General features: G+C 67.7%; 51 protein-coding genes and 1 pseudogene. 24 read left to right on the top strand and 28 right to left on the bottom strand.

Features of this window, described 5'->3' with window-relative positions; genetic code table 11:
* Positions 1–81: 81 nt before the first annotated feature.
* From gyrA to dnaA, 7 genes are all read right to left on the bottom strand, one after another.
* Positions 82–2703, bottom strand: a complete 2622-nt coding sequence (gyrA, locus tag ACIQ7Q_RS06210) for a DNA gyrase subunit A (protein WP_403856830.1) — start codon at positions 2701–2703, stop codon at positions 82–84.
* 41 nt (positions 2704–2744) lie between these two features.
* The gene (gene gyrB, locus ACIQ7Q_RS06205; RefSeq protein ID WP_403856827.1) at positions 2745–4814 is read right to left on the bottom strand and encodes a DNA topoisomerase (ATP-hydrolyzing) subunit B; all 2070 of its coding nucleotides are present in this window, start codon (positions 4812–4814) and stop codon (positions 2745–2747) included.
* A 309-nt stretch (positions 4815–5123) separates the two neighbouring features.
* Positions 5124–5684, bottom strand: coding sequence for a DUF721 domain-containing protein (locus ACIQ7Q_RS06200; protein WP_403856824.1), 561 nt, complete (start codon positions 5682–5684; stop codon positions 5124–5126).
* Complete coding sequence (gene recF / locus ACIQ7Q_RS06195; RefSeq protein ID WP_403856821.1) at positions 5681–6808, bottom strand: DNA replication/repair protein RecF; 1128 nt, start codon at positions 6806–6808, stop codon at positions 5681–5683. The genes ACIQ7Q_RS06200 and recF overlap by 4 nt, the downstream gene beginning before the upstream one ends.
* Before the next feature lie 56 nt (positions 6809–6864).
* Positions 6865–7743, bottom strand: coding sequence for a phosphogluconate dehydrogenase (NAD(+)-dependent, decarboxylating) (gnd, locus tag ACIQ7Q_RS06190; RefSeq protein ID WP_403856819.1), 879 nt, complete (start codon positions 7741–7743; stop codon positions 6865–6867).
* 102 nt (positions 7744–7845) lie between these two features.
* Positions 7846–8976 carry a DNA polymerase III subunit beta gene (gene dnaN / locus ACIQ7Q_RS06185; protein ID WP_403856816.1) on the bottom strand — a complete coding sequence of 377 codons (1131 nt, stop codon included), beginning with the start codon at positions 8974–8976 and terminating at the stop codon, positions 7846–7848.
* 839 nt (positions 8977–9815) lie between these two features.
* Positions 9816–11573, bottom strand: a complete 1758-nt coding sequence (gene dnaA / locus ACIQ7Q_RS06180; RefSeq protein ID WP_403856813.1) for a chromosomal replication initiator protein DnaA — start codon at positions 11571–11573, stop codon at positions 9816–9818.
* Positions 11574–11935: 362 nt separating this feature from the next.
* Between dnaA and rpmH the strand changes: the two genes are divergently transcribed.
* From rpmH to ACIQ7Q_RS06135, 9 genes are all read left to right on the top strand, one after another.
* Positions 11936–12073: a 50S ribosomal protein L34 gene (gene rpmH, locus ACIQ7Q_RS06175; RefSeq protein ID WP_014047156.1), complete on the top strand. Its 138-nt coding sequence runs from the start codon at positions 11936–11938 to the stop codon at positions 12071–12073.
* A gap of 22 nt (positions 12074–12095) precedes the next feature.
* Positions 12096–12467 carry a ribonuclease P protein component gene (rnpA, locus tag ACIQ7Q_RS06170; RefSeq protein ID WP_403856810.1) on the top strand — a complete coding sequence of 124 codons (372 nt, stop codon included), beginning with the start codon at positions 12096–12098 and terminating at the stop codon, positions 12465–12467.
* Complete coding sequence (gene yidD, locus ACIQ7Q_RS06165) at positions 12464–12826, top strand: membrane protein insertion efficiency factor YidD (protein WP_403856807.1); 363 nt, start codon at positions 12464–12466, stop codon at positions 12824–12826. The genes rnpA and yidD overlap by 4 nt, the downstream gene beginning before the upstream one ends.
* Positions 12827–12829: 3 nt before the next feature.
* Positions 12830–14122 carry a membrane protein insertase YidC gene (gene yidC / locus ACIQ7Q_RS06160; protein WP_403856804.1) on the top strand — a complete coding sequence of 431 codons (1293 nt, stop codon included), beginning with the start codon at positions 12830–12832 and terminating at the stop codon, positions 14120–14122.
* Between the two features lie 15 nt (positions 14123–14137).
* Positions 14138–14650 carry a protein jag gene (locus ACIQ7Q_RS06155; RefSeq protein ID WP_403856801.1) on the top strand — a complete coding sequence of 171 codons (513 nt, stop codon included), beginning with the start codon at positions 14138–14140 and terminating at the stop codon, positions 14648–14650.
* Between the two features lie 113 nt (positions 14651–14763).
* Positions 14764–15480: a 16S rRNA (guanine(527)-N(7))-methyltransferase RsmG gene (gene rsmG, locus ACIQ7Q_RS06150; protein ID WP_403856798.1), complete on the top strand. Its 717-nt coding sequence runs from the start codon at positions 14764–14766 to the stop codon at positions 15478–15480.
* Positions 15481–15713: 233 nt separating this feature from the next.
* Positions 15714–16787, top strand: coding sequence for a ParA family protein (locus ACIQ7Q_RS06145; RefSeq protein WP_403856795.1), 1074 nt, complete (start codon positions 15714–15716; stop codon positions 16785–16787).
* On the top strand, positions 16784–17887 hold the full coding sequence (locus ACIQ7Q_RS06140; RefSeq protein WP_403856792.1) for a ParB/RepB/Spo0J family partition protein: 1104 nt from the start codon (positions 16784–16786) through the stop codon (positions 17885–17887). The genes ACIQ7Q_RS06145 and ACIQ7Q_RS06140 overlap by 4 nt, the downstream gene beginning before the upstream one ends.
* Positions 17888–18193: 306 nt before the next feature.
* A complete protein-coding gene (locus tag ACIQ7Q_RS06135) occupies positions 18194–18811 on the top strand; it encodes a GNAT family N-acetyltransferase (protein WP_403856789.1) in 618 nt (205 codons plus the stop codon).
* Between the two features lie 76 nt (positions 18812–18887).
* Here ACIQ7Q_RS06135 and trxA read toward each other — a convergent pair whose 3' ends face one another.
* The 7 genes from trxA to ACIQ7Q_RS06100 all read right to left on the bottom strand — a co-directional run bounded on the left by trxA (position 18888) and on the right by ACIQ7Q_RS06100 (position 28456).
* Positions 18888–19220: a thioredoxin gene (gene trxA / locus ACIQ7Q_RS06130; RefSeq protein ID WP_307714557.1), complete on the bottom strand. Its 333-nt coding sequence runs from the start codon at positions 19218–19220 to the stop codon at positions 18888–18890.
* A 53-nt stretch (positions 19221–19273) separates the two neighbouring features.
* Positions 19274–20248: a thioredoxin-disulfide reductase gene (trxB, locus tag ACIQ7Q_RS06125; RefSeq protein WP_403856786.1), complete on the bottom strand. Its 975-nt coding sequence runs from the start codon at positions 20246–20248 to the stop codon at positions 19274–19276.
* A gap of 124 nt (positions 20249–20372) precedes the next feature.
* Entirely contained in the window at positions 20373–21281 is a 909-nt protein-coding gene (locus ACIQ7Q_RS06120; protein ID WP_403856783.1) for a zf-HC2 domain-containing protein, read from the bottom strand.
* The gene (gene sigM / locus ACIQ7Q_RS06115; RefSeq protein WP_403856780.1) at positions 21278–21982 is read right to left on the bottom strand and encodes an RNA polymerase sigma factor SigM; all 705 of its coding nucleotides are present in this window, start codon (positions 21980–21982) and stop codon (positions 21278–21280) included. Before sigM ends, ACIQ7Q_RS06120 begins: the two co-directional genes overlap by 4 nt.
* A gap of 27 nt (positions 21983–22009) precedes the next feature.
* Positions 22010–23764 carry a protein kinase family protein gene (locus tag ACIQ7Q_RS06110; protein ID WP_403856777.1) on the bottom strand — a complete coding sequence of 585 codons (1755 nt, stop codon included), beginning with the start codon at positions 23762–23764 and terminating at the stop codon, positions 22010–22012.
* A 147-nt stretch (positions 23765–23911) separates the two neighbouring features.
* On the bottom strand, positions 23912–26059 hold the full coding sequence (murJ, locus tag ACIQ7Q_RS06105; RefSeq protein ID WP_403856774.1) for a murein biosynthesis integral membrane protein MurJ: 2148 nt from the start codon (positions 26057–26059) through the stop codon (positions 23912–23914).
* 45 nt (positions 26060–26104) lie between these two features.
* Positions 26105–28456 carry a DUF6049 family protein gene (locus ACIQ7Q_RS06100; RefSeq protein WP_403856771.1) on the bottom strand — a complete coding sequence of 784 codons (2352 nt, stop codon included), beginning with the start codon at positions 28454–28456 and terminating at the stop codon, positions 26105–26107.
* A 180-nt stretch (positions 28457–28636) separates the two neighbouring features.
* On the opposite strand from ACIQ7Q_RS06100, the gene ACIQ7Q_RS06095 reads away from it, so the two are divergent.
* Entirely contained in the window at positions 28637–30103 is a 1467-nt protein-coding gene (locus ACIQ7Q_RS06095) for a CCA tRNA nucleotidyltransferase (protein WP_403856768.1), read from the top strand.
* 92 nt (positions 30104–30195) lie between these two features.
* Here ACIQ7Q_RS06095 and ACIQ7Q_RS06090 read toward each other — a convergent pair whose 3' ends face one another.
* The 4 genes from ACIQ7Q_RS06090 to ACIQ7Q_RS06075 all read right to left on the bottom strand — a co-directional run bounded on the left by ACIQ7Q_RS06090 (position 30196) and on the right by ACIQ7Q_RS06075 (position 33982).
* Complete coding sequence (locus tag ACIQ7Q_RS06090; RefSeq protein WP_403856765.1) at positions 30196–30729, bottom strand: hypothetical protein; 534 nt, start codon at positions 30727–30729, stop codon at positions 30196–30198.
* A 47-nt stretch (positions 30730–30776) separates the two neighbouring features.
* Positions 30777–32045, bottom strand: a complete 1269-nt coding sequence (locus ACIQ7Q_RS06085) for an MFS transporter (protein WP_403856762.1) — start codon at positions 32043–32045, stop codon at positions 30777–30779.
* A gap of 78 nt (positions 32046–32123) precedes the next feature.
* A complete protein-coding gene (locus ACIQ7Q_RS06080) occupies positions 32124–33206 on the bottom strand; it encodes an inositol-3-phosphate synthase (protein WP_403856759.1) in 1083 nt (360 codons plus the stop codon).
* Between the two features lie 59 nt (positions 33207–33265).
* Positions 33266–33982, bottom strand: coding sequence for a helix-turn-helix transcriptional regulator (locus tag ACIQ7Q_RS06075; RefSeq protein ID WP_403856756.1), 717 nt, complete (start codon positions 33980–33982; stop codon positions 33266–33268).
* Between the two features lie 513 nt (positions 33983–34495).
* Here ACIQ7Q_RS06075 and ACIQ7Q_RS06070 point away from each other — a divergent pair.
* From ACIQ7Q_RS06070 to ACIQ7Q_RS06060, 3 genes are all read left to right on the top strand, one after another.
* Entirely contained in the window at positions 34496–34669 is a 174-nt protein-coding gene (locus tag ACIQ7Q_RS06070) for a hypothetical protein (protein ID WP_403858029.1), read from the top strand.
* Entirely contained in the window at positions 34666–37068 is a 2403-nt protein-coding gene (locus ACIQ7Q_RS06065) for a transglycosylase domain-containing protein (RefSeq protein WP_403857981.1), read from the top strand. Before ACIQ7Q_RS06070 ends, ACIQ7Q_RS06065 begins: the two co-directional genes overlap by 4 nt.
* Before the next feature lie 121 nt (positions 37069–37189).
* The gene (locus ACIQ7Q_RS06060) at positions 37190–38740 is read left to right on the top strand and encodes a glycosyltransferase family 87 protein (protein ID WP_403856753.1); all 1551 of its coding nucleotides are present in this window, start codon (positions 37190–37192) and stop codon (positions 38738–38740) included.
* A 64-nt stretch (positions 38741–38804) separates the two neighbouring features.
* On the opposite strand, the gene ACIQ7Q_RS06055 is transcribed toward ACIQ7Q_RS06060, so the two are convergent.
* The 3 genes from ACIQ7Q_RS06055 to ACIQ7Q_RS06045 form a co-directional block, all read right to left on the bottom strand.
* The gene (locus tag ACIQ7Q_RS06055; RefSeq protein WP_356629510.1) at positions 38805–39836 is read right to left on the bottom strand and encodes an alanine racemase; all 1032 of its coding nucleotides are present in this window, start codon (positions 39834–39836) and stop codon (positions 38805–38807) included.
* 76 nt (positions 39837–39912) lie between these two features.
* Positions 39913–41031, bottom strand: a complete 1119-nt coding sequence (locus ACIQ7Q_RS06050) for a lipid II:glycine glycyltransferase FemX (RefSeq protein WP_403856750.1) — start codon at positions 41029–41031, stop codon at positions 39913–39915.
* Between the two features lie 160 nt (positions 41032–41191).
* Entirely contained in the window at positions 41192–41506 is a 315-nt protein-coding gene (locus ACIQ7Q_RS06045; protein ID WP_403856747.1) for a hypothetical protein, read from the bottom strand.
* Positions 41507–41776: 270 nt separating this feature from the next.
* Here ACIQ7Q_RS06045 and rpsF point away from each other — a divergent pair, with 270 nt between their 5' ends.
* From rpsF to rplI, 4 genes are all read left to right on the top strand, one after another.
* On the top strand, positions 41777–42067 hold the full coding sequence (gene rpsF / locus ACIQ7Q_RS06040; RefSeq protein WP_093655579.1) for a 30S ribosomal protein S6: 291 nt from the start codon (positions 41777–41779) through the stop codon (positions 42065–42067).
* Between the two features lie 74 nt (positions 42068–42141).
* On the top strand, positions 42142–42726 hold the full coding sequence (locus tag ACIQ7Q_RS06035) for a single-stranded DNA-binding protein (protein ID WP_403856744.1): 585 nt from the start codon (positions 42142–42144) through the stop codon (positions 42724–42726).
* Between the two features lie 43 nt (positions 42727–42769).
* Complete coding sequence (rpsR, locus tag ACIQ7Q_RS06030) at positions 42770–43006, top strand: 30S ribosomal protein S18 (protein WP_005315025.1); 237 nt, start codon at positions 42770–42772, stop codon at positions 43004–43006.
* 18 nt (positions 43007–43024) lie between these two features.
* Complete coding sequence (gene rplI / locus ACIQ7Q_RS06025; protein ID WP_005315027.1) at positions 43025–43471, top strand: 50S ribosomal protein L9; 447 nt, start codon at positions 43025–43027, stop codon at positions 43469–43471.
* 129 nt (positions 43472–43600) lie between these two features.
* On the opposite strand, the gene ACIQ7Q_RS06020 is transcribed toward rplI, so the two are convergent.
* On the bottom strand, positions 43601–44938 hold the full coding sequence (locus ACIQ7Q_RS06020; RefSeq protein ID WP_403856742.1) for an MATE family efflux transporter: 1338 nt from the start codon (positions 44936–44938) through the stop codon (positions 43601–43603).
* A gap of 467 nt (positions 44939–45405) precedes the next feature.
* Here ACIQ7Q_RS06020 and dnaB point away from each other — a divergent pair, with 467 nt between their 5' ends.
* Positions 45406–46866 carry a replicative DNA helicase gene (gene dnaB / locus ACIQ7Q_RS06015; protein WP_403857979.1) on the top strand — a complete coding sequence of 487 codons (1461 nt, stop codon included), beginning with the start codon at positions 45406–45408 and terminating at the stop codon, positions 46864–46866.
* A 233-nt stretch (positions 46867–47099) separates the two neighbouring features.
* Here the strand turns inward: dnaB and ACIQ7Q_RS06010 are convergent, their stop codons facing one another.
* Positions 47100–47666 (bottom strand): dihydrofolate reductase family protein, encoded by a 567-nt coding sequence (locus ACIQ7Q_RS06010; RefSeq protein WP_403856740.1) that lies wholly within the window; start codon positions 47664–47666, stop codon positions 47100–47102.
* 454 nt (positions 47667–48120) lie between these two features.
* Between ACIQ7Q_RS06010 and ACIQ7Q_RS06005 the strand changes: the two genes are divergently transcribed.
* The 5 genes and pseudogenes from ACIQ7Q_RS06005 to ACIQ7Q_RS05985 all read left to right on the top strand — a co-directional run bounded on the left by ACIQ7Q_RS06005 (position 48121) and on the right by ACIQ7Q_RS05985 (position 52630).
* On the top strand, positions 48121–48855 hold the full coding sequence (locus ACIQ7Q_RS06005) for a dienelactone hydrolase family protein (RefSeq protein ID WP_403856738.1): 735 nt from the start codon (positions 48121–48123) through the stop codon (positions 48853–48855).
* A gap of 587 nt (positions 48856–49442) precedes the next feature.
* Positions 49443–49997 carry a DUF3291 domain-containing protein gene (locus ACIQ7Q_RS06000; RefSeq protein ID WP_403856736.1) on the top strand — a complete coding sequence of 185 codons (555 nt, stop codon included), beginning with the start codon at positions 49443–49445 and terminating at the stop codon, positions 49995–49997.
* Positions 49998–50230: 233 nt separating this feature from the next.
* A pseudogene (locus ACIQ7Q_RS05995) lies at positions 50231–50806 on the top strand (alpha/beta fold hydrolase); the annotation flags it as partial.
* Positions 50807–50871: 65 nt separating this feature from the next.
* On the top strand, positions 50872–51015 hold the full coding sequence (locus tag ACIQ7Q_RS05990; RefSeq protein WP_403858027.1) for an alpha/beta fold hydrolase: 144 nt from the start codon (positions 50872–50874) through the stop codon (positions 51013–51015).
* Positions 51016–51247: 232 nt separating this feature from the next.
* Positions 51248–52630 carry a serine hydrolase domain-containing protein gene (locus tag ACIQ7Q_RS05985; protein WP_403856734.1) on the top strand — a complete coding sequence of 461 codons (1383 nt, stop codon included), beginning with the start codon at positions 51248–51250 and terminating at the stop codon, positions 52628–52630.
* 85 nt (positions 52631–52715) lie between these two features.
* Here ACIQ7Q_RS05985 and ACIQ7Q_RS05980 read toward each other — a convergent pair whose 3' ends face one another.
* The 3 genes from ACIQ7Q_RS05980 to ACIQ7Q_RS05970 form a co-directional block, all read right to left on the bottom strand.
* On the bottom strand, positions 52716–53183 hold the full coding sequence (locus tag ACIQ7Q_RS05980) for a MarR family winged helix-turn-helix transcriptional regulator (protein ID WP_403856732.1): 468 nt from the start codon (positions 53181–53183) through the stop codon (positions 52716–52718).
* A 243-nt stretch (positions 53184–53426) separates the two neighbouring features.
* Positions 53427–54281: a GNAT family N-acetyltransferase gene (locus tag ACIQ7Q_RS05975; protein WP_403856730.1), complete on the bottom strand. Its 855-nt coding sequence runs from the start codon at positions 54279–54281 to the stop codon at positions 53427–53429.
* A gap of 4 nt (positions 54282–54285) precedes the next feature.
* Positions 54286–54831 (bottom strand): DUF2269 domain-containing protein, encoded by a 546-nt coding sequence (locus ACIQ7Q_RS05970; protein WP_403856728.1) that lies wholly within the window; start codon positions 54829–54831, stop codon positions 54286–54288.
* Between the two features lie 76 nt (positions 54832–54907).
* Here ACIQ7Q_RS05970 and ACIQ7Q_RS05965 point away from each other — a divergent pair, with 76 nt between their 5' ends.
* Positions 54908–55546 (top strand): HAD family hydrolase, encoded by a 639-nt coding sequence (locus ACIQ7Q_RS05965; RefSeq protein WP_403856726.1) that lies wholly within the window; start codon positions 54908–54910, stop codon positions 55544–55546.
* Between the two features lie 28 nt (positions 55547–55574).
* Here the strand turns inward: ACIQ7Q_RS05965 and ACIQ7Q_RS05960 are convergent, their stop codons facing one another.
* A complete protein-coding gene (locus ACIQ7Q_RS05960) occupies positions 55575–56054 on the bottom strand; it encodes an NUDIX domain-containing protein (protein WP_403856724.1) in 480 nt (159 codons plus the stop codon).
* 61 nt (positions 56055–56115) lie between these two features.
* Positions 56116–57006: a LysR family transcriptional regulator gene (locus ACIQ7Q_RS05955; RefSeq protein WP_403856722.1), complete on the bottom strand. Its 891-nt coding sequence runs from the start codon at positions 57004–57006 to the stop codon at positions 56116–56118.
* Positions 57007–57149 lie beyond the last annotated feature (143 nt).

Raw genomic sequence — 57149 nt, 5'->3', positions numbered from 1 at the left:
CCCCTGGGAGTCCGCGGCAGGGCCACGGGCACCGTTCGCTCCGGATGCGGATGATCCGGCGCCCGTAGCTCCACTCACGCTTTACTCCTCGTGCTCCCCTGCCGAGGGCTGTGTGCCCTCGGCTGCCGCCTCGACCGTCTCCGCGCCGGCCTCTTCGGTCGCGTCGGCCGGTACGGCCGCCTCGACCTCTTCCGCCTCGCGACCGGCCTCGGCGTTACGAGCGATGCCGACGACGGCATCGCGCTTGCCCAGGTTGATCAGTTGGACGCCCATGGTGTCACGGCCCGTCTCCCTGACTTCGCTGACTCGCGTGCGAATCACACCGCCCCCGAGCGTGATGGCGAGGATCTCGTCGGACTCCTCGACCACCAGCGCGCCCACGAGCGAACCACGGTCCTCCACGATCTTGGCGGCCTTGATACCGAGGCCGCCGCGGCCCTGGACGCGGTACTCGTCGACAGCGGTCCGCTTCGCGTACCCGCCGTCGGTGGCGGTGAACACGAACGTACCGGCCCGGACGACATTCATCGAGAGCAGTTCGTCGCCCTCTCGGAAACTCATGCCCTTGACGCCTGACGTCGCGCGTCCCATCGGGCGCAGCGCCTCGTCGGTCGCGGTGAACCGGATCGACTGCGCCTTCCTGCTGATGAGCAGCAGATCATCCTCGGCGGACACCAGCTCCGCGCCGATCAGTTCGTCATCGGCGCCGCTCTCGGTCTCCCGGAGATTGATCGCGATGACGCCGCCCGAACGCGGGGAGTCGTAGTCCTTGAGGGGCGTCTTCTTCACCAGACCGGCCTTCGTGGCGAGCACCAGGTACGGCACGGCCTCGTAGTCGCGGATCGCGAGGATCTCGGCGATCTGCTCGTCCGGCTGGAAGGCCAGCAGGTTGGCGACGTGCTGGCCACGCGCGTCCCGGCCGGCGTCCGGCAGCTCGTAGGCCTTGGCGCGGTAGACCCGGCCCTTGTTGGTGAAGAACAGCAGCCAGTGGTGCGTGGTGGAGACGAAGAAGTGGTCGACGATGTCGTCTTCCTTCAGCTTCGTGCCCCGCACACCCTTGCCGCCGCGCTTCTGCGAGCGGTAGTCGTCGGTCTTCGTGCGCTTCACATAGCCGCCACGGGTGATCGTGACGACGATGTCCTCCTCGGCGATGAGGTCCTCGATGGACATGTCACCGTCGAAGGGCACCAGCTTGGAGCGACGGTCGTCGCCGAACTTCTCGACCAGCGCCGCCAGTTCCTCGCTGACGATGCCGCGCTGCTTCTCGGGCGAGGCGAGGATCGCGTTGTACTCGTTGATCTTCGTCTGCAGCTCGTCGTGCTCCTGCACGATCTTCTGGCGCTCCAGGGCGGCCAGCCGGCGCAGCTGCATCTCGAGGATGGCGTTCGCCTGGATCTCGTCGATCTCCAGCAGGCCCATCAGGCCCGCGCGCGCGACGTCGACCGTGTCGCTGCGCCGGATCAGCGCGATGACCTCGTCGATCGCGTCCAGCGCCTTGAGCAGACCGCGCAGGATGTGCGCGCGCTCCTCCGCCTTGCGCAGCCGGAACTTGGTGCGCCGGACGATGACCTCGATCTGGTGCGTCACCCAGTGGCGGATGAACGCGTCCAGCGACAGGGTGCGGGGCACGCCGTCGACGAGCGCCAGCATGTTGGCGCCGAAGTTCGTCTGAAGGTCGGTGTGCTTGTAGAGGTTGTTCAGCACGACCTTCGCGACCGCGTCGCGCTTCAGCACGATCACCAGGCGCTGACCGGTGCGCGACGAGGTCTCGTCACGGACGTCGGCGATGCCGCCGATCTTGCCGTCCTTCACCAGGTCGGCGATCTTCTGCGCCAGGTTGTCAGGGTTGGTCTGGTACGGAAGCTCCGTGACCACCAGGCACTGGCGGTTCTGGATCTCCTCGACCTCGACGACCGCGCGCATCGTGATGGAGCCGCGACCGGTGCGGTACGCCTCCTCGATTCCCTTGCGGCCCACGACCAGCGCGCCGGTCGGGAAGTCCGGGCCCTTGATCCGCTCGATCAGCGCCTCGAGGAGCTCCTCGTGCGAGGCCTCGGGGTGCTCCAGCGCCCACTGGGCGCCGGCCGCGACCTCGCGCAGGTTGTGCGGCGGGATGTTGGTGGCCATACCGACGGCGATACCGGCACTGCCGTTGATCAGCAGGTTCGGGAAACGCGCCGGCAGGACCGTCGGCTCCTGGTTGCGGCCGTCGTAGTTGTCCTGGAAGTCGACGGTCTCCTCGTCGATGTCCCGGAGCATCTCCATGGACAGCGGCATCAACTTGCACTCGGTGTACCGCATGGCGGCAGCCGGGTCGTTGCCGGGAGAGCCGAAGTTTCCGTTGGAGTCCACCAGCGGCATGCGCATCGACCACGGCTGGGCGAGGCGCACCAGGGCGTCGTAGATCGAGGAGTCACCGTGCGGGTGGTACGTGCCCATGACGTCGCCGACGACGCGCGCGCACTTGTAGAAGCCCTTCTCGGGCCGGTAGCCGCCGTCGTACATCGCGTACAGCACACGGCGGTGAACGGGCTTCAGACCGTCCCGCACGTCGGGCAGCGCACGCGAGACGATGACGGACATCGCGTAGTCGAGGTACGAGCGCTGCATCTCGGTCTCGAGCCCCACGGGCTCCACGCGCATGCCCACCCCCGGAACGATGGGCTCCTCTTCGGGCGTCACTTTGGTGTTCTCGTCGGCCATTGCTGGTCTTCAGTCCTTTCGTGCGGTCAGCTGAGACCGACTCAGATGTCGAGGAAACGAACGTCCTTGGCGTTGCGCTGGATGAACGAGCGCCGCGCCTCCACGTCCTCACCCATCAGCACAGAGAACAGGTCGTCCGCCTGGGCCGCGTCGTCCAGCGTGACCTGACCGAGCACTCGGTGGTCCTGGTCCATGGTGGTGATGCGCAGTTCCTCGGCGTTCATCTCGCCGAGGCCCTTGAAGCGCTGGATCGAGTCTTCCTTGATCCGCTTGCCGCTCCGCTTGCCCAGCTCGACCAGAGCGTCACGCTCACGGTCCGAGTAGGCGTACTCGAAGTCGTCCCGGCCCCACTTGATCTTGTAGAGCGGCGGGCGCGAGAGGAAGACGTGACCCGCCTCGACCAGCGGCCGCATGAAGCGGAAGAGGAACGTCAGCAGCAGCGTGTTGATGTGCTGACCGTCGACGTCGGCGTCCGCCATCAGGATGATCTTGTGATAGCGGAGCTTCTCGATGTCGAAGTCCTCGTGGACACCGGTGCCGAAGGCCGAAATCAGCGCCTGCACCTCGGTGTTCTGAAGGATCTTGTCGATCCGCGCCTTCTCGACGTTCAGGATCTTGCCTCGGATCGGCAGGATGGCCTGGTACATCGGGTTGCGGCCGGACTTCGCCGAGCCACCTGCGGAGTCACCCTCGACGATGAAGATTTCGCACTTCGTCGGGTCGTTGGACTGGCAGTCGCTCAACTTGCCCGGCAGGGAGGCGGACTCCAGCAGGCCCTTGCGGCGCGTCAGGTCGCGCGCCTTGCGGGCCGCGACGCGTGCCGTCTGCGCCTGGATGCCCTTGCGGATGATGTCCGCGGCCTCGTTGGGGTTGCGGTCGAACCAGTCGGTGAGGTTCTCGTGGACGACCTTCTGCACGAAGGTCTTGGCTTCGGTGTTGCCCAGCTTGGTCTTTGTCTGACCCTCGAACTGCGGCTCGCCGAGCTTGACCGAGATGATCGAGGTGAGACCCTCGCGGATGTCCTCGCCCGAGAGGTTGTCGTCCTTCTCGCGCAGCAGCTTCTTCTCGCGCGCGTACCGGTTCACCAGGCCCGTCAGCGCGGAGCGGAAGCCCTCTTCGTGCGTACCGCCCTCGTGCGTGTGGATGGTGTTCGCGAAGGAGTACACGCCCTCGGTGTACTGCGAGTTCCACTGCATCGCGATCTCGACGGAGAGCATCCGCTCCCTGTCCTCGGCCTCGATGTCGATGACCGTGGGGTGGATGAGCTCGCCCTTGCGGGAGTTCAGGTACTTCACGAAGTCGACGATGCCGCCCTCGTAGTGGTACTTGACCGTGCGCGCCGGCTCCGCGATGTCCTCCGGCGCCTCGCCCGTCTCGGCGCCGGCGGTGGCCTTGGCCGACTCGCGCTCGTCCGTGAGCGTCAGCGTCAGGCCCTTGTTGAGGAAGGCCATCTCCTGGAAGCGGCGCGAGAGCGTCTCGAAGGAGTACTCCGTCGTCTCGAAGATGTCACCGTCCGCCCAGAACGTGACCGTGGTGCCGGTCTCGGTGGTCTCCTCGTTCTGCGCCAGCGGGGCGGTGGGCACGCCGAGCTTGTATTCCTGCGTCCAGCGGTAGCCGTCACGCTTGACCTCGACCGCGACCCTGGAGGACAGCGCGTTGACGACGGAGACACCGACGCCGTGCAGACCGCCGGAAACCGCGTAACCGCCGCCGCCGAACTTTCCGCCCGCGTGCAGCACGGTCAGGACGACCTCGACGGCCGGCTTGTTCTCGGACGGGACGATGTCCACCGGGATGCCTCGGCCGTTGTCGACGACCCGTACGCCGCCGTCGGCGAGGATCGTGACATCGATCGTGTCGGCGTGGCCGGCCATGGCCTCGTCGACCGAGTTGTCGACGACCTCTTGGACGAGGTGGTGCAGACCGCGCTCACCGGTCGAGCCGATGTACATGCCGGGGCGCTTGCGGACCGCGTCCAGACCCTCGAGGACGGTGATCGCGCTGGCGTCGTACGAGGCGGTGACCTCGCCGTTCCCACCGGCAGGGGTGGAGAGTGTGTTCTCGTTGGGGTTGCCGGAATCGGCCACGAAGCGCCCTTTCTGGCACAGCACGAGCCGTTCTCCGGCTGGCGGGGAGCGGCTGCGTCGTTCGGCATCTAATCGTCGTGTCCCGCAACAGAAGCGGGACTGCGCACCAGTCTACCGGTATCGCAGACACTAATGGGGGTTTGCCGGTAGCTGAGTCCGCCTGTGCCGCCCTGAACCGTCACCATCCGACTCCCCATATCCGGGAAGGGGCTCCAAGAGGCTCACACGGGCTTTGAGCGCTTCGGGCTGTCAACCTCCCGCTACCGTGAGGGACACCTCACTCGCACCGGACGGTTCCTCCTGTCGCAGACGGCACCCGCACCCGGCGAAACCTCAGCCGTACGTGTCGCCCGGGCCGGTGCTGCCCGGCGCCCGCAGCGGACCGTAGCGGCGCTGCGGGCCCCCCGGCCCCAGCACCTTGATCACGCGGACGGTGCCGTGGCCGAGGTCCTCGTTGAGGCGCGCCACCAGGCGGGGGGCGAGCAGGCGCAGCTGCGTCGCCCATGCCGTCGAGTCGCACTGGACCGTGAGCACCCGCTCGTCGGGTGCCTCGTCGTACCGCAGCGGTGCGCAGTGCTTCGCCAGGTCCTCGCCCACGATCTGGGGCCAGCGGCCCATCACACCGCCCACGGCGGCCGGCGTCTCCCAGCCCCGCTCGGTGATCAGCCGGTTGATCGCAGAGCCCAGCGGCAGCGGATCACGCCCGTCCGCCCTGGCCCCGGACCGCAGACCGCCGCCCCGCCGGGCCTGCTTCTTCTGCTGTGCGGCCGCGCCGCGGGCCTTGGCCTGCTCCTTCGCGGCGCGCAGCGCCACCCGGGCCAGGTCCACACCGGACGACTCCGCGACCTTGGGGGTCTCCGGCTCCGCCGGCCGCTTCGCGTTCTCGCCGGTCATACCCGCTCCACCGTTCCGCCGAAGACCGTGAACCGCGCGCCCGCCAGCACTCCCGGCACGTCGTCGTCGACGGCCGCGGTCACCAGCACCTGCTCGCCCGGAGCGACCATCTCGGCCAGCCGCTCACGGCGCCGCGCGTCCAGTTCCGCGAAGACGTCGTCGAGGACCAGCACCGGCTCATTGCCCTCTGCCCGCAGCAGGTCGTACGAGGCCAGCCGCAGCGCCAACGCGAACGACCACGACTCGCCATGGCTCGCGTACCCCTTCGCGGGCAGCTGCCCCAGCTTCAGAACCAGCTCGTCACGGTGCGGGCCGACCAGGGTCACGCCACGCTCGATCTCCTGCTTGCGCACCTCGGCCAACGCGGCCGTCAACTGCTCGTACAGCTCCTCGCGGCTGTGCGCCTCGCCCGTGGGACCGGCGGAGGAACGGTACTCCAGCGCGACGGGGCCGCCTCCCGGGGCGAGCGCCTCGTACGCTTTGTCGGCGAGCGGCTGCAGCGCGGCGATCAGGTCCAGCCGCTGGGCCAGGACCTCCGCACCCGCCCGCGCCAGATGCTGGTCCCACACGTCGAGCGTGGACAGGTCCATCCCCCGTCCGCCGTGGCGGCGGGCCATGGCCGCCGACTTCAGCAGGGTGTTGCGCTGTTTCAGCACCCGCTCGTAGTCGGAGCGCACACCCGCCATCCGCGGGGAACGCGCCGTCACCTGCTCGTCGAGGAAGCGCCGGCGCTCGCCCGGGTCGCCCTTCACCAGCGCCAGATCCTCCGGCGCGAACAGGACCGTACGCACTATCCCCAGGACGTCACGCGGCCTGACCTGCGAGGACCTGTTGATCCGGGCACGATTCGCCCTGCCTGGGTTCAGCTCGAGCTCCACCAGTTGCGAGCGCTCCCCCTGGGTCACGGCCGCCCGGATCACCGCCCGGTCGGCCCCCATCCGCACCAACGGAGCATCGGAGGAGACCCGGTGGCTGGTCAGCGTCGCCAGGTAACCGACAGCCTCGACGAGATTCGTCTTGCCCTGCCCGTTCGCCCCCACGAAAACGGTGACGCCCGGATCGAGAGGGACCTCGACCCGGGCGTACGAGCGGAAGTCGGCCAGCGACAGATGCGTGACGTGCATGGTGTGCGCCGACCTTCCCCCGGCATGGCTGTGCGGCGTGGTGCACAGCCTGTGGACTAGTTCTTGGTCTCCACCGCGTGGCCGCCGAACTGGTTGCGCAGCGCCGCGATCATCTTCATCTGCGGCGAGTCGTCCTGGCGGGACGCGAAGCGGGCGAACAGCGATGCGGTGATCGCGGGCAGCGGGACCGCGTTGTCGATGGCGGCTTCCACAGTCCACCGGCCCTCACCGGAGTCCTCTGCGTAACCGCGCAGCTCGTCGAGGTGCTCGTCCTCGTCCAGCGCGTTGACCGCGAGGTCCAGCAGCCAGGAACGGATGACCGTGCCCTCCTGCCAGGAGCGGAAGACCTCGCGCACATCGGTGACGGAGTTGACCTTCTCAAGGAGCTCCCAGCCCTCCGCGTAGGCCTGCATCATCGCGTACTCGATGCCGTTGTGGACCATCTTGGCGAAGTGACCGGCGCCGACCTTGCCGGCGTGCACGGAGCCGAACTCGCCCTCCGGCTTGAGTGCGTCGAAGATCGGCTGCACCTTGGCGACGTTCTCGGCGGTGCCGCCGTACATCAGCGCGTAACCGTTCTCCAGGCCCCAAACGCCGCCGGAGACACCGCAGTCGACGAATCCGATGTCCTTCAGGCCGAGCTCCACCGCGTGCTTCTCGTCGTCCGTCCAGCGGGAGTTGCCGCCGTCGACGACAACGTCGCCCGGGGAGAGCAGCTCGGCGAGCTCGTCGACCGTGGACTGCGTGGCGGCACCCGCGGGGACCATGACCCAGATGACCCTGGGGCCCTTGAGCTTGCCCACAAGCTCCTCAAGGCTGTGGACATCAGCGAGGTCGCGGTTGCGGTCGTACCCGATGACGGTGTGGCCGGCGCGGCGAATGCGCTCGCGCATGTTGCCGCCCATCTTGCCGAGACCGACGAGACCGAGCTCCATCAGATGATTCCTCAATCGTTGTGTGCAAGTACCTACCCGTGTCCGAGCCTACGCCCGGACACGGGTGCACACCTGTGGGGTCCGGCGCTCAAAAGCCGCTGATCAGCCGCTCAGACGCACCGGCATGATCAGGTACTTGTAGGCCTCGTCAGCCTCCGCGTCCACGGCCGGCCGGCCGCTCAGAAGTGCGGGCTTGGTCGACGTGGTGAACGAGAGCTGGGCGACGGGCGAGTCGATGGCGCTCAGACCGTCCAGCAGGAAAGTCGGGTTGAAGGCGATCGAGATGTCGTCGCCCTCGAGCTGCGCGTCGACACGCTCCACAGCCTGTGCATCGTCGCTGGAACCGGCCTCCAGGATGAGCACGCCCTGCTCGAAGCTCAGCCGCACCGGGGTGTTCCGCTCGGCAACGAGCGCCACGCGCTTGACCGCCTCGACGAACGGAGCGGTCTCGATGACGGCCACCGAGTTGAACTCGGTGGGGAAGAGGGTCCGGTACTTGGGCAGGTCGCCCTCGAGCAGACGGGTCGTGGTCCGGCGCCCGGCACCCTCGAAGCCGATCAGACCCTCACCGGCACCGGAGCCGGAGAGCGCCAGGGTGACCGTGTCACCGCTGGTCAGGGCCTTGGCCGTGTCCAGCAGCGTCTTGGCGGGCACCAGGGCGACCGCGGACGCGTCCGGGTTCTCGGGCTTCCACAGGAACTCGCGGACCGCGAAGCGGTAGCGGTCGGTGGAGGCCAGCGTGACGGTGTCGCCCTCGATCTCGATCCGCACGCCGGTCAGGACGGGCAGGGTGTCGTCACGGCCGGCGGCGATGGCGACCTGCGCAGCGGCGGAGGCGAAGACCTCGCCGGGCACGGTGCCGGTCGCGGTCGGCATCTGCGGCAGCGCCGGGTACTCCTCCACAGGCAGGGTGTGGAGTGTGAACCGGGAGGATCCGCAGACCACCGTCGCCCGTACACCGTCTGTGGAAATCTCCACCGGGCGGTTGGGGAGGGCGCGGCAGATGTCGGCGAGGAGCCGGCCGGAGACCAGGACGGTGCCGTCCTCGTCCACCTCGGCCTCCACCGAGACACGCGCAGAGACCTCGTAGTCGAAGCTCGAGAAGCTGAGCGCGCCGTCCTCCGCCTTCAGCAGAAGGCCCGCGAGAACGGGCGCCGGCGGACGGGCCGGGAGGCTACGAGCTACCCACGCCACCGCCTCCGCGAGTACATCGCGCTCCACCCGGATCTTCACCGGAACCGCCTCCTGCTGTTGCTGGCTCGCCCTGCTGGCCTTCTTCGTCGGCTTGATGCCGGAGACCAGTCTGACGTACGGCGCCGACAGTCGGTGCGGGTCGGGGTCAAGTCGCTGCGAGAGGCAGGGGGCGTCCCGGGCTCGAGTTGTACACAGGGCCCACTTCGAAGCGAATTCCCCGGTAACTCTATGTGGGAGTAGTAGTAGGGGCTGTGGAAACCGTGGATAACGTCGTCCACGCAGGTCAGAGCCACTTTTTTGTCCACCGCGCCTGTGGGTGGAACCCGTGGACAACCCGGGCGTTCTGTGGACACGCGAAAGTTCTGCACACCCGATGCACAGCCGAGGGCCACTTCTCCCCAGCGCCGTCCCCAGCTTTACCCAGGTTCCCCACAGGCCAACCGACCACATTGGTGTGACGGCTTTCACTCGACGCGGTGAGCGGGTGTGTTTCGTTGCCGAACAGTGGACAGGGGTGTGGAGAAGCTGTGGGCAACGCACCGTTGCCTGTGGGCTGCCGGTGGACAACGACGATCAAGGCCTGTGGAAGCTTTCCGCGTCCACAGTCTGTGGAGTCCGGTTGGCCACAAATCCCCAAGGTACTGACCTGGGACGACAGGCCGTGGGCCGGTGTGCCTGTGGACGGGTTCTGGACAACTTCACAGTCCCCAGGTTGTGGACGGAGGATTCCCCCACCATCTGTGGAGAACCGCTCGGCCTCGGCTCGAATTCGAACACGGCGAGGGCGGAGAAACGCACGACAGGGGTGGAGGCACGACGGAGGGCGCCCCGGGAAGGGTGTTCCCGGAGCGCCCTCTGGAGTCGTGCTGGTGGCTCTGTCAGCCGTTCTTGATGCGGTTGGTGAGCTCGGTGACCTGGTTGTAGATGGAGCGCCGCTCCGCCATCAGCGCGCGGATCTTCCGGTCCGCGTGCATCACCGTCGTATGGTCACGGCCGCCGAACTGCGCACCGATCTTCGGCAGCGAGAGGTCCGTGAGCTCCCTGCACAGGTACATGGCGATCTGTCGCGCCGTCACCAGCACGCGGCTGCGGGACGATCCGCAGAGGTCCTCCACAGTGAGCCCGAAGTAGTCCGCGGTTGCCGCCATGATGGCGCTCGCGGTGATCTCGGGCGCCGCGTCCTCACCGCCGGGGATCAGATCCTTCAGCACGATCTCGGTGAGGCCGAGGTCGACCGGCTGCCGGTTGAGCGACGCGAACGCCGTCACGCGGATCAGCGCGCCCTCGAGCTCCCGGATGTTGCGCGAGATACGGGAGGCGATGAACTCGAGGACCTCCGGCGGGGCGTTGAGCTGCTCCTGGACGGCCTTCTTCCGCAGGATCGCGATACGCGTCTCGAGCTCCGGCGGTTGGACGTCCGTGGTCAGACCCCACTCGAAGCGGTTGCGCAGCCGGTCCTCGAGCGTCATCAACTGCTTGGGCGGCCGGTCCGAGGACAGCACGATCTGCTTGTTGGCGTTGTGGAGGGTGTTGAAGGTGTGGAAGAACTCCTCCTGCGTCGACTCCTTGCTCGCCAGGAACTGGATGTCGTCGACCAGAAGGATGTCCACGTCCCGGTAACGCTTGCGGAAGGTGTCGCCCTTCCCGTCCCGGATCGAGTTGATGAACTCGTTGGTGAACTCCTCGGAGCTCACGTACCGCACCCGGGTCCCGGGATAGAGGCTGCGGGCGTAATGCCCGATGGCGTGCAGCAGGTGGGTCTTGCCGAGCCCCGACTCCCCGTAGATGAACAGGGGGTTGTACGCCTTGGCCGGGGCCTCGGCGACCGCCACCGCCGCGGCGTGCGCGAACCGGTTGGAGGCGCCGATGACGAACGTGTCGAAGAGGTACTTGGGGTTGAGGCGCGCGTGCGGCTCGCCGGGGCCGGGCGCCGGTGCCGGCTGGGCACCCAGCGGTCCAGGAGCTCCGGAAGGTCCGCCGCGGCGCTGGGCCTGCGGCTCCCGCATGTCACGGCGCTCCGGTCGGGCCTCGTACTGCCGGCTCTCCGGGGGCTGCGGCGACCGGTAGTCGTGCTGGGGCTGGCGCGTAGGAGCGGAGGCATAGGGGTCGCGGTCCTGGAAGCCGCCGAGCCGCGGCTGCTGCCACGACAGGTCCTCCTGGGTCCGCGGCCATGCGCCGGGCTCGGGGCGCTGCTGGTACTCGGGGTAGGCCGGCCGTGCCGTGGGCAGGCCGTCGTCGGAACCGGAGCGGTGCCCGTACGTGCCGTAGGGGTCGCTCTGCCGGGGCTCGTCGTGCTGCGCCCCCGGATAGCGCGGCGCCTGCTGCTGATGATGCGGAGGCGCATGGGGAGCGGGCACCTCACCGACCGACTCGTCGACGGTGATCGCGATCCGGATGGGGCGGCCGCACTCGCGGCTCAGCGTCTCACTGATGAGCGGGGCCAGCCGGCCCTCGAGGACGCGCTTCCCCCACTCGTTGGGCACGGCGAGCAGAGCGGTGTCGGCTACCAGGGCGAGCGGCTGGCAGCGCTCGATCCACTGCTTGTCCTTCGACTCGACCCCCTGCTGGCCCTCATCGAGGAGCTGCTCCAGCACTCGTGGCCACACTGCGGCAAGATCGGCAGGTACGTCAGCCACAAGGCACGCTCTCTCGCAGGTCCCACGAATGTGTGGTTCTCGGGACGGGATGGGAAGACAGGCAGGAAAAGATTCCAAGTTCAGCCACGGTAGTCAGGGCGACCCGCGTGGTTCAAGTTGTTGTCCACAGCCTGTGCACAGTGGACCACGGCGTAGGGCTGGTTTGACCGGATGGCGTAGCCGCGCGTACCGTAACCAGGTCGAGTTGTCGATGGCTGCTGCCGCCTGCCTCCGATGGGCAAAGATCACGGTCTGTGATCGTGAAGCGGTGTGCACTCGGGCGTGAACGCGAGCTACTCGTGGGCGCACGGTGACAGCCAGGCGATGTCCCGCCACCAACGAATCATTTCTGGAGCCCCCGAGTGAGCAAGCGCACCTTCCAGCCGAACAACCGTCGTCGCGCCAAGACCCACGGCTTCCGCCTGCGGATGCGCACCCGTGCCGGCCGCGCGATTCTCGCGAACCGCCGTGGCAAGGGCCGCGCCAACCTTTCCGCCTGATCGCGTACAGGTCGGTCATGACGTGCTGCCTACCGAGAATCGGCTGAGGCGGCGCGAGGACTTCGCGACCGCGGTACGCCGAGGACGCAGGGCAGGCCGCCCGCTACTCGTCGTCCACCTACGCAGCGGTACAACGGACCCGCACGCGCCTGGGGAGAGCACCTCCCCGACGTGTGCGGGTTTCGTCGTGAGCAAGGCTGTGGGCGGTGCCGTCGTCCGCAACAAGGTCAAGCGGAGACTGCGCCACCTCATGCGTGATCGGCTCTCCGAGCTGCCCCCCGGTAGCCTGGTGGTCGTACGGGCGCTGCCCGGTGCGGGTGACGCCGAACACGCTCAGCTGGCCCGAGACCTGGACGCCGCTCTCCAGCGGTTGCTGGGAGGGGGCGCGCGATGAAGTACCCGCTGCTGGCTCTCATCAAGATCTATCAGTGGACGATCAGCCCGCTGCTGGGACCTGTCTGCAGGTACTACCCGTCGTGTTCGCACTACGGATACACAGCCATCGACCGGCACGGTGCGGTCAAGGGCACGGCTCTGACCGCCTGGCGCATTCTTCGGTGCAATCCGTGGTCGCCGGGAGGTGTGGACCATGTGCCTCCGCGCAAGCGCCCCCGGTGGCACCAAATGCTGCGGGACGCCTTGAGCGGCCGCACCAAGGGCGGGAACTCCGCCGCTGACGTACCAGCCACGGGGACTGCCTCCGCACCCCACGGCCCGGCCGCAGAGACCTCGCCCAATGCTCAAGGAGCCTGATTAGTGGACACGATTGCCAGTCTCTTCAGCTTTATCACCACACCTGTCTCGTGGATCATCGTCCAGTTCCACAGCCTCTACGGGGCGATCTTCGGCCCTGACACGGGATGGGCCTGGGGACTGTCCATCGTGTCTCTGGTGATCCTCATCCGGATCTGTCTGATCCCGCTCTTCGTGAAGCAGATCAAGTCGACCCGGAACATGCAGGCGCTCCAGCCGAAGATGAAGGCGATCCAGGAGCGCTACAAGAACGACAAGCAGCGTCAGTCCGAAGAGATGATGAAGCTGTACAAGGAGACGGGCACCAACCCGCTCTCCTCGTGCCTTCCCATCCTGGCCCAGTCGCCGTTCTTCTTCGCGCTGTACCACGTGCTCAGCAAGATCGCCTCGGGCGACGAGATCGGGGTGCTCAACAAGTCCCTCGTGGACAGCGCGCGCGAGGCGCACATCTTCGGTGCTCCCATTGCCGCGAAGTTCACGGACGACCCGGCCAAGGTGGAGGCGCTCAACGCCTCGCTGACCGACGTCCGCATCGTCACCGCGATCATGATCATCCTGATGTCGGCGTCGCAGTTCTACACCCAGCGCCAGCTGATGCAGAAGAACGTCGACCTCACGGTCAAGACGCCGTACATGCAGCAGCAGAAGATGCTGATGTACATCTTCCCGGTGATCTTCGCCGTCATGGGCATCAACTTCCCCGTCGGTGTTCTCGTCTACTGGCTGACCACCAACGTGTGGACCATGGGCCAGCAGATGTACGTGATCAACCAGAACCCGACCCCGGGCAGCAAGGCCCAGGACCACTACCTGCAGCGGCTGCTCAAGAGCGTCACCGCTCACGGCGAGGTCCGTTCGCGGCGCAAGCGCAACGTTGTCCAGGCCATCGTGGCCAAGGGGTCGGACCGCAACGACAACGAGCGTCGCTTCATCACGGGTCTGGCCAAGGCCGGCCTTGCCGCCCAGGCGGACGGCACGGTGGCCAAGAGCGACACCGCCGTGGCCGAGGCGGAGGGCGGTGCGCAGAAGCGTCAGCAGCCCAAGCGTCAGACGAAGTCGAAGCGTCAGGCCGCCACCCAGCCCGGTGCGGCCAAGAGCCCTGACGGTGCCGGCACCGCGGCGAAGACGTCCCTTGAGAAGGACCGGCCCGCGGAAGGCCGCTCCAGGGCCAGCTCCTCCGCGGCGGACGCCAAGCCGAACGCGGGCGGTGGCAAGGCCACCGGTTCCGCACGCCAGCCCAAGACGGGACAGCGCAAGGGTCCGCAGCGGCCCAAGCACCCGTCGTCCAAGAAGTAAAAAAGGAGTCCATCCGTGACGGAAGGCACCATCTCCGCCGCCGGCGAGGCTGGCGACACCCTGACCCGCCTCGAGCAGGAAGGGGAGATCGCGGCTGATTACCTCGAGGGTCTGCTGGACATCGCCGACCTCGACGGTGACATCGACATGGACGTCGAAGCGGACCGCGCCGCGGTCTCGATCATCAGCGACGCCGGCAGCCGCGATCTGCAGAAGCTCGTGGGCCGGGACGGCGAGGTTCTCGAGGCGCTGCAGGAGCTGACGCGCCTGGCAGTGCTCCGGGAGACGGGGGACCGTAGCCGGCTGATGCTCGACATCGCGGGTTTCCGCGCCAAGAAGCGCACGGAACTCGCCGAGCTGGGTGCCAAGGCTGCCGCCGAGGTGAAGAGCACCGGGGAGCCGGTCAAGCTCGACGCGATGACGCCCTTCGAGCGCAAGGTCGTGCATGACGCCGTCGCGGCCGCGGGCCTGCGCAGCGAGTCCGAGGGCGAGGAGCCGCAGCGCTTCGTCGTCGTACTCCCTGCCTGACCCACTTGTTCCGTCGGCCCCGTCTGTTCGCAGGCGGGGCCGATCTTTGTCAGCCTGATAGTCAGCCACCACAGTCCCCACTGCGGCCAGTGAGGTACGGAAGGACGGTCCCCGTGACGGAGGCAGCACAGCTTCCCCAGGCGCCAGAGGCGGCCCGGACAGTGTTCGGAGAGTACTTCCCGGAGGCTGTGCGCTATGCGGAGCTGCTGGCGGACGCCGGGGTGAAGCGAGGGCTCATCGGGCCTCGCGAAGTGCCGCGCTTGTGGGAGAGGCATCTGCTCAACTGTGCCGTTCTCTCGGAAGTTGTGCCGGAGGGAGTGACGGTCTGCGATGTCGGCTCAGGAGCCGGCCTCCCGGGCATTCCGCTGGCGCTGGTCCGCCCGGACCTGAAGATCACGCTGCTGGAGCCACTGCTCCGCCGCACGAACTTCCTGCAGGAAGTGGTGGAGCTGCTCGGCCTCGACCATGTGACCGTGGTGCGCGGACGGGCCGAGGAGGTTCTCGGCAAGGTGCCCCCGGTCCACGTGGTGACCGCGCGAGCGGTGGCTCCGCTGGACCGGCTCGCCGGCTGGGGAGTTCCCCTGCTGCGCCCCTACGGCGAAATGCTGGCACTCAAGGGCGACACCGCAGAGGACGAGATCCAGGGAGCCAGGGCCGCACTGAGCAAGCTGGGTGTTGTGCAGACCACGGTTCTCCATGTCGGTGAGGGTCTCGTCGATCCGCTGTCGACCGTGGTGCGCGTCGAGGTCGGTGAGAGTCCGGGCGGTGTGAGGTTCGCCGCAAAGAAGGCCAAGGCTGCTCGTACCAGCCGCACTCGTCGTCGCCGCTGAGCCATACACGTAGCCATACGTCCGTATTTCGGAGTGTCGTCCCGGTGTAGTCCTGCGGCCTGTGCATCGTGTTTCACGTGAAACGTCGCTCACTGCTGCAGGGAATCATCAGCCGCGGCCGTGCGGCCGCCCCGATGAAGGGCCGCAAGCCCCTCTTGCGGGTAACAGATTTGTCCACAGAGGTGGATTCCTCCACAGAACCACGGGCCTCGCTGGTTCACGACCCCGAAAGCATGGCAGGCTCTGTGCATTGCGAGCCTGATGTCGAGGAGAGTGAATCCTTGCGGTCCGACGCCAACATCGCGGGACCGATGACCGATCCGGTCCCCGGTCCCCGTACCGAGTCCGCGGGGGAGGATGTTTCACGTGAAACACCGCCCCCCATGGATGACACCCCCATTGGCCGTGCTGCTCAGCTGGCTGTGGAGGCGCTGGGGCGTGCCGGTGAGGGTCTGCCCCGACCTGAGCAGACACGCATCATGGTCGTCGCCAACCAGAAGGGCGGCGTCGGGAAGACCACCACCACGGTCAACCTGGCCGCGTCTCTTGCGCTGCACGGCGCACGTGTCCTGGTGGTCGACCTCGATCCGCAGGGCAATGCTTCGACCGCCCTGGGGATCGACCATCATGCGGAAGTCCCGTCGATCTATGACGTCCTGGTGGAGAGCAAGCCTCTCGCCGAGGTGGTCCAGCCGGTCCCGGACGTCGAAGGACTCTTCTGCGCCCCAGCCACCATCGATCTCGCCGGTGCGGAGATCGAGCTGGTGTCGCTGGTGGCGCGGGAGAGCAGACTGCAGCGCGCGATCCAGGCCTACGAGCAGCCGCTGGACTACATCCTCATCGACTGCCCTCCGTCACTCGGGCTGCTCACGGTCAACGCGCTCGTGGCCGGCGCCGAGGTTCTGATCCCCATCCAGTGCGAGTACTACGCCCTGGAGGGCCTCGGTCAGCTGCTGCGCAACGTGGATCTGGTGCGCGGCCACCTCAACCCCACGCTCCACGTGTCGACCATCCTGCTCACCATGTACGACGGCAGGACGAGGCTGGCATCGCAGGTCGCCGACGAGGTGCGCAGTCACTTCGGCGAAGAGGTCCTGCGTACGAGCATCCCGCGCTCCGTGCGGATCTCGGAGGCGCCGAGCTACGGGCAGACGGTGCTGACCTACGATCCAGGTTCCAGCGGCTCCCTGTCGTATCTCGAGGCTGCCCGTGAGATCGCGCTGCGCGGGGTTGGCGTCCGCTACGACCCGCAGCATGTCCAGGTGGGTCAGAACAGTCAGCAGAACATCTCGGAGGGGATCCAGTGAGCGAGCGACGTAGAGGATTGGGGCGTGGGCTCGGTGCGCTGATTCCTGCCGCTCCACAGGAGAAGCAGGTGCCTTCCCCCGGGGCTTCGCCGTCTTCGGGCGTGTCTCCCGTGCTGACTGCGGAACGGGGGGTCGCGGTGGCCAAGGTCGCCACACTGCCTGCCGCGACGGTGGCGCCGGAGTCGACTGCTCACGTGTCGGAAGAGCCCGCTTCGACGCGGCCGAGCGAGCCGGCAGGAGCGCACTTCGCCGAGGTGCTGCTCGACTCGATCACCCCCAACCCGCGCCAGCCACGTGAAGTGTTCGACGAGGACGCTCTCGCGGAGCTGGTCACCTCCATCCAGGAAGTGGGACTTCTCCAGCCGGTTGTCGTGCGCCAGTTGGGGCCGGACCGCTATGAGCTCATCATGGGTGAGCGTCGCTGGCGGGCCTGCCGGGAGGCCGGACTTGAGCGGATTCCCGCGATCGTCCGGGACACCGACGACGAGAAGCTTCTACTGGACGCACTGCTGGAGAACCTGCACCGCGCCCAGCTGAACCCGTTGGAAGAGGCAGCTGCCTATGACCAGCTCCTCAAGGACTTCAACTGCACGCACGACCAGCTGGCCGACCGGATCGGGCGGTCACGTCCGCAGGTGTCCAACACCCTGCGGCTGCTGAGGCTCTCCCCGCCCGTCCAGCGTCGGGTTGCGGCGGGAGTGCTGTCGGCGGGCCACGCGCGCGCCCTGCTCTCGGTGGACGACTCCGACGAGCAGGACCGGCTGGCCCACCGGATCGTCGCCGAAGGCCTGTCGGTGCGGGCAGTCGAAGAGATCGTGACGCTGCTCAACTCGAACCCCACGAGCACGCCCAAGCCCAAGGGCCCGCGGGCCGGCGCTCGGCTGTCCCCTGCGCTCTCCGACCTGGCCTCTCGGCTGTCGGACCGGTTCGAGACGAGGGTGAAGGTCGACCTCGGCCAGAAGAAGGGCAAGATCGTCGTCGAGTTCGCTTCGATAGACGATCTCGAGCGCATCCTCGGCACCCTCGCACCCGGCGAAGGGCGAGTCCTGGAGAAGGGACTCGGCGAGGAGCCTGCCGAGGACGAGGACGAGGACGTCTGAGTCAGCGGTCGGCACAGCCGACAGGGCGGGTGGCGTTCCGGACCATGGAACGCGACCCGCCCTTTGCCTTGGTGCGGTATCCGTGCCGGGGCTGGGTGGATACGATGCGTTCTGGTATGACGCATCCATCTTGAGCCACTTCAGTGGGAGGGCGTAGGCCATGCGATCGGTGAGCCACGGGCAACTGGTGACGGCAGGCCTGGGACTTGGGGCGGTGGGCGGATTCGTCAGCAGCCTGCTGCTCGAGAGGAGCGCGCTGGCAGCCGCGCGCAGCGCGGCACACGAGGGAAGTGAGGAGCAGCCTTCATGGGGCGTCGGCTCGTACCGCTCACGCTGGACAACCTTTCGGACCTTCCCAAGCGCTGTCGTGCGTGTGTCTTCTGGGAACTTGATCCGGTCAGCGGCGAAGCTGCGGTAAAGGCGGGAACCCCCGAACTCGAGAAAGAAGCATGGATCTCGGCCGTGCTGCTCGAGTGGGGGTCGTGCGGCCGCGTCGTCTATGTCGACGAGGTCCCTGTGGGCTTCGTTCTGTATGCGCCGCCCGCCTACGTGCCACGCTCAACGGCCTTTCCCACGAGCCCCGTGTCGGCGGATGCGGTGCAGTTGATAACCGCCTGGATCCTGCCCGGCTATCAGGGGCAGGGACTGGGGCGGGTCATCGTGCAGACGGTCGCCAAGGATTTGCTGCGCAGAGGATTCCGGGCGATCGAAGCCTTCGGCGACGCCCGTTGGAAGGAACCGGCCTGTGTACTGCCGGCCGACCATCTTCTGGCAGTCGGCTTCAAGACGGTGCGCCCCCACCCGACGCATCCGCGGTTGCGGCTGGAGCTGCGCACCACCCTGTCCTGGAAGGAAGACGTGGAGCTTGCCCTGGACCGGCTCCTGGGAGCTGTGCAGAAGGAGCCGGCGCTGCGGCCGCTCTGAACCCGGACACGAGAATGGGCTCATCCTGAGGGGATGAGCCCATTCTCGTGTTTCACGTGAAACAACGGAGTCGTGCCTACTCTCCGATGAAGCTCTCCAGGTCGCGGACGATGGCCGCCTTCGGCTTGGCGCCGACGATGGTCTTGGCGACCTCACCGTTCTGGTAGACGTTCAGTGTCGGGATCGACATGACGCCGTACTTGGCCGCGGTGGCGGGGTTCTCGTCGATGTTGAGCTTCACGACCTGGATCTTGTCGCCGTGCTCTGCCGCAATGGCCTCGAGGGACGGCGCGATCTGGCGGCACGGACCGCACCAGGCGGCCCAGAAGTCCACCAGTACGGGCTTGTCGCTCTTGAGGACATCCTCCTCGAAGGAGTCGTCGGTCACGTTCTTCAGGTCGCCGGCCACGGCAGCCTCCTGCTTCTTTTGCGGGGTGTGAGGGGAGTAGAAGATCAAGGGGTTCAGACGACGGGGGTCTTCTCCGGCTCGGCCGTCTTCTCGCTGTCCACGAGAGCGGCGAGGTAGCGCTCGGCATCCAGGGCCGCGGAGCAGCCGGTGCCGGCGGCGGTGATGGCCTGTCGGTACGTGTGGTCGACGACATCGCCGGCGGCGAAGACGCCGACGATGTTGGTGCGCGTCGACGGCGCGTCGACCTTCAGGTAGCCCTCGGCGTCCATCTCGAGCTGGCTCTTGAAGAGCTCGGTCCGGGGGTCGTGGCCGACGGCGATGAACAGACCGGTCACTGCGAGCGGGGACTTCACGCCTGTCTTGGTGTTGTTCAGGGTCAGGCCCGAGAGCTTCTGCTCACCGTGGATCTCGGCCACCTCGCTGTCCCAGGCGAAAGAGATCTTCGGGTCCGCGAAGGCACGCTCCTGCATGGCCTTGGAGGCGCGCAAGGTGTCCCGGCGGTGGATGATCGTGACCGACTTGGCGAAACGGGAGAGGAAGGTCGCCTCCTCCATCGCGGTGTCGCCACCACCCACGACGGCGATGTCCTGGTCCTTGAAGAAGAAGCCGTCGCACGTCGCGCACCACGAGACACCGCGCCCGGACAGTGCGTCCTCGTTCGGCAAGCCCAGCTTGCGGTGCTGGGACCCGGTGGTGACGATCACGGCCTTGGCGCGGTGAACGGTCCCGGCGGTGTCGGTGACGGTCTTGATGTCACCGCTGAGGTCGACCGACACGACGTCGTCCGGGACGAGCTCGGCGCCGAAACGCTCAGCCTGCGCCCGCATGTTGTCCATGAGGTCAGGACCCATGATGCCGTCGCGGAAGCCGGGGAAGTTCTCCACCTCGGTTGTGTTCATCAGGGCACCGCCGGCGGTGACAGCTCCCTCGAACACCAGCGGCTGCAGCGATGCACGCGCGGTGTAGAGCGCGGCTGTATAGCCCGCGGGCCCGGAGCCGATAATGATCACGTTACGGACGTCGCTCACGGGTTTCTTCCTCGTCTCTGCAGACTGCCAACGGCCTACGGGGCGGGTTCCAGGACCTTCACCCCACCCAACGGATCCTACGGGGCGTGCATTCCCGAGGAGCCGGAGCGGCACCGGCGATATCTCAGGGGCGTGGATACGTCTCCGACAGCAGAAGCTTCCCTGCAGGGCCGGCAGCGTTGTTCACGCATGCCGCGTCGACAACGTAGGCCTGTACCTGAGCGCTGTCCCTGGCGTGGGCCATGAGCACGAGGTAGGCGCTGACGCCGTCGTACGTACCCTTCTCCACGGCGAGCGGTCCGTCGGTGCGCCCGGTCCCCTCCTGGACACAGGGAGGCACTGCCGCGCTCGGACTGCTCTTGGGTGACAGCGTCGCGGGGCCGTCGGCGGAGGGAGCCCGCTCGATTCTGGGCTCGGCCTCCTGCGTTGGCCCGGCGGCCAGCAGCGAATGCACACGGCTGTCGAGTGCGGTTCCGGAAAACTCGGCTCCCTCGCCCGCTGTGGCGCTGACGCTCGCGTCCTTCTTCGCGGTCGAGGAGTCCTTGTCCGAACCAGGCACCGACTGGAGGAACATCACACTCACGCCCACCGCGGCGGCGCCGAGCAAGGCGCCCAGGACCGCAGCACGGCGGCGTCGCACCGGGCGGCTGCGACCGGGACCGGTTGTCGCGCGGGGGTGCCCGGCCGGGCGGGCAGGCGGCGCTCCGGTCTCTGCGGCCTGAGGGCGCGCTGTTTCACGTGAAACATGCGCCGCTTCGTCAGGAGCGGTGGCATCGAGGAGAGCTTCGGCGGCCAGAGCCGCGTCGATACGGCCGGCGATGTCGGCGGGCATGCGCGGCGGGCCGGGCAGGGTACCCAGCAGTCCACGGATCTCTTCCAGGGACGTGTGGACGTCCGAGCAGAGCGGGCAGCCGTCGAGGTGGCGCCGCACTTCAGCCGTGCGGGAAGGCGGGAGGAGCCCTTCGGTGAGGTCGGAGATCTCCGCGACGTCCGGGTGCTGAGTTGTGTCGGCCCTGCCGGTCGAGGATGTCACGCGCGCCCACCTCCGCCCTTCACTGCCGCAGGGTCACTCGGCCCTGTCTCCCGTTGTCCCGACGCCGGTGGGACGGATGTCCCGGCCGTCCGGTTCCTTCCCATGCCGACGTCGGTGTTATCCCCGGTTCCGCCACGCAGATGGGTGAGCATGGGCAGCAGTCGGGCTCGGCCGCGGGCGCAGCGGCTCTTGACGGTCCCCGTCGGCACCCCCAGGACCTCTGCGGCCTCGACGACCGGATACCCCTGCATGTCGACCAGCACCAGGGCGGCGCGCTGGTCCACGGGAAGTTTCGCCAGAGCGGCCAGGAGCTCACGGTGGAGGTCGTGGCGCTCGGCGGGTGCCGCGGCCGATTCCTGCGGCTCCAGCAGTTGCTCCAGCCGCTCCGTGTCCTCCACGGGCGAGGTCTTGCGCGACGCTGCCTTGCGGGCTCGGTCCAGGCAGGCGTTCACGGTGATGCGATGCAACCACGTCGTGACAGCCGACTGGCCCCGAAACGTATGGGCGGCCCGAAAGGCCGACACCAGAGCGTCCTGTACGGCGTCGGCGGCCTCCTCGCGGTCCCCCAGCGTGCGCAGGGCCACCGCCCACAGCCTGTCGCGGTGGCGCCTCACGAGCTCACCGAAGGCGTCCGGGTCCCCGTCGACATGGCGCGCCAGCAGGTCGTGGTCGCTCGCGTCGCCGAGTGTCACGTCGTCCAACGGTGAGCCCCCTCCCATTGCCTCGGGTCAGCCGGTGAACGCGACGTCCGTGATCCCCTGCTTGTAGCCAGGATCGCTGAACTTGTCCTGGGGCGCGTAGGGCATCGCGGTCATCCAGAGGAGCACATACCGGCTTTTGGCCTGCTCCTCGGTGGTCATCTTCAGGGTCGATCCGCTGGTCCGCCCTGTTGCGATCTTCTTCATGGAGCCGACCGGGCCGGCCGGCGACAGTGAATCAACGGCGTAAAGGGTGATGGTGGTGTGGTCTCCGCCGTAGCGCAACGCTATGGACGCGCCGGATACGTCCTTGTCGGAACCGAGGTCGTAGACGATGCCCACACCCTGCTTCACCGAGGGCACCAAGTCGGGGCCGTCGTAGAAGCTTCTGCTCCGCCAGTACGTGGTGCTGTCACGGTCGTAGGTGGCCCCGACATTGTTGGCGTTCTGCGGCGAACCGTCCGGTGCGTACTCCTGCGCGGCCTGAACGGCGAGGGGTGCGGGTGCTTTGGGGTTGTCGTCGCCGCCGTTCGTGGTGCTGGTCTCCGAGGTCTTCGGCTCCTTGTTCCCCTTGCGGTTGTCCAGCAGCTTGTCTGCCACCTGCCAGCTGCCGAGTCCCAGCGCCGCGATGAGCAGTGCCGAGACGGCCCACTTCAGCGCCTTGCCGGTGCGGGTCTGCAAAGGCGGCGGAGGAGCCGGCGTCGGCTGGGTGACGCTCGCACCCGGCCTCGGGGCGGGCCGGCCGTAGCTGCCCTGCTGGTAGGTGGTCCGCTGGTACTCGGGAGGGGCGGCGAAGGCCGGCTCCGGCGGACGGATGCGCGGCATCGCCGCGACGGCCTTGGCCAGTTCGTCGGGCGTTGTGCACGGCGGCTCCTGACGCGAGGCGGTGGCGCCGTCGTTGACCAGCGCTCTCATGGCCAGCTCCGACAGGCCTCGGTGCACACCGGCCCGCACTTGGTCGGGAGCGACCAGGCCGACTCCCTTGGGCAGCCCGGACAGGCCGTACGCATCGTTCTCGTACGGCCAGCGCTGGGTGAGTGCCGCGTACAGGAGGGCACCGATCGCCTCGGTGTCGGTGCGCTGCGGGCCGTCGACGGAGATACCGCGCAGGGCCGCATTCACCGCCAGCCCGCGAATCCGGTACTGCCCCGTCGAAGTGCGCAGGACAGCTCCGGGGGTGAGCCGGAGGTGGGCGAGCCCCTCCCTGTGAGCGGCCGCCATCGCCTGGGAGATCTGGTCGACGAGTTGGTAGGCGTCGTGCGGTTCGAAGGGGCCGGAGGCGAGAAGAGCCGTCAGCTCGACGGCATCCGGAAGCCACTCGTGCACGACGTAGACAAGGTCGTTCTCCTCGACGGCGTCCAGGACTTGCACGAATCGCGGGTCGCCGAGAAGCGCCGACGACCGGGCGGCCGACAGCACGGACCGTGCTCGCGGATGGTCAGCAGGCAGGATGTGCACGCCGACGGCACGCCGCAGTTTCTCGTCGACCGCACGCCAACTGCTGAAACCGTCCAGACGGGTGACGCACTCCTCGAGTCGATAGCGTCTGGCGAGTTTGTGGCCACTGTGGAGTTCGGGCGTCGAGAAGGACGGCTCGCCGCCCTGCCGTTTGCTGTCCGTGTCCGGTGCGGCCTTGTCAGCCGTGCTCCGGGAGTCCGCTGTGCGGGATTCTGCCGTCTCGGATTCCGCCGCCCCGTCGGTCGTGGCCTCGCCCGCCTTCGCGGTCAGCGGTTCGTCCCCGCCGTTGTCGGCCACGTCGACGGCAGCCGTGCTACGTTCCGCCACCGTCGTTCCTGCCTCCCCATCCGTTGTGCATGTCCAACAGCCATGCCAATTGTGCCCACAGTCCGACGCTATGCACGACACGCGGCGTCCGACGATGGTTGTGCGGCGTGTGCCCGCCGACGCCCGTGAGCGCCGTTTCTGCTGCCGCTACCGGCCGAGACGGCCGCGGACCATGCCGACCATGGCGTTGAGCTCCGCGATACGCATCCGCTTCGCGGCGACGAAGAAGATACCGAGCAGCACGACGCCACCGGCCACCAGCGCCACGAGCGAGCCCCCCGCACCGCTGCCCAGGCCCTGGAGAACGCCATAGGCAACGGCACCGCCGGCGACCGCGGCGGGTACGGAGGCCATGGAGAGCCGGGCGTAGGTGCGCATGACGTGAGCGCCGTCCAGATCGCCGCCCAGACGGTTCTTGAGCCTCCGCCACGCGACACCGACGCCCACGGCGTAGGCGAGGCCGTAGGCGGCTCCCATACCCACGACCGCCCACTGGGCCGGAAGCAGCAGATAACACAGAGCGGACGCACCGGCGTTGACGAGGGCCACGATGACCGTGTTGTAGAAGGGGGTCCGGGTGTCCTCGTAGGCGTAGAAACCGCGCAGCACCACGTACTGAACCGAGTAAGGAATCAGGCCGAGGCCGAAGGCCATCAGGATGAAGCCCATGCCCTGGGCCGCTTCGAGACCTGTGGACGCGAACAGCAGCGTGGACATCGGGACACCGAGCGCGAGGAACGCGAACGAGACCGGCACGATCGCGACCGCCGAGTTGCGAAGACCCTGCGAGATGTCGTCGCGTACGGCGCCGGGGTCGTTGTCGTGGGCGGCGCGGGAGATCCGGGGCAGCAGCGCTGCCATGACGGAGACGGTGATGATGGCCTGTGGCATGCCCCAGATCAACTGGGCGTTGGTGTAGGCGATGAAACCCGCACCCTGCCGGCCGGAGGCCTCTCCGGCTGCCGTCGCGAGCTGGGTGACCACCAGAACGCCCGCCTGGTTCGCGAGGACGAAGAGGACGGTCCATTTGGCCAGCTTCACGGTCTTGCCGAGTCCGTGGCCCTTCCAGTCGAACCGGGGGCGGAAGCGGAAGCCGGCCTCGCGAAGGTAGGGGATCATCGCCAGAGCCTGGACGACAAGCCCGAGCAGCGTGCCGATGCCCAGCAGCCGCACGCCCTCCGGCGGAATCGTCTGCACACCCATCTGCGATTCGGCGGAGGTGCCGTACACCCAGATGAAGAGGCCGAAGGTGGTGATCATGACGATGTTGTTCAGGACCGGGGTCCACATCATCGCGCCGAACCGTCCACGGGCATTGAGGATCTGCCCCATCACCACGTGGATGCCCATGAAGAAGATCGTGGGCAGGCAGTAGCGGGCGAACGTGACGGCAACGCTGTTGGCCGCCTGGTCGCTCGCGATGGTGTCCGACATGAGCCGGATCAGCAGCGGCGCCGCGAAGACGGCGATGGCGACGATGGCGCCGAGCGCCACCATCACCAGGGTGAGCAGCCGGTTGGCGTAGGCCTCGCCGCCGTCCTCGTCGTTCTTCATCGCACGCACCAGCTGCGGGACGAAGACGGAGTTGAGTCCCCCGCCGACGGTCAGGATGTAGATCATCGTCGGCAGCGTGTATGCGATGGTGAAGGTGTCGCCGAGGAGCGCGGCGCCGAGAGCAGCAGTGATCACCAGGCTGCGTACAAAACCGGTGAGGCGGGAGACCAGGGTCCCCGCCGCCATCACGGCACTGGACTTCAGGAGACTCGTGGCTCTCCCCGCCGGTTTCTTGGGGGCAGGCGCGGGCGTCGGCGTCGGTTCGGGGACAGACGGGGGCGTCGAGGACTGCTGGTCCCGGAAAAGGTGGGCGAAGGCGTCGGGCTCCTGCTTCGGCTCGCCGGCCCGGGTGATCAGTTCGTCGACGCCGGTGAACTCCGTGGTCCTGGCATCGTCGCCGTACGGGAGACGCCGGGACGGGCCGTCGGGCTCGGGCGGGGGCGTCTGGGCCCAGATACGGGGGTCGGGGGCGTACTGCGGCGCCGCGGGCTGCTGGTAGAGCGGCTGCGGCGCCGGGTGGTGCCCCGGAAGCGGCGGGGGGTGCGCGGAGCGGTCGTAGAGCGCCTCGTTCACCGGGTCCTGGGCCGCCAGGTCCTGGTCGTGGAAGGGATCAGGGGCGTAGGCGTCCCGGACATAGGGATCCTGCGTATAAGGCTCGGACGGGGGCTGCTGCGGCGGATATGAGCCTGCGGGGTCTGCGCCCGCGCCCTGACCGCGGTCACCGTCATACGGCGCGTTCATGCCTACCCCACCTCATCGTCCCCGGCCGACCGGCCACGACATCGCTCAACGGTCCACTTTCTCACCAGCGCCGGACGGGTTGTCGCTTTCGGGTCCGGTGTCAGGGGCGAGGTCACTCGGCTGCCCTGGATCCGAGCCGCCGCTGTCACCCTCTGTGTCTTCCGATGTGTCTTCCGAGCCGTTCTCGCCCGCCTCGTCCGCCCCTGCTGCCGCTGCGCGCTTGCGCTGGGTGTACATCCTGACGCCGGCGAGGACGAGCAGGAGCACACCGCCGGCGAGGACGAGCATGACGGTCGGGGTGATCTCGGAGACCTTCACCGTGAAGTCCATCGGCGGCCCGTAGAGCTCGCCGTCCTGTGTGTAGAGCTGCGCGGTCATCTGGACCTGGCCGTTGGCGTTGGCGGCAGCGGGGAACTTCACCGACTGGCTGTGGCCGCCCTCGACCTTGATCGGTTGCTCGGCCATGCCCTTGCCGCCATCGAGATGGAGGCGGTTGGGATTGTTCGACCTCAGCCGCAGCACCAGGTCGTCGACTCCTTGGACCAGCTGGTTCTGCACAGTGACCGGAATGGTCGCGCTGCGTCCGGACAGGGTGACGGCCGACTTCTGGATCAGCTGGACCTCTTCGGTGAGGCTCTGCAGATACGACTGGACCTCGGTGCGGTACTGCTGGGCCGCCGTCGCATTGCCGCGCCACGATGTCGACAGCTCACGGTCGATCGCCCGGCCGAAGGGGGTCTCGACCCGGTCGGCGAGCGTGAGGATGACCTTGAACTTGTCGAGGGTGTCCTGAGTGGTCCTGACGTCCTCGAAAGTCTGCACCGGCAGTTCCTGCTTGCGCAGCGCTGCCGGGTACCGGGAGGCGCCGGGCACCTTCGTATTGGCGTCGGCGTCCGGCTTGGCTGCCGCCGCGGCCACCAGGTCCAGCGGCTCTGTCCAGCGCTCGGATTCCAGGACCCGCAGGGCGCGGGCCATGGACTGCGCCTGGGCGATCGTGGGCCTGCGCTGCGGGGCGACCACGATGCTCCGCTGCTTCTCCGGCTCCTGAAGTGTCAGAGCCTGCGTCTGGGCGAGGAACTGCTGGACCGCCAACGTGGACTCGCCGGCGTCGGTCATGTCGCCGTCGAAGGCGGTGGACAACCGGGCGTCGGCAACCACGGCCGTCGTTCCGCCGCCGACCGGACGGGCCGCGGTCGGCGTGTACGTGAGGTTGTCCTGGAGGCTGTCGCTCCGGGCGATCACCTTGTGCGCTCCGGCGGAGGTGGCCACGTCGACGATCGAGGAGTCGATCGCGCCGTCCACCGGCCAGGCGAAGTCGACGGACGGTTTCACATGGAGAATCGTCTCCACTGTGACCTCCGCCACCTCCGTGGCCGGCTGCAGATGGCTGAGCGAGCCGGAGACCGACTTGCCCTTGTGGGCCAGCGAAGCGAGATCAGGGTCAGCGAAGGGGAGTGCGACGACCTTGCGGCCTTGCACCGCCGCCTCGACGGAGTTCAACCATCGCTCGGCCAGAGCCTGGTTCTTGCCGGCGACCGTGGAGTCGCCGCTCTTGACCCGATAGCCGCCCTTCATGGCGTCGACCGTGGCCAGGAGGTCCGGATCGATGACCCAGGTGACGGGCAGCTCCTGGCCGAGGGACACCAACTGGTCGAGCCGCCCGCCCGGGGCGAGCTCGGCGGCCAGGGCCTCGTCCTCGAAGACCGGCGTCTGCTGCTCGTCCGACCCCGTCTCGGACGTGAGGTGGGTCGAGGAGATGAGCGGCCAGAGATACGTGAGGCGAGTCTTTTTCTCCGCCTCCTCCGGCTGCCAGGGCAGGAAGGTCCGCTTGATCCCCAGCACCTGGTCCCACTGCTGGTCGGCGGTCCGCCCCGTCAGGGACACCCCGAGCTGATGGGCACCGGCCTCGTCGCCCAGCTCGAGTTCGTCGGCCGGCACCGAGAGTGTGAAGTCATGGCTGACGCCCGTGGCGAGCTTGGGCAGCCTGACGCTGAACTTGTCGTCGATTGTCGGGGCGTCGACCCCGTGCAGGTAGCCGGTTCGCTCCGCGGCCCGGTCGATGGCGCTCCGGCCGGGCTGTTGCGGGCCCACTCGGAGGTCGACATGCGCGTTGGTGATCGTCTGCTTGCCCTTGTTGACCACCGTCCCGGAGACCGTGATCGTGTCTTTCTTCCCGGGCGCTTCCGGTGTCAGCGTGTCGAGAGACACATCCACGGTCCGGGATCCCGAGGTCTCCTCAGCGGCGTGCGCCGCCGGGGCGGCCTGCGCCGAGGGCGCTGCGGGACCGCACAGCAGCCCGGCCACAAGTGGGGCGCCGGTGATCAGGGAGGCTGTGCGACGCAGCCACCGGCGCGCAGGAGAAGTACGCATCCCCTGGAAGTCTGCCGCCTCGGCCACGCGCTCGTCCGTCCCTCGTCGTCTGGTGCCGTTGGTGGTTCTCTGGCTCTTGCGTCCACGCATGGTAACGAGGCGCGCTGTGTCGACGTGCCGCGGAGTGCCCGACAAGATCGGCAGGACTTCCGGGGCAGCCGGAAACGGGGACGCTCCGGTCGGCCCGGGCACGTACCCTTTTCTGTTGTGCCGAACGCCAATGAAGACAACCCCACTGCCCTGAGCCAGGTGCAACGCCGAGCGGTGAGTGAACTGCTGCGGGTGTCGCCCGTCGCCGACGACCTGGCGCGCCGTTTTCGCGAGGCCGGGTTCCATCTCGCCCTCGTCGGGGGCTCGGTCCGCGATGCCTTGCTCGGTCGGCTCGGCAACGATCTCGACTTTACGACGGATGCCCGGCCAGAGGATGTGCTGAAGATCGTCCGCCCGTGGGCGGATTCGGTGTGGGACGTCGGTATCGCCTTCGGCACGGTCGGTGCGCAGAAGGACGGCCGCGTCGGCGACACGGTCCAGCGCTTCCAGATCGAGGTGACGACGTACCGCTCGGAGGCGTACGACAGGACCTCGCGCAAGCCGGAGGTGTCCTATGGCGACTCGATCGAGGAAGACCTGGTTCGCCGCGACTTCACGGTGAACGCGATGGCCGTGGCGCTGCCGGAGAAGGAGTTCATCGACCCGCACGGCGGTCTCGAAGACCTCTCGGCACGAGTACTGCGGACGCCGGGGACCCCGGAGGAGTCCTTCTCCGACGACCCACTCCGCATGATGCGAGCTGCGCGCTTCGCCGCGCAGCTCGACTTCGAGGTCGCACCCGAGGTGGTCTCCGCCATGAAGGCCATGGCGGAGCGGATCGACATCGTGTCGGCCGAACGTGTGCGTGATGAGCTGAACAAGCTGGTCTTGGGTGCACACCCGCGTGAGGGGCTCGCGCTGCTCGTCGACACCGGCCTTGCCGCTCACGTACTGCCCGAGCTCCCCGCCCTGCGGCTGGAGAGTGATGAGCACCACCGGCACAAGGACGTCTACGAGCACTCGCTGACCGTGCTGGAGCAGGCGATCGATCTCGAGGAGGAGGGGCCCGACCTCGTGCTGCGGTTGGCCGCTCTACTCCATGACATCGGCAAGCCCCGCACTCGGCGCTTCGAGGAGGACGGCCGGGTCTCCTTCCACCATCACGAGGTGGTGGGCGCGAAGATGACCAAGAAGCGCATGGCGGCGCTGAAGTACTCGAACGAGATGATCAAGGACGTCTCGCGGCTGGTGGAGCTTCACCTGCGGTTCCATGGATACGGGACCGGCGAGTGGACCGACTCCGCGGTGCGGCGGTATGTGCGCGACGCCGGCCCGCTCCTGAGCCGACTGCACAAGTTGACGCGCTCGGACTGCACCACACGCAACAAGCGCAAGGCGGGTGCCCTCTCGCGGGCCTATGACGGCCTTGAGGAGCGCATCGCGCAGCTCCAGGAGCAGGAGGAGCTGGATGCGATCAGGCCGGACCTTAACGGCAACCAGATTCAGGAGATCCTGGGAGTCGGCCCCGGTCCGGTGATCGGCAAGGCCTATGCGTTCCTCTTGGAGCTGCGCCTGGAGAACGGGCCGATGGAGCACGACGAGGCAGTGGCTGCACTCAAGAAGTGGTGGGCCACCCAGGGCTGAGAGGAACGGCGCGATGTTTCACGTGAAACATCGCGCCGTTCCTCATGAGCGAGGGCTGTGTTTCACGTGAAACACCGCCCTCGATGCATCCGCTACTTCTTCATCTCGTTCAGGCAGAGCACGAACGACTTGCCGGAGCTGCGCCGGCCACCGCTGGTCTGCTCGAAGTAGCCGATGTCCGCCTTGCCCTCGCAGATCGTTTGGTCCGTCGTGTCGCCGTGCACGGAGACCACCTTGTACGCAGCCTCGGTGGCGCCGCAGTCGACGACCTCAAGATCCGGGTTGATCTCGGTCCCGCTGTTCTTGAGGCAGTCGCCGGCCTTTGCGGCATCGGCGTCATCGCGGCCCATGAACCAGAACACGGCGAAGGCGATCACGGCCAGGACGCCCACGACTATCTGGAACTTGGTCTTGAGACTGAGGCCCTGCCGCGCGGGTGCCGGAGGCGGCGGCGGAGGCGCGCCCCATTGCTGCTGGGGTGCCTGGGGCTGCTGCGGGTAGCCGTAACCCGGCCCGGGCTGCTGCGGCTGCTGCTGGGGATACCCGTAACCCGGCTGAGGCTGCTGCTGGCCGTACGGACCCGGCTGCCCGTAGGCGCCCTGTCCCTGCTGCGGCGGATAGGTCATGCGGGGATCCCCCTGTGAACGTGCGATCGATGTTTGACGCGCGCACGCTATAGCACTCGGCCGACATGACTCCAACGCGCCAGCGTGACGGCAACTGCCGCGTAGAGCGCGGCGACCACGAGAACCAGCGGCACCGATCGTCCGTCAGGAGGCAGCATCAGCGCGGCGATTGCGGCGGCACCGACGAAGGCGACGTTGAACAGCACGTCGTAGAGGGAGAAGACCCTGCCTCGGAAGGCGTCGTCCACGGAGGTCTGCACCACGGTGTCGGTCGCGATCTTCGCGCCCTGTGTGACCAGACCGAGAACGAATGCCGCCACGAGCATCGGCTCCGGAGCGAACGGCAGCGCCAGGGTCGGTTCGAGAACGGCAGCAGCTGTCGCGCAGGCCACCATCCACCCGAAGCGACCGAGTTTTCCGGTCGCCCAGGGAGACATCACGGCCGCGGCGAAGAAGCCGGCACCGGATGCGGCGACCGCCAGGCCGAGCAGAGCGAGCCCGTCCGACCCCTCGCCCGCCCATGCGTACCGGCAGAGCATGAGCACCATCACGGTCAACGCGCCGTAGCAGAAGCGCAGCAGAGTCATCGCGCCCAGCGCGAGGGCTGCCGCCGGACGCCGACGCAGATGGCGCAGTCCGTCCAGCAGCCCTCGCGCAGTGGAGGCGATCGCGGTGCCCAGGCGTGGTTGTACCTCGGTCGGGTCGGGACCGAGCAGTTCACGCCCCATGCGCAGTGACGCGAGGGCCGAGCAGAGGTAGAGCGCTGCCCCGAGCAGCACCACCGCGGCGTCGGAGTCCGAGGCGACGAGGCGCATGAGGAAGGCGAGACCACCGCCCGCGGTCGCGGCCAGCGTCCCCGCCGTCGGCGAGAGGGAGTTGGCCATCACGAGGCGGTCGGGATCCACAACGCGCGGCAGCGCCGCCGAGAGGCCTGCCAGCACGAACCGGTTGACGGCGGTGACGGACAGGGCCGAGGCGTAGAAGAGCCAGTCCGGGACGGAGGCGAGGATCAGCACGGCAGTGCAGCCGGCGAGCAGCGCGCGCAACAGGTTCCCGTAGAGGAACACTTGGCGCCGTGGCCAGCGGTCCAGCAGAACTCCGGCGAAAGGTCCGACGAAGGAGTACGGCAGGAGCAGGACCGCCATGGCGGAGGCGATCGCGGCCGGGGATGTCTGCTTCTCGGGGGAGAAGACCACGTATGTGGCGAGGGCGACCTGGTACACACCGTCGGCCGACTGGGACAGCAACCGCACGGCCAGGAGCCGACGGAAGTCGGTCAGGCGCAGGAGTACGCGCAGATCACGTACGACAGGCATGCGAGCAAGGGTCACACACGCGGAGGGTCCCCGGGTGTACGACCCGGGGACCCTCCGCGTTGGGACAGAACGAAGCGCTTAGCGCTCGACCTCGCCCTGGATGAACTTCTCGACGTTCAGACGGGCCTCGTCGTCGAAGTACTGAACCGGCGGGGACTTCATGAAGTACGAGGACGCGGAGAGGATCGGGCCGCCGATACCGCGGTCCTTGGCGATCTTCGCGGCGCGCACGGCGTCGATGATGACGCCCGCCGAGTTCGGGGAGTCCCAGACCTCGAGCTTGTACTCGAGGTTCAGCGGGACGTCACCGAAGGCGCGGCCCTCGAGGCGCACGTACGCCCACTTGCGGTCGTCCAGCCAGGCGACGTAGTCCGACGGGCCGATGTGGACGTTCTTCTCGCCCATCTCACGGTCGGGGATCTGCGACGTGACGGCCTGCGTCTTCGAGATCTTCTTGGACTCCAGGCGCTCACGCTCGAGCATGTTCTTGAAGTCCATGTTGCCGCCGACGTTCAGCTGCATCGTGCGGTCCAGGATGACACCCCGGTCCTCGAAGAGCTTCGCCATGACGCGGTGCGTGATGGTGGCGCCGACCTGGGACTTGATGTCGTCGCCGACGATCGGGACACCGGCCTCGGTGAACTTGTCCGCCCACTCCTTGGTGCCGGCGATGAAGACCGGCAGGGCGTTGACGAACGCGACCTTGGCGTCGATGGCGCACTGCGCGTAGTACTTCGCAGCGTCCTCGGAACCGACGGGCAGGTAGCAGACCAGAACGTCGACCTGCTTGTCCTTGAGGGTCTGGACGATGTCGACCGGGGCCTCGGCGGACTCCTCGATGGTCTCGCGGTAGTACTTGCCCAGGCCGTCGAGGGTGTGGCCACGCTGAACGGTGATGCCGGTGTTCGGCACGTCGCAGATCTTGATGGTGTTGTTCTCGCTGGCGCCGATGGCGTCCGAGAGGTCGAGGCCGACCTTCTTGGCGTCCACGTCGAAGGCGGCCACGAACTCCACGTCACGGACGTGGTAGTCGCCGAACTGGACGTGCATCAGACCCGGCACCTTGCCGGCCGGGTCGGCGTCCTTGTAGTACTCGACGCCCTGCACCAGCGAGGCGGCGCAGTTGCCCACGCCGACGATGGCTACGCGAACCGAACCCATTCCGGTTGCTCCCTGTTTGATCTCGGTATTCCGGATGAAACCCTGCGGATCGCAGGGCCTCACTTGGCGGTGTCGTCGGACGGATCCGGCGGGGTGGAGCCCTCGGGAGGTGTCCCTCCGGAAGACTCGGCTCCCTGGTGCCGGGGCAGGCCGCCCGTCGCTCCAGATGTGTTGTCCTGCTGAGCGGTGCCTTCTGGGGAGGGCCGTCGCTGATCCCGCCCTGCCCGCTCGCTCTCGATGAGCTCGTTCAGCCAGCGCACTTCGCGCTCCACGGACTCCATACCGTGGCGCTGGAGCTCGAGGGTGTAGTCGTCGAGGCGCTCACGGGTGCGGGCCAAGGAGGCGCGCATCTTGTCGAGGCGCTCTTCCAGCCGACTGCGGCGGCCCTCCAGCACCCGCATCCGCACATCCCGCTCCGTCTGACCGAAGAAGGCGAAGCGAGCGGCGAAGTGCTCGTCCTCCCAGGTGTCGGGGCCGGTGTGCGAGAGCAGCTCCTCGAAGTGCTCCTTACCTTCTGCCGTCAGCCGATAGACGATCTTGGCGCGTCGGCCGGCGAGTGAGGCGGCGAGGGCGTCCTCGGGAGCGCTCCCCGGCTCCTCGATCAACCATCCGTTGGCGACCAGCGTCTTGAGGCAGGGATAGAGGGTCCCGTAGCTGAAGGCCCGGAAGATCCCGAGCGACGTATTGAGCCGCTTGCGCAGCTCGTAACCGTGCATCGGGGCTTCACGGAGCAGACCGAGGACGGCGAACTCGAGAATGCCGGAGCGCCTGCTCACAGTCGCCTCCCTCGCCGGTCCCGGTCATATATGCCGTGCTGATGTATCGACTCGATACATCAGCACGATAGGGCCGTGTGCCTGCTGCGACAAGAGGGGGCATGGTGAACGGCGTCACATCGTCAATTCGCGGGGAGCGAGTTGCCTGATATGGGGTGAACTTCAGGCCTAGGCAGGTTTTGGCCGTGCGTAGTCTGTGCGGATGCAGACCAGCGGGAACCATGTGACGCCCCCAGGCGTCATCGCCGTGGATGCACAGCGGATGAGCCCTTCGCAGAGCTCGTCCGTATCCATTTCGGGGGGACCGGAACACAACTGCCGCTTCCAGGCGTCTCGCCTGCCCGAGGAGTAGTCGTTCGATGAGCGAGCACCGTCGCAAACCGCCGCAGTCCCAGGGTGGCGGGCGTGCCGCGGCCAGACGCGCAGCCCAGCCGCCTTCGGGTCGCCGGGGCGTCCAGCCCCGCGGCACCACATCAGCTTCACCTTCCGCTTCCTACGGCGAGGAGCGCCCCTATGGGGGCCGCGCCGAGGCCCGGCGCGCCGCACAACGAGGTGGTGGCGGCCGTCGGCGTACGGATGAGGCGGGAGCCGGCCACGGAGGCCGCGGCGGCGGTCGCCGCGGTGGCGGCGGCGGAGGCCACGACGGACCCGGAGGCCATGGTGGTCCGCCGCGGAAGAAGCGGCTGATCGACTACCCGCGCCACGACAAGTACGGGTGGCGTCGCTGGGTGCCGTCGTGGAAGCTCGTGACCGGTCTGTTCCTCGGCTTCCTCGCCAGCCTGATGACGGCCGGGACGATCGCCTACGCCGTGGTCGCGATCCCCAACCCGGCCGAAGCCGCCAAGGCGCAGAACAACGTCTACTACTGGGACGACGGCACGCAGATGGTCGCCACCGGTGGCGAGGTCAACCGGCAGATCATCGGGATCGAGAAGATCCCGGCGCACATGCAGAACGCGGTCATCTCCGCGGAGAACAAAACGTTCCGCGAGGACTCGGGCATCGACCCGATGGGCATCGGCCGCGCCGTCTTCAACATGGCCCTGGGCGAGGAGACACAGGGTGGCTCCACGATCACCCAGCAGTATGTGAAGAACGCGCGGTTGGACAACCAGGACCAGACTCTCGAGCGCAAGTTCCAAGAGCTGTTCATCTCCATGAAGATCGACTCGAAGATGGAAAAGTCCGAGATCATGGAGGGCTATCTCAACACCTCGTACTACGGTCGCGGCGCGTACGGCATCCAGGCCGCCGCCCGTACGTACTTCGACAAGGACGCGGCCCAGCTTGACGCGAGCCAGAGCGCGTTCCTCGCCGCGCTTCTCAAGGGCGCGACCTATTACGACCCGGCGGGCGCCACCTCGATCGACCCTGCGGCGACCCGGGAGGCCAACACGGAGCGGGCCAGGAAGCGCTGGAGCTGGATCCTCGACGAGATGGTCAAGGACGGCCACCTCGACGTCGCGGAGCGCCAGAAGTACACCGAGCTCCCCCAGCTCGAGAAGCCCCGCAAGAACGCCCAGCTGAGCGGTCAGATCGGCTACCTGGTGGACCTGGCCAAGGCCAACTTCATCAACAGCAACGATCAGGGCATCACCGCCGACGACCTCACCCAGGGCGGCTACGAGATCCACACGACCTTCGACAAGAAGAAGGTCCAGCAGCTCGAGAAGGCCGTCAACAAGGTCCGCAAGGAGAACATCGACCCGAAGAAGCGCCCCGAGACGGACACGCACGTTCAGTTCGGTGGCGCCTCGGTCGAGCCACAGACCGGAAAGATCGTCGCGATCTACGGTGGTGAGGACGCGACGAAGCACTTCACCAACAACGCCGACGCGACCGGTGCGCAGGTCGGCTCCACGTTCAAGCCGTTCGTTCTCGCGGCGGCCATGCGTGACGGCGTCCGCGACCCCGCGCTCGGCCCTGAGCAAGGCCCCGACACCCGCACGATCGTCGACCCGAACAAGAGCCGGTACAGCGGCAAGAACAAGCTCAAGATCAAGAACTACAACGGTTCAGTCTGGCGCAACGAGGAGGGAAAGGAGTGGCTCCAGACCAATGACGGTCAGGAGAACTACGGCAACATCAGCCTCCGCGAGGCCATGATCCACTCCGCCAACTCGCCCTATGTGCAGCTCGGCATGGACATCGGCATCCCGGAGGTCAGGCAAGCGGCGATGGACGCGGGCCTGCTGGAGTCCAGCCTGACCAAGTCGAACGTGCCCTCCTTCTCGCTCGGCATCTCCGAGCCCAGCGCCATCCGCATGGCGGGTTCCTACGGAACCTTCGCCGCCGAGGGCAAGCAGCGTGACCCGTACTCGGTCAAGCTGGTGAAGCACGAGGGCGAGACGGTCTACGAGCACGAGGACGAGGCCGAGCAGAAGTTCAGCAAGGCCGTCGCGAACAACGTGACCGATGTGCTCAGGGACGTCGTCGACGATCCGGAGGGCACCGGCAGGAAGGCCCGGCTGCCCAACCGCCAGGTGGCCGGCAAGACCGGTACGACCGACGGCAACAAGTCGGCCTGGTTCGTCGGCTACACGCCGCAGCTGTCGACGGCGATCGACATGTACCGCCTCAACGACGACGAGAAGGCCAAGAAGCGCGAGTTCCTGGAGATGTACGGCACCGGTGACCGGGACACGATCCACGGTTCGTCGTTCCCGTCACAGATCTGGCAGGACTACATGTCGGACGCGCTCAAGGGCGCAAAGGTTCTGGAGTTCCCCGAGCCGGATCCCATCGAAGGCGAGGCCGTGTGGGGCGGCGGTGCGGTCAGCCCGAAGCCGACGCCGAGCAGCTCCCCGTCCGAGTCGCCGTCGGCGAGCCCGTCCGAGTCACCGTCCTCGAGCCCGTCCACCAGCCCCGGTCCCTCGGAGTCCTGCAACCCGTGGGAGGACTGGACCTGCGGCGTCGACGGTGGGGCCGACGGCGGCACCGACCAGGGCGGTGGCAACGGCGGCCCGACGTCCAGTCCGTCGACGTCACCGGGCACCGACGGCGGGGTCGACAGCGGTGGAGGCAACGGCACCGGCGGTAACGGCAACAGCGGAGGGATCTTCGGAGGTTCCGACGGCAACAGCTGACGGCTACCGCCCCGCACCACCGACGAGGGCCGCCGCACCCGGGAAGCACAGGCCTGTGCCTGTCCCACCGGGTGCGGCGGCCCTCGCCGCGTCCCCCGTCCCGTACGGCAGGATGTGCACCATGCCCAGCGCAGAAGAGACGAGCGTGCACGAGGACCGCCCCCAGGCCCTCCCCGCGCGACCTGACGGCCCCGATGTGCGACCCACACGGCGCGACCGGATCGCCGCAGCCGGCAGCGAGCTGATCGGCGGCCCCGCCGGCCGCTGGGCCGCGCGCGGCGGCGACAACTGGCTCACGCCCGTGCGTGTGGTGGTGCTCGTCACCATCGGCATGTTCGCGCTCGGCATGGTGCAGAAGCTGCCCTGCTACAACTGGGCCTGGTTCAGGGGCACGAGCTCGCAGTACACCCATGCCTGCTACTCGGACATCCCTCATCTGTTCGTGGGACGAGGCTTCTCCGAAGGTCTGATCCCGTACTTCGACCGGCTCCCCGGCGACATGGAGTACCTCGAGTACCCCGTGCTGACGGGAGTGTTCATGCAGTTCGCCTCCTGGATCGGCGGGATCGCCGGCGGCTCGGGCCAGCAACAGCAGCAGATGTACTGGATGATCAACGCCGGCCTGCTGATGATCTGCGCCGCCGTCCTCGCCGTCTGTGTCGCCCGTACCCATCGCCGGCGCCCCTGGGACGCCCTCCTCGTGGCTCTGGCGCCCGCGTTCGCCCTCACGGCCACCATCAACTGGGATCTGCTCGCCGTGGCGTTGACCGCGGCGGCGATGCTGATGTGGTCACGTGGGCGGGTTCTGGCCTTCGGCATCCTGATCGGGCTGGCGACGGCCGCCAAGCTCTACCCCGTGCTGCTGCTCGGGCCGCTGCTGGTCCTGTGCTGGCGGGCAGGCAAGTGGCGGGAGTTCGCCACGGCGATGTTGGGCGCGGCGGCCGCCTGGCTCGCGGTCAATCTGCCGGTCATGCTGCTTGCGCCCGAGGGGTGGAAGAAGTTCTACACCTTCAGCCAGGAGCGCCAGATCGATTTCGGATCGTTCTGGCTCATCATCACCCAGCGCACCGGCGAGCCGATCGACGTCGAGAAGGTCAACACCTACGCCACTCTGCTGATGATCCTGGCCTGCGCCGGTATCGCCCTCCTCATTCTCAGGGCACCCCGGCGGCCCCGGTTCGCGCAGGTCGCGTTCCTGGTCGTGGCCGCGTTCATCCTCACCAACAAGGTCTACTCGCCGCAGTACGTGCTGTGGCTCATCCCGCTGGCCGCTCTCGCCCGGCCGCGCTGGCGTGACTTCCTGATGTGGCAGGCCTGCGAGGTCATGTACTACCTGGGCATCTGGATGTACCTCGCGTACACGACCAGCCCCAAGCACCAGGGGCTGCCGCCCGAGGGCTACCAGGTGGCCATCGCACTGCATCTGCTCGGGACGCTGTATCTCTGCGCCGTGATCGTGCGGGACATCCTCATGCCGGAACGCGACGGCGTACGCCAGGACGGTTCCGACGACCCGGCGGGGGGTGTGCTCGACGGCGCCCCGGACGTGTTCGTCCTGGGTCCGGCGGCCCACCCGCCGCGCCATGCCGCGCACGCCGTGGAGGGGCCACGCGTCGACTGGGGCACCCGGGCGGGAAGCGGCCCGGGGGCGGGTCCGCAGCCGTCCGCCTGAGGCCGGGCCGCCGTCCCCGGCAGGGCCGGAGGCCCGCCGGGGGTGGTCGGCCGGCTCGACGGCCCTAGCGGTCGACCAGCCGGTCGAACTGCGTCGTCGTGTGACGCAGATGTGCCACCAGCTCGTCCCCGACCTTCGGCTCCTGGGCGTCGGCGGGTACGAACAGGATCGAGACCTGCATGTGGGGCGGCTCGGCGAACCAGCGCTGCTTGCCCGCCCACACGAACGGCGACAGGTTCCGGTTGACCGTCGCGAGACCTGCCCGCGCCACACCCTTGGCGCGGGGCATCACGCCGTGCAGGGCCTTCGGCGCCTCCAGACCCACACCGTGCGACGTACCGCCGGCCACGACGACCAGCCAGCCGTCGGAAGCGGCCTTCTGCTGGCGATAGCCGAAACGATCCCCCTTGGCCACACGGGTGACGTCCAGCACGGCGCCGCGGTACTCCGTGGCGTCGTGGTCGCCGAGCCACAGCCGAGTGCCGATGCGGGCCCTGAAACGGGTCTGCGGGAACTGCTGCTGCAGCCGCGCCTGCTCCTGGGCGCGCAGATGGCTCACGAACATCGTGTGCAGCGGCAGCCTGGCGGCGCGCAGCCGGTCCATCCAGCCGATGACCTCCTCGACCGCGTCGGAGCCGTCCGTACGGTCCAGCGGAAGGTGCAGGGCGAAGCCCTCCAGCCGCACGTCCTCGATGGCCGCGTGCAAATGGCCGAGGTCCTGCTCCGAGATGCCGTGGCGCTTCATCGAGCTCATGCACTCGATGACGACCCTCGCCCCCACCAGCGCATGCACCCCGTCCACGGACGAGACGGAGCGCACCACGCGGTCCGGCAGCGGCACCGGCTCCTCGCCGCGCCGGAACGGGGTGAGCACCAGCAGATCGCCGCCGAACCAGTCCTTGATCCGAGCGGCCTCGTAGGTGGTGCCCACGGCCAGCATGTCCGCGCCGAAACGTGTCGCCTCCTCCGACAGCCGCTCGTGGCCGAAGCCGTATCCGTTGCCCTTGCAGACCGGGACGAGACCAGGGAACTGGTCGATCACCGACTTCTGGTGCGCCCGCCAGCGAGCGGTGTCGACGTAGAGGGAGAGCGCCATGGCCGGCCCGGAACCTTTCTGGTGGCTGCGGTGTATCAGAGGTGTGTACGAGACTACGGAGTCGTCCGCGACGACGTCAGCGACGCGACATGTAGATGTCCAGCGCCTTGTGGAGCAGCTTGTTGAGCGGGAAGTCCCACTCGCCGACGTACTCGACGGCCTCGCCGCCGGTGCCGACCTTGAACTGGATCAGACCGAAGAGGTGGTCCGTCTCGTCGAGCGAGTCGCTGATGCCCCGCAGGTCGTAGACCGTCGCACCCATGGCGTACGCGTCGCGCAGCATCCGCCACTGCATCGCGTTCGAGGGCCGGACCTCGCGCCCGATGTTGTCCGACGCGCCGTACGAGTACCAGACATGGCCGCCGACGACGAGCATCGTCGCCGCGGAGAGGTTCACCCCGTTGTGCCGGGCGAAGTACAGGCGCATGCGGTTGGGGTCCTCGCTGTTGAGTACCGTCCACATCCGCTGGAAGTACGAGAGCGGGCGCGGCCGGAAGCGGTCCCGCTCGGCCGTGATCTCGTACAGCCGCTGCCATTCGGCCAGGTCCTCGTAGCGGCCCTGGACGACCTCGACGCCGGCCTTCTCGGCCTTCTTGATGTTGCGGCGCCACAACTGGTTGAAGCCCTTGAGGACGTCGTCGAGCGACCGGTTGGCGAGCGGGACCTGGTACACGTACCGCGGCTGGACGTCACCGAAGCCGGCGCCGCCGTCCTCACCCTGCTGCCAGCCCATCTTCCGCAACCGGTCCGCCACTTCGAAGGCGCGCGGTTCGATGTGCGTCGCCTCCACGTCGCGCAGGCGCTTCACATCCGGGTCCTGGATGCCGGCCTTGATCGCGGACGCGTTCCAGCGGCGGATGACGACCGGCGGGCCCATCTTCACGGAGAAGGCGCCCTGGTTCTTGAGGTGCGCCAGCATCGGCTGCAGCCAGTCGTCGAGGTTCGGGGCGTACCAGTTGATCACCGGGCCCTCGGGCATGTACGCCAGATACCGCTTGATCTTGGGGAGCTGGCGGTAGAGGACCAGGCCCGCGCCGACGAGCTCACCGCTCTTGTCGAACCAGCCCAGGTTCTCCGAGCGCCATTCCGTCTTCACATCCGCCCACGCCGGAACCTGGCAGTGACTGGCCGAGGGCAGGCTCTGGATGTATGCCAGATGCTGCTCACGACTGATGGTCCTCAGGGTCAGGCTCATGCGGGGCGCTCCTCGGCAGGTGTGTCCCCATGGGTACAGGGGCTCCGGCTCTCGCGCCGAAGCCTACTGGTCCGAGGAAGGGCCCCGAATGGCTGTGCGCAGGAGCGGGCCGCCCATCGGCCCGCTCCCGCTCCCGTTCCTGTTGTGGTCCGGGGTGGCCTCAGCCCAGGACTCCGCCGAAGAGGCCGCCGTGGGCCATCCCCAGGAAGAAGCCCACCGCGGATGCGCCCAGCCCGATGATCAGCAGGAATCGCTCGCGCGTCGTCGCCGAGACGAACTGCCCGTACGCGCCGGTCGCGATGCCGATGAGCCCGGCCCAGGAGCTCAGCAGATGCAGGTTGTGGAACATCGCCGTGACGAACGCGAGAGCGCCCAGTACCAGCGTCACCGCCATCAGGGTGTCCTGAAGGGGATGAGACTTGCCGTCCGTGGCGAGCAGAGAAGCGGAGGAAGGACGTCGCATTGCCTGTGCCATGAGGCACCTCCTGGCTTGCCGGAAGGCGGCGCATGGTAGCGCCGCGCACACCCGATGTGTACAGATTGGGGCCATCGGGCACCGGATTTCAACCGGAAGCCTGGGTGCAGGTACTCTGTACGGTCTGCACCGGTGTCTGCCCAGGCCAGGACGCGATCTCCACTCGACGAGGGGGGATTGTCAGTGGCGGCGGATACCGTTGCTCACGCATCACGACCCTCCTGCCACGGAACGACCGTGGCCGCTGAGTCCAAAGGAGGTGGGTTCCACATGCGTCACTACGAGGTGATGGTCATCCTCGACCCCGATCTCGAGGAGCGTTCTGTCTCCCCGCTGATCGAGAACTTCCTCTCCGTCGTCCGTGAGGGCAACGGAAAGGTCGAGAAGGTCGACACCTGGGGCCGTCGTCGTCTCGCTTACGAGATCAAGAAGAAGCCCGAGGGCATCTACTCGGTCATCGACCTGCAGGCCGAGCCTGCGGTCGTCAAGGAGCTCGACCGCCAGATGAACCTGAACGAGTCGGTCCTCCGGACCAAGGTCCTCCGTCCCGAGACCCACTGAGCGTCTAGCTCAGAGGTCATCGGGTTCGAGTAGCAGCAAGCAGCCAGAAGCAATCCCCGCCGAGAGGTTCACCCATGGCAGGCGAGACCGTCATCACGGTCGTCGGCAATCTCGTCGACGACCCCGAGCTGCGCTTCACCCCGTCCGGTGCGGCGGTCGCGAAGTTCCGCGTCGCGTCCACTCCCCGCACCTTCGACCGTCAGACCAATGAGTGGAAGGACGGCGAAAGCCTCTTCCTCACCTGCTCGGTCTGGCGTCAGGCGGCGGAGAACGTCGCCGAGTCGCTCCAGCGCGGCATGCGTGTCGTCGTGCAGGGCCGGCTCAAGCAGCGGTCCTACGAGGACCGCGAGGGCGTCAAGCGCACGGTCTACGAACTGGACGTCGAGGAAGTCGGCCCCAGCCTCAAGAACGCCACGGCCAAGGTCACCAAGACCACCGGTCGCGGCGGCCAGGGTGGCTACGGCGGCGGCCAGCAGGGCGGCGGCAACTGGGGCGGCGGCCCCGGTGGTGGTCAGCAGCAGGGCGGCGGCGGTGCACCCGCCGACGACCCCTGGGCCACCAGCGCCCCGGCCGGCGGCGGCCAGCAGCAGGGTGGGGGCAGCTGGGGCGGAAGCTCCGGCGGTTCCGGCGGCGGCTACTCGGACGAGCCTCCCTTCTAGGGACAGCTCGTTACCCACTTCTTGATCACACAGGAGAAACACCATGGCGAAGCCGCCTGTGCGCAAGCCTAAGAAGAAGGTCTGCGCGTTCTGCAAGGACAAGACCGCTTACGTGGACTACAAGGACACGAACATGCTGCGGAAGTTCATTTCCGACCGTGGCAAGATCCGTGCCCGCCGCGTCACCGGCAACTGCACGCAGCACCAGCGTGACGTCGCCACGGCCGTGAAGAACAGCCGTGAGATGGCGCTGCTGCCCTACACGTCCACCGCGCGATAAGGGGAGGGTGACCGAAACATGAAGATCATCCTCACCCACGAGGTCTCTGGCCTCGGTGCTGCCGGCGACGTCGTGGACGTCAAGGACGGCTACGCTCGCAACTACCTGGTCCCGCGCGGTTTCGCGATCCGCTGGACCAAGGGTGGCGAGAAGGACGTGGCGCAGATCCGCCGCGCCCGCAAGATCCACGAGATCGCGACCATCGAGCAGGCCAACTCCATCAAGGGTCAGCTCGAGGCCGTCAAGGTGCGTCTGGCTGTTCGCTCCGGCGACGCCGGCCGTCTCTTCGGCTCCGTCACCCCGGCAGACATCGCCTCGGCGATCAAGGCTGCCGGTGGCCCGGAGGTCGACAAGCGCCGCGTTGAGCTCGGTTCGCCGATCAAGACCCTGGGCTCGCACCAGGTGTCCGTGCGTCTGCACCCCGAGGTTGCCGCACAGCTCGGTGTCGAGGTCGTCGCCGCCTAAGCGATGCGCTCGGGAGAGCAGTTGAGAAGGGCCGCACCCCTCGGGGTGCGGCCCTTCCGCCGTTGCGGGGTGCTCGGCCCGCGGCACCGTTTCACGTGAAACAGCGGCCGGCTGCAGCTGACGTGACGGTCATCGGGTCGCCCCCGTGACGATCCATCGTCCGGAACGCGCCCGCCACCACAGGGTCAGCAGCCGCACGGTCATCATCAGGGTCATCGCCCACCACAGAGCGGTCAGACCGCCCCCGAGGGCGGGAACGAGCAGCGCGACGGGTGCGAAGGCGGCCAGCGTGAACAGCATCGCCCATGCCAGGTAGGGGCCGTCGCCCGCGCCCATCAGGACGCCGTCCAGGACGAAGACGACACCCGCGATGGGCTGGGACACCGCGACGACCAGGAGCGCGGGGAGCAGTGTGTCCTGAACAGCCTGGTCGCCCGTGAACAAGGGGATGAAGAGCGGACGCGAGACCACGACAAGGATGCCGAGCACCACACCCGCCGCCACGCCCCACTGAACCATCCGTCGACACACCTGCTTGGCGCCCTCGGCGTCCCCGGCTCCCAGATAGCGGCCGATAATGGCCTGTCCGGCGATGGCGATGGCATCCAGCGCGAAGGCCATCAGGCTCCACAGCGAGAGCACGATCTGATGGGCGGCGATGTCGGCGTCGCCGAGTCGGGCCGCCACCGCCGTGGCGATCAGCAGGACCGCTCGCAGGGAGAGCGTACGGACCAGCAGCGGTACTCCGGCCTGGGCGCTGGCCCTTATCCCTGCTGCGTCGGGGCGCAGTGAAGAACCGTGCCTCCGGGCTCCGCGGACAACAACGACGAGGTAGGCGGCAGCCATGCCGCATTGGGCGATCACCGTTCCCCATGCCGACCCGGCGATGCCGAGGTCGGCTCCGTAGACCAGGCCGGCGTTGAGGGCTGCGTTGGCGGTGAAGCCACCGACCGCGACATAGAGGGGAGTGCGGGTGTCCTGAAGGCCACGGAGCACGCCGGTGGCCGCGAGGACGATCAGCATGGCGGGAATGCCGAAACTGGAGATCCTCAGATAGGTGATCGCGTGGGGCGCAGCTGTGTCGGAGGCACCGAAGACGCCCACCAGCCAAGGGGCCGTCGGCATAGTGACGGCGATGACGGCGATGCCGAGAACGAACGCCAGCCAGATGCCGTCCATCCCCTGCCGGATGGCCGACTGGAGATCGCCGGCGCCCACCCGCCGAGCAACGGCGGCCGTGGTGGCATAGGCCAGGAAGACGAAGACGCTCACGGCCGTCATCAGCAGGGCTGCCGCGACGCCGAGGCCGGCCAGCTGCGGGGTGCCGAGATGACCGATGATGGCGCTGTCGACCATCACGAAGAGGGGCTCGGCGACGAGGGCGCCGAAGGCCGGGACGGCGAGCGCGACGATCTCCCGGTCGTGCAGCTTCCGGCGTTCCTTACGCCCCACGGGAACCTGTGTCATGGCGGCAATCTAATCTTCCACAGGTAAGAGATGCAATCCATCTGCACTCCTTACGGAACGGTGCGTTGACGGCTCGTCCGTGTGCCGTTTGTTCTGATCTTGGTCCGCTCGGGAAAGTTTTTCTCCCCCACAGGCGGTGGATGCGAAAGCAGCAGGTCAAATGAGGTTCAGGCGGGGGATCGTGAACTTTTCCACAGTGCTGTCCCCCGGTCCGTGCACAGGTTGCGGAGGGTTCTCCACAGCATCCGGTGCTTCGTCCACACCACCTGTGGATAACCAGATTGGCTGACGGTGCCGCCGGGCCTACGGTGGACCGTCGCCCGGCTCACGAAAAGCCCCCGCAGAAGCCTCGCAGCAAGCGGAGTTCGGCGACTCGTTTTGTCAGTGCCGTGGCGTAGAAAGAGTGCCTCGGCGTAGGTCCGTGGAGCGGACGGGAGGAGGTGGCCCGGGTGAGCATTTCCGAGCCCCTGGACGATCCGTGGGCGGCCGACAGTCCTGGGGACCGTCTTCCCGCTTCCCGTCAGCGTCGTCGCGAGGGCCGCAACCGTGAGGACCAGCACGACCGAGGCAGGGAGAGCGGCGGCTGGGATGGTGGGTCGCCCGGGTTCGAGCGCGTTCCTCCGCAGGATCTTGATGCCGAGCAGTCCGTTCTCGGCGGCATGCTGCTGTCCAAGGACGCCATCGCCGATGTCGTGGAGATCATCAAGGGCCACGACTTCTACCGCCCGGCCCATGAAACGGTGTACCAGGCCATCCTCGACCTCTACGCCAAGGGCGAGCCGGCTGACCCCATCACGGTCGCGGCCGAGCTGGTCAAGCGGGGCGAGATCACCCGCGTGGGCGGCGCTCCCTACCTGCACACCCTCGTCCAGTCGGTTCCCACCGCGGCCAACGCCTCGTACTACGCGGAGATCGTCCATGAGCGCGCGGTTCTGCGCCGTCTCGTGGAAGCCGGAACCAAGATCACGCAGATGGGATACGCCGCCGACGGGGACGTCGACGAGATCGTGAACTCCGCCCAGGCGGAGATCTACGCCGTCACCGAGCAGCGCACAAGCGAGGATTATCTGCCGCTCGGTGACATCATGGAGGGCGCGCTCGACGAGATCGAGGCGATCGGTTCGCGCAGCGGCGAGATGACCGGTGTGCCGACAGGCTTCACGGACTTCGACTCTCTGACCAACGGGCTGCACCCGGGCCAGATGATCGTCATTGCTGCCCGTCCTGCCATGGGTAAGTCGACGCTGGCGCTGGACTTCGCGCGGGCCGCCTCGATCAAGAACAACCTGCCCAGCGTGATCTTCTCGCTCGAGATGGGCCGCAACGAGATCGCCATGCGACTGCTGTCCGCCGAGGCCCGGGTGGCGCTTCACCACATGCGGTCGGGAACGATGACGGACGAGGACTGGACGCGCCTGGCGCGCAGGATGCCGGATGTGTCGCAGGCGCCGCTCTACATCGACGACTCGCCGAACCTCTCGATGATGGAGATCCGGGCGAAGTGCCGTCGGCTCAAGCAGCGCAACGACCTCAAGCTGGTGGTCATCGACTATCTGCAGCTGATGCAGTCGGGCGGGTCCAAGCGGGCCGAGAGCCGTCAGCAGGAGGTCTCCGACATGTCGCGAAACCTCAAGCTGCTGGCCAAGGAGCTCGAGGTTCCGGTCATCGCGCTCTCCCAGCTGAACCGTGGCCCCGAGCAGCGGACGGACAAGAAGCCGATGGTCTCGGACCTGCGTGAGTCCGGCTCCATCGAGCAGGACGCGGACATGGTCATCCTGCTGCACCGCGAGGACGCGTACGAAAAGGAGTCGCCTCGAGCGGGCGAGGCGGACCTGATCGTGGCCAAGCACCGAAACGGACCCACCGCGACGATCACGGTGGCGTTCCAGGGTCACTATTCGCGGTTCGTGGACATGGCGCAGACTTGATCGGTCGAGGCGCAGGGTCTCAAATTTCCTGTCGGAATCTCAGCGCTGATGTCGGATCACAGTCGGATGTGACACGAATCTGAGACGTGCAGGTCGTGGCCATCGCTCGTCTGGGGGAAGCCGTGGCTGTGTGCCCCAGTCGGTGTGTCGGCGGGGGTTCGTCATCTCACGGGCCGTGTCGTACCGATGTCGTATACGACATCACCGTGAGACCAGCGCGTGGGTGCTGCTGCTCAGCGCCTCGTCTCGTACCTGGTCAGGACCACGCCGCCGGGAAACGTCCGTGTCTCCACCAGGTTCAGGTTCACCCAGCTGTCCAGCGCGGTGAAGAACGGCGTGCCGCTGCCCACCAGGACCGGATGGGCGGCGATCGCGTACTCGTCGATCAGCCCGGCGCGCATGGCCGCCCCGGCGAGCGTCGCGCCGCCGATGTTCATCGGGCCGCCGTCCTCGGCCTTGAGCCGGGTGATCTCGGCGATCGCGTCGCCGGTGACCAGGCGGGTGTTCCAGTCGACCTTGTCGATCGTCGAGGAGAACACCACCTTCGGCGTGTCCCGCCAGTTCCGGGCGAACTCGATCTCCGCCGGGGTGGCGTTGGGCTGCTGGTCGCCGGTCGGCCAGTAGGAGCTCATCGTCTCCCACAGCTTGCGCCCGTACAGCGACAGGCCACTCGCCTGCTCGTGGTCGAGCCACCACTGGAACAGCTCGTCGCTCGGCGGTCCGCTCCAGCCGATGTCGTCGCCGGCCGCGGCGATGTAGCCGTCCAGGGTCAGGTTCATGCCGTAGATCAGTTTCCGCATGGCCCAGCCTTCCGTCCGTGGGGGTCCGGCGTGTAGACCAGCGTGGTGCGGGAAACTCATCGGTGCGCGATCTGGGCTCGCCGGTAGTCCTCGTGCTCGGGGCTCAGCGTGGTGTACTCGGCCGACTCGGGCAAGCCGCCTGATCTCGACCTCGCCCTCGCGAGGAAATGCCACGGATTTGAGACTGATCATGGGTGACAATGCCGTGAGACAGCCAATAACGCCCAGGTCACGCAAGATCGGGCGTCGGCTCATACCCGGTGGGCTACGCTGTGCGGCTATGAATACCGGGACGGCCTCGCGCCACACACGGATCGGTGACCCGGGGCTCTACTGAGCGCCGTACGGGCCGGTTTGGGCCCGCTGTTTGATCGAGGCTCTTGCGCTGCTGCGCGGGCTCCGCCTCCGTCGTGTTGATCACAGGCTCTGCACATCAACCACGACAGGAGCATTCATGCCCACCAAGACGCTGCGGATTCCCACCATGGACGGCCAGGCCGACGCCTTCGCCGCCTTCCCCGACCACAGCAAGCAGCACCCAGGGGTGCTGATGTACGCGGACGGCTTCGGTATCCGGCCCGTGCTGCGGGAGATGGCCCGCGAACTGGCCGGGCACGGCTACTACGTGCTCGTCCCCAACTCCTTCTACCGGCACGGCCCGGCACCGCTGGTCGAGCTTCCCGAGTACATCGGAGAAGAGGTCCGGCCCGCGGTCTTCGCCCAGCTGATGCCCCTGATCGAGGCGCACACCGCCGAACGTGTCCTGAACGACGCCGACGCCTACCTCAGGTTCCTCACCACCCAGCCCGAGGTCGGCGCCGGACCGGTCGCGGTGACCGGCTACTGCATAGGCGGCCTCTACGCGATGCGCACGGCCGCGGCCCATCCCGACCAGGTGGCGGCCGTCGCCGCGTTCCACGGCCCCGTGGGTGTCGATGGGGCCAACCTCTTCTCCAAGCTCACCGCCCAGATCCACCTCGGCCACGCCGAAGGCGACATGACACCTGAGGCCCTCGGCGAGCTCAACCAGACCCTGGATGCGGCAGGTGTCGGCTACACCTCCGAGATCTACCCCGGCACCATCCACGGCTTCACCATGTCCGACACCGACGCTTTCAGCGCCTCCGGGATGAAGCGCCACTGGGATCGCCTGCTCCCCCTTCTGGACCGCACCCTGGCCAACAGCTGAGGCTCCAGCCCGGAAACCAAGCCTGAAACGGCCGCGACCAGCAGACGGCATGGCGGGCCACACGGATATCTCCATGGCCGTGGCCCGCCTCTGTCGCGAACGAGACTTCCGTAAAAGCCAGGTCGCTTGAGAACCCCGAGCCTCCGCGGTCGCAAACGACGTGGCATCCCAGCTCGTCAACGGCCCACCATCTGACAGCCGCAGTCTGGCAGGACACTGCGTCATCCAACCCAGTCTCGGCACCGCTGGCGTCGCCCCGGCACACCAGCTTGAGCGGAGCTGTCGATGCTGCTCCTCCGCAGTTGCTGGGCCGATGCGGACTTCCACGACGGCAGGCAGCGCCACCGCCCCAGCTCCCGCAAGGCCCTTGCAAGAGGCCACTTTGACAGGGAAATCGCAACTTCGACATGGCCCGCAGAGGCAGCTACCTTCACCTGGCGTTGGGCGGCCACCCACGGTCGCACAGGAGTTCCTTCAGGCTGAGCCGCTCGCGACGGATGAGTTGGTCACGCCCCACGAATCCTCGTCCCCATGCGTAAGCCACCGAACCGGGTCCACACCAGGCACCCCCCACCAGGGAGAGACGCATGCCCCATCTTGCTCTGTACACATTCGGCGTCCTGAAGTCACCTCTCGCCGATCCCGGACCTCTCACGCGCGAGTTCTACGACAGTGGTGAGGCCGTCTACCGGAAGATCAGTCAGCACCCCGGGTACCTCGCGCGTGCTGAAGCGGCAGACGGTGACCGGGGCATGCTCTTCGAGGCGGACTGGGGTGCATGGGGAGAGTTCGCCGTACCGACCTGGTACGGCAAGGGCCGTACGGTGGAAACCACCGCCCTGGCCGCGACCCTCTCGCTCTGGACCGACCTGCGCCCCGCCTTCGACGCCATCTACACCGGTCTGCACCGTGAGGCGCTGAACAGGCGTTACGACTGGTTCGAGAGGACAGGACACCCGGGTTACGTGTTCTGGTGGGTCTCCGACGGCGTGATACCCACCTGGCAGGACGGGGTTTCCAGGCTGGAACACCTCCACGACCACGGCTCCGCACCGCACGCCTTCACCTTCCACCACTCGTTCGCCCCGGACGGAACTACGACCAGAATCAAAGGCATCGGGTCGAAGAGCGACCCGTCATGACGTCACTCGTTTCGGGTGAAGCCCTGGGTGAGTGATCCCTCGGTGTGTCGCAAGCGGCAGCGTGCTGTGGATGGTGCCGGAGTGGGGTGGGGCATGGAGGCTACGGTCAGCGTCCGTGGTCAGGACGGTACGGCTGAAGACCGAGCGTGGGTGGTCCTTGAAGCAATCCAGACTCTCGCCGACATCCTGGCCGAGCTGCAGAGCGCGGAAGCCAGGACCGCATACTGACGACCATGCTGTCGACGATCCCGACCGAACCGAAGCGCGCGGCCACGGTGGTGGCCGGGCGTCGCCTCTCCTTCCTCGACTTCGGTGGTCCGGGACGCCCTCTGCTGGCCCTGCACGGGCACTTCGGAGAAGGTCGCACCTTCACGCGCCTTGCCCGGGAGCTGGGCGACTCCTGGCGGGTCATCGCCCTCGACCAGCGTGGACACGGCCGCTCCGATCCTCCCGCCGACTTCTCTCGCATCGGCTACGTCGAGGACGCTGCGGCAGTGCTGGAACATCTGGGGATCGACGGCACGGTCGTACTCGGCCACTCCCTCGGAGGCGTCAACGCCTACCAGCTCGCGGCCCGGCTCCCCGGGCTTGTGGACGCACTGATCGTTGAGGACATCGGCGCCGAAGTCGATGACGACCTCTCCTTCAGCCTGTCCTGGCCACACCGGGCCCCGACCCAAGGCGAGTTCCTCGACGAGCTCGGTCCGTCAGCGAGTTACCTCATGGACGCCGTCCGTGAGTATGCCGACGGATGGGGACTTGCCTTCGATCCGAAGGACATGAACTCTTCACAGCAGCACCTCAACGGCGACCACTGGAACGACTGGCTCGCCAGCAACTCCCGGCCTTGCTCATCCGAGGAAGCCGCAGCACGGTGCTCAGCGCGGAGCAGGCGAAGGACATGGCGGCACGGCGTCCCCACACTCGGCTCGTCGAACTCCCTGCCGGGCACACCGTCCACGAGACGGTTCCAGCGGAGTTTGCCGCAGCCATCAGGGCGTTCCTCAGCACGCTGTGAGCTTGCTCAACCAGGACATCTCGTCGTGCCGTCGGCATGTGAATGGTCACGTCATTTGGACGTTCTCCCGGTGACATCAACTTGGACGGGGGGGCAGGTCCCCAGCTCACAGCGTCGAGGTCGGTCAGAAGAAACGGCTCCCTACACGAGGGCCCGGTCCCGGTGGGCTCATTGCTCCGCGTGTCCCGCAAATGAGGTCGACTCGACGGACAGTCACCGATAGACCTGCTTCATGACCTCAGCCTTGGAAGAACTGCTCCCCGCCACACGGCGGGCTCTGTTCCACCGTCTCGCCGTTGCCCAGAGCGAAGGGCGCGCACCCTCGTTCGTCGGAGCCGTTCAGCGCGACGGGCAACTGATGTGGACGGGCTCCCGCACATGCGTCGACGGTCATGCGCCGGACGCCGACACGCAGTACCGCATCGGCTCCATCACCAAGACCTTCACGGCGGTTCTGGTGATGCGGCTGCGGGACGAGGGGCTGCTCGATCTGAACGACCCCCTGGACAAGCACCTGCCTGGGACCGGGATCGGCGAGGTGACGATCGCCCAGCTGTTGGGCCACAGCGGGGGTGTGAGTGCCGAGGCGCCCGCCCCCTGGTGGGAGCGGACACCGGGCTCGCTGCGCACCGAGCTGTCCGACGTGCTCGGTGACGGCGCGGAGATGCATCCTCCGGGCCGACGGCATCACTACTCCAACCCCGGTTACGCCGTGCTGGGTTCGCTCGTCGAAGCGGTCCGCGATGCGTCCTGGGAGGAGGTGCTGACACGGGAGATCCTCGAACCGCTCGGACTGCGGCGGACCAGCACCCAGGCACAGGCTCCGCACGCGGGTGGCTGGGCGGTGCATCCGTGGGCGGATGTGATGCTCCCCGAACCCACCGAGGATCTCGGACTCATGGCCCCTGCCGGGCAGCTCTGGTCGACCGTCGCCGACCTGTGCCGTTTCGCAGGCTTCCTCGCGGAGGGGGATGACCGGGTACTCCGTGCAGAGTCTGTGCGGGAGATGCGGGCTCCTTCCGCGCCTCCGGAGGCGGGGGAGTGGGACAGCTGCTACGGGTTGGGGCTTCAGATCGTGAGGAGCGAGGGCCGCACCCTCGTGGGACATTCGGGTTCGCTGCCCGGGTTCCTCGCCGGGCTGTGGGTGAGCGTGGAGGAAGGTGTCGCCGCGGTTGCGCTGGCCAATGCCACCTCCGGGCCGCTCGCCGCGACCGTGGCGGCGGACCTCGTATGCATCGTGGCCGACGCCGAACCGAGAATCCCTGAGCCGTGGCGCCCGCTGCCGGAGGTCGACCAGGAGCTCCTGGCGCTGACCGGGCCCTGGTATTGGGGCACGCACGCCTTTGGCCTGCGGCTGGTCGCCGATCGGGGTCTGCAATTGGAACCGCTGCGGGGTGCCGGCAGGCGCTCGCGATTCCAGGCGAGCTCCGAGGAGACATGGATCGGCCTGGACGGTTATTACGCGGGCGAGACCCTGCGGGTGGTGCGACGCGGCGACGGCTCCGTGAGCCATCTGGATCTGGGTTCGTTCGTCTTCACGCGGGAGCCGTACGAGCCCGAGGACGCTGTTCCCGGGGGCGTGGACCCTTCAGGATGGCGCGGAATCCCTGGTTGAGTCGCGTATCGCGACGTTTCACGTGAAACCGCACCCGCGGGTCTGGCCAGGGCAGTGGTGCCCGCCGCCCGCCTGCGAGGCGCGGCTAAGCGGATCGGGCGGGGACCTTGAGCTCTTCGACCGCCCTGACCAGCGGGGCGAGCTCAGGGTTCTTGGCAGCTTCGTCCAGGGCCTCACGCAGAGCGTTGTCGTTGGTGGGCCGTGCCTCGGCGAGCAGCTTGAGGCCGGCCTCGCTCACGTCGGTGTAGATGCCCCGGCGGTCGGTGGGGCAGAGGTAGCGGGAGAGCAGGCCGCGATCCTCGAGGCGGGTGACGAGGCGCGTCGTTGCGCTCTGGCTGAGGACAACAGCGTCGGCGACCTGCTTCATCTGGAGGTGGCCGCCCTCGCCGTCGTGCTGGCGGCTGAGGACGTCGAGGAGTGAGTACTCCCGGGCGCTGAGGCCGTGCTTGGACTCGAGGGCACGCTCGATGTGCGCCTCGATCTTGCCGTGGAGCAGCGAGAGGGCGCACCAGCCCTGTGCGAGGGCGGTGAGGGCGGGGTCGGTCGCTGTCATGTGTCTCCTCCTCGGTGCCGGAGCGGCTCACCACCAGAGTAGGCGATAAGCGCAATAGCCCGCGTGTACAAGTAGCCAGCGACTGCAATTCTTTCCCGAGGGGCCCGTCCAGCCTGTCCGGGACCTGGGCCCGGGCAGAATTTGGCTTGCTCAAGCGGTCGCCCTGGGTCTGGCATGTGGATCAGGCCGGATCGACGAGGCGCGCGCCAGGGCGCGCGAACCCGACAAGAGCCAAAGAGAGGCCTAGCCCGCCGCGACCGTCAGAGGTGCGAAGCGACGGGTCCAGTCACCGGGCAGCTCCGGGAGCCCCAAGGTCATCACCGCGTGGAATGCGACGGGGGCCAGACCGCATTCCTTCACCCAGGTCAGCAGTTCCTCGTGGCGCACATCGATGTCGGTACGCAGCGGACGGTCTGTGCCCTCTGCCAGGGACGCGATCAGGGCCTTCGCCGTTTCGGTGTCCCGGGCGATCAGCGGGCCCACGACCTGGGTGGCCATGTTCGGCCAAGCGGCCGCGTACCCCGTCAGGACTCCGTCGTCCTCCGCCACTCGCAGTTGGTCCGCGAAGGCGGGGAGGCGCGTGATCATGTGTGTGCGGTCGAGGCCGAAGACCTCGTTGTCCAGGCGCAGCAGCGCGGGCAGGTCCTCCGCGGTGGCGGGGCGGGTCGCCACCTGCGGTTGTGGCCCCGAAGCGGTGAAGTGGCCGCGGACCATCTCGGCGCGACCGGTGGTGGCGAACCCCAGTTCTTCGTACAGGGGCTTCCCGTTGGGGGTGGCATGGAGAGTGACCGGGGTGCTTCCCACCTCGTTCAGCACCTGCTTCATCAGACGCCGTCCGACGCCCTGGCGGGAGTGACGCTCCGCCACCAACACCATGCCGATGGCCGTGAGGCCGGTTTCGTAGCGCGTGAGCACGCATGCGGTCACCAGACCCTTGCCCTCGGGGTCGTCGATCCCATATCCGGTACCGGCAGCGAGCAGCAGGCCCCACTTGTGCTCCTCGCGCGGCCAGCCGCGGTCCTCGGAGAGATCGGCACAGGCCAGGAGGTCATCCGTGGTCAGGTGCCTGATGGCGAGTTCGGAGAGGGGCGTCTGCATGAGCTCAGGCTGTCTGACGCATTGATCGTTCGTCCACCACTTTGGGGGAACTGGCCAAGACGCGCTTTTGACGGCCGCGTCGGGTGAGGCCCCATGGCTTGAGAACGGAGATAGCCGTCATGAAGAGATAGGCGGTCAGCGAGACGGCCGGTCCCATCAGTACGTCGCGGGGTTCGGCGACCATTCCGTCGGACGCGACTGTGTCGGCGGCCCTGCTGACGCCCGGGCGCAGCACGAGGACGGACGCGGTGGTGGTTGCGACGGTCAGCCAGAACTTGATGTAGACCCAGCGGTGGCGGGCCAGCCCCCACTTCGTGCCCAGCGAGAGAACGAGACCGCTGAGCAGGGTGAGCAGCGCCACGGGCAGTACCAGCCAGTCCGTGAAGACGTTCATGGATCGGTACGAGGCCTCGATCATGGACGTTGTTTTTGTGGTGTACGCCGTGAGTGCAAGGGCGAGCAGGCCGAGGGTGAGTCCGAGCCAGGCGGCGGATGCGGCGACATGGACGACGAGGATGGCCCGGCGGACGGGACGCGTGAGTGGTTTCACGTGAAACACGGTGCCTGGCAGCGGGTTCCGGCGCGTCTGTCAGCGGGAGTAATCCGGGGTACTAGCCTCGGCGTACATGAGACGACGGCCGAGGCTCCACATCTTCGATCTGGACGGCACCCTGATCCACGGTTCGGCGGCGCCGGTCGAGATTTCCCGACAGCTTGGGCTGCTGGACGAGATCGGTGAGGTGGAGCGGGACCTGATCGCGGGCCGGATCGGACCACCGGAGTATGCGGTGCGCGTGCATGCCCTGTGGACAGACCTCACCGAAGCGCATGTCGCTGCGGCTTTCGACTCCGCTCCTTGGCTCCTGGGCATCCGCGAGGTCTGGAGCGAGATCCGGGAGAGCGGCGACTTCTGCGCCGTGATCTCCCTGTCGCCGTCGTTCTTTGTGGAGCGGCTGGTCGGTTGGGGCGCCCATGCGGCGCACGGCTCACGCTTCCCCGAGATTCCCTTCAGCCGGCCCGTGGATCCGGCGGGCATCCTCAGCGCTGCCGCGAAGGTGGAAGTTGCCGGTCGGCTCTGCACCGAGTTCGGCGTGGGCCTGGACGCCTGCGTCGCCTACGGCGATTCGATGTCGGACGCCGCGATCTTCGCGGCGGTCCCCACTGCGGTGGCCGTGAACGCCGATCACCATCTCACCGGCCTGGCCACACACACCTACGCCGGACTCGATCTCCGTGAGGCCTACGAACTGGTGCGCGCCGCCTAGTAGTTCCTTACCGGCCCCGTAGTCGCTTTCAGCCCAGGTCGGGTGCGTGCATGGCCCGCACGCCCTCGATGTTGCCGTCCAGGTAGTGGCGCAGCGACAGCGGCACGAGATGGACGGCGGCGATTCCGACGCGACTGAACGGCACCCGCACGATCTCGTACTCGCCGCAGGGCTCGTCGACCTCGGGGCCATGGCGTAGCGCCGGGTCCATGGACTCCAGACGGCAGACGAAGAAGTGCTGCACCTTCACTCCCGTCACACCACCGTCCGCAATGTGCTCGACGGTGTCGACGAAGCACGGCACGACGTCGGTGATCTTTGCGCCCAGCTCCTCGTCGACCTCCCGATGGAGCGCGTCCACGACGGTGGCGTCCTCCGGTTCGACCCCGCCGCCGGGCGTCAGCCAGTACGGGTCCACGCCGGGCTTGGTGCGCTTGATCAGGACGAGATCGTCGCCGTCGAGCAGGATGGCGCGTGCGGTGCGCTTGACCACTGGTCGTTCGGTCATGGCAAGAGAGTGGCCCATGTCTCCGCGTCTGAAACTCGTGAGGGCGTTCTGCGTGTGTCCGTCACCAGTCGGTGGCGGCGCGCAGTAGTGATTCGTGCGCCCTGGCGATATGGGGGTGGGCGAGCGTTCCTGTGCGGACGACAAGGGAGTACGTGCGCAACGGCGGCACCGGGGGGTCGAGCAGAGCGACGACGCGGCCCCGCTCCAAGGCGTCCTCGCACAGGTAGCGCGGCAGCACGGCGAGGCCGGCACCGGAGGCGGTGGCTTCCAGGACAGCTCGCAGATCGGGTGCGATGACGGTGCCCGCGGCAGCCGGTGGCGAGTCGAAGACGGCGTGCCAGTAGCGCGACACGAACGGTAAGGACTCGTGGACCTCGACCACCGGAAGCTGATCGAGCACGACGTGGCCCCGGCGTAGTGCCGAGGGTCCCAGGCGGGCGGCCCAGCGTGGGGCGGCGACGAGGACGTGCTCCTCGTCGCACAGCGTCGTGGCACTGAGCAGGGCGCCCCGCGGCCGGGCGGTGGAGATGGCCAGGTCGTGATGGCCTGCGGCGAGTCCGTCGAGGCATTCCTCCGCGTTCCCGAACGAAGCGCGCAGGGCGAGTCCCTCGCCGATCAGAGGGCTGAGTGCGGGCAAGGCTCGCATCGCGATGAACTCGGGCGGACCGGCGAGGTGGAGGGTGCGGATGCCGGTCTCGCTGTCGAGCTCCGCTTCGGCTATCTCGAGGAGGGCGTCGAGGTGGGGTGCTGCCCGGTGGGCCAGCTCGTCGCCGACGGTCGTGGGGGTGACGCCGCGCGCCTGGCGAAGGAAGAGCGGTTTGCCGAGCTGCCGCTCGAGAGTGCGGATCTGCCCGGTCACCGCCGGCTGGGAGAGTCCGAGGAGGGCGGCGGCGCGCGTGAAGGATCCTGCCCGGTGCACTGTGACGAATGTGCGCAGCAGGGCCAGATCCATGCCATGCCCTTCCCGATCCGACGTTACCCCCGAACCCCGCCAACTATAAATAAGTCGATAGGTCTCTGTCGCTACAGTGATTGGACACTGACGCTGAGTCAACTAGCCTTGTCGAGACGGTTCTTGGCGCGCGGGAACCGAGG

The sequence above is a fragment of the Streptomyces sp. NPDC096176 genome (assembly GCF_044763255.1).
GTDB lineage: Bacteria > Actinomycetota > Actinomycetes > Streptomycetales > Streptomycetaceae > Streptomyces.
Note: the sequence above shows the minus strand (reverse complement) of the source record. Positions and strands in the feature narration are given on the sequence as shown.

What these genes read in the sequence shown, in the direction of transcription:
- gyrA (WP_403856830.1), bottom strand. Translation starts at nt 2,703, where the DNA reads ATGGCCGACGAGAACACCAAAGTGACGCCCGAAGAGGAGCCCATCGTT.
- ACIQ7Q_RS06200 (WP_403856824.1), bottom strand. Translation starts at nt 5,684, where the DNA reads ATGACCGGCGAGAACGCGAAGCGGCCGGCGGAGCCGGAGACCCCCAAG.
- recF (WP_403856821.1), bottom strand. Translation starts at nt 6,808, where the DNA reads ATGCACGTCACGCATCTGTCGCTGGCCGACTTCCGCTCGTACGCCCGG.
- gnd (WP_403856819.1), bottom strand. Translation starts at nt 7,743, where the DNA reads ATGGAGCTCGGTCTCGTCGGTCTCGGCAAGATGGGCGGCAACATGCGC.
- yidD (WP_403856807.1), top strand. Translation starts at nt 12,464, where the DNA reads ATGAAGTACCCGCTGCTGGCTCTCATCAAGATCTATCAGTGGACGATC.
- ACIQ7Q_RS06145 (WP_403856795.1), top strand. Translation starts at nt 15,714, where the DNA reads ATGGCAGGCTCTGTGCATTGCGAGCCTGATGTCGAGGAGAGTGAATCC.
- ACIQ7Q_RS06135 (WP_403856789.1), top strand. Translation starts at nt 18,194, where the DNA reads ATGGGGCGTCGGCTCGTACCGCTCACGCTGGACAACCTTTCGGACCTT.
- murJ (WP_403856774.1), bottom strand. Translation starts at nt 26,059, where the DNA reads ATGAACGCGCCGTATGACGGTGACCGCGGTCAGGGCGCGGGCGCAGAC.
- ACIQ7Q_RS06090 (WP_403856765.1), bottom strand. Translation starts at nt 30,729, where the DNA reads ATGACCTATCCGCCGCAGCAGGGACAGGGCGCCTACGGGCAGCCGGGT.
- ACIQ7Q_RS06085 (WP_403856762.1), bottom strand. Translation starts at nt 32,045, where the DNA reads ATGCCTGTCGTACGTGATCTGCGCGTACTCCTGCGCCTGACCGACTTC.
- ACIQ7Q_RS06080 (WP_403856759.1), bottom strand. Translation starts at nt 33,206, where the DNA reads ATGGGTTCGGTTCGCGTAGCCATCGTCGGCGTGGGCAACTGCGCCGCC.
- ACIQ7Q_RS06070 (WP_403858029.1), top strand. Translation starts at nt 34,496, where the DNA reads ATGGGGGCCGCGCCGAGGCCCGGCGCGCCGCACAACGAGGTGGTGGCG.
- ACIQ7Q_RS06060 (WP_403856753.1), top strand. Translation starts at nt 37,190, where the DNA reads ATGCCCAGCGCAGAAGAGACGAGCGTGCACGAGGACCGCCCCCAGGCC.
- ACIQ7Q_RS06055 (WP_356629510.1), bottom strand. Translation starts at nt 39,836, where the DNA reads ATGGCGCTCTCCCTCTACGTCGACACCGCTCGCTGGCGGGCGCACCAG.
- ACIQ7Q_RS06050 (WP_403856750.1), bottom strand. Translation starts at nt 41,031, where the DNA reads ATGAGCCTGACCCTGAGGACCATCAGTCGTGAGCAGCATCTGGCATAC.
- ACIQ7Q_RS06045 (WP_403856747.1), bottom strand. Translation starts at nt 41,506, where the DNA reads ATGGCACAGGCAATGCGACGTCCTTCCTCCGCTTCTCTGCTCGCCACG.
- rpsF (WP_093655579.1), top strand. Translation starts at nt 41,777, where the DNA reads ATGCGTCACTACGAGGTGATGGTCATCCTCGACCCCGATCTCGAGGAG.
- ACIQ7Q_RS06035 (WP_403856744.1), top strand. Translation starts at nt 42,142, where the DNA reads ATGGCAGGCGAGACCGTCATCACGGTCGTCGGCAATCTCGTCGACGAC.
- rpsR (WP_005315025.1), top strand. Translation starts at nt 42,770, where the DNA reads ATGGCGAAGCCGCCTGTGCGCAAGCCTAAGAAGAAGGTCTGCGCGTTC.
- rplI (WP_005315027.1), top strand. Translation starts at nt 43,025, where the DNA reads ATGAAGATCATCCTCACCCACGAGGTCTCTGGCCTCGGTGCTGCCGGC.
- ACIQ7Q_RS06020 (WP_403856742.1), bottom strand. Translation starts at nt 44,938, where the DNA reads ATGACACAGGTTCCCGTGGGGCGTAAGGAACGCCGGAAGCTGCACGAC.
- ACIQ7Q_RS06010 (WP_403856740.1), bottom strand. Translation starts at nt 47,666, where the DNA reads ATGCGGAAACTGATCTACGGCATGAACCTGACCCTGGACGGCTACATC.
- ACIQ7Q_RS06005 (WP_403856738.1), top strand. Translation starts at nt 48,121, where the DNA reads ATGCCCACCAAGACGCTGCGGATTCCCACCATGGACGGCCAGGCCGAC.
- ACIQ7Q_RS06000 (WP_403856736.1), top strand. Translation starts at nt 49,443, where the DNA reads ATGCCCCATCTTGCTCTGTACACATTCGGCGTCCTGAAGTCACCTCTC.
- ACIQ7Q_RS05985 (WP_403856734.1), top strand. Translation starts at nt 51,248, where the DNA reads ATGACCTCAGCCTTGGAAGAACTGCTCCCCGCCACACGGCGGGCTCTG.
- ACIQ7Q_RS05980 (WP_403856732.1), bottom strand. Translation starts at nt 53,183, where the DNA reads ATGACAGCGACCGACCCCGCCCTCACCGCCCTCGCACAGGGCTGGTGC.
- ACIQ7Q_RS05975 (WP_403856730.1), bottom strand. Translation starts at nt 54,281, where the DNA reads ATGCAGACGCCCCTCTCCGAACTCGCCATCAGGCACCTGACCACGGAT.
- ACIQ7Q_RS05965 (WP_403856726.1), top strand. Translation starts at nt 54,908, where the DNA reads ATGAGACGACGGCCGAGGCTCCACATCTTCGATCTGGACGGCACCCTG.
- ACIQ7Q_RS05960 (WP_403856724.1), bottom strand. Translation starts at nt 56,054, where the DNA reads ATGACCGAACGACCAGTGGTCAAGCGCACCGCACGCGCCATCCTGCTC.
- ACIQ7Q_RS05955 (WP_403856722.1), bottom strand. Translation starts at nt 57,006, where the DNA reads ATGGATCTGGCCCTGCTGCGCACATTCGTCACAGTGCACCGGGCAGGA.